The 55,719-nt window shown below is 74.6% G+C and carries 54 protein-coding genes, 4 tRNA genes and 2 riboswitches (2 of these 60 running past the window's edge); of the genes, 29 read left to right on the top strand and 29 right to left on the bottom strand.

Annotated features, from left to right (window positions below):
* From tig to ASF47_RS09225, 11 genes are all read right to left on the bottom strand, one after another.
* Positions 1–1,221, bottom strand: the 5' portion of a protein-coding gene (gene tig / locus ASF47_RS09275; RefSeq protein ID WP_056863742.1) for a trigger factor. It extends 210 nt beyond the left edge of the window; 1,221 of the gene's 1,431 nt are visible here — the first part of the coding sequence; it begins with the start codon at positions 1,219–1,221; the stop codon falls past the left edge of the window.
* 60 nt (positions 1,222–1,281) lie between these two features.
* Positions 1,282–1,354, bottom strand: a tRNA-Pro gene (locus ASF47_RS09270).
* A gap of 37 nt (positions 1,355–1,391) precedes the next feature.
* Positions 1,392–1,462 (bottom strand) — tRNA-Gly (locus tag ASF47_RS09265).
* Positions 1,463–1,564: 102 nt separating this feature from the next.
* Positions 1,565–2,419, bottom strand: coding sequence for an Fpg/Nei family DNA glycosylase (locus ASF47_RS09260; RefSeq protein ID WP_056863741.1), 855 nt, complete (start codon positions 2,417–2,419; stop codon positions 1,565–1,567).
* Positions 2,419–2,937: a ribose-5-phosphate isomerase gene (locus ASF47_RS09255; RefSeq protein ID WP_056863740.1), complete on the bottom strand. Its 519-nt coding sequence runs from the start codon at positions 2,935–2,937 to the stop codon at positions 2,419–2,421. Before ASF47_RS09255 ends, ASF47_RS09260 begins: the two co-directional genes overlap by 1 nt.
* A 42-nt stretch (positions 2,938–2,979) precedes the next feature.
* On the bottom strand, positions 2,980–3,894 hold the full coding sequence (locus ASF47_RS09250; protein ID WP_056863739.1) for an alpha/beta hydrolase: 915 nt from the start codon (positions 3,892–3,894) through the stop codon (positions 2,980–2,982).
* 8 nt (positions 3,895–3,902) lie between these two features.
* Positions 3,903–4,472: a hypothetical protein gene (locus tag ASF47_RS09245; RefSeq protein WP_056863738.1), complete on the bottom strand. Its 570-nt coding sequence runs from the start codon at positions 4,470–4,472 to the stop codon at positions 3,903–3,905.
* Positions 4,473–4,490: 18 nt separating this feature from the next.
* A complete protein-coding gene (gene metG, locus ASF47_RS09240; RefSeq protein ID WP_056863737.1) occupies positions 4,491–6,287 on the bottom strand; it encodes a methionine--tRNA ligase in 1,797 nt (598 codons plus the stop codon).
* A gap of 37 nt (positions 6,288–6,324) precedes the next feature.
* Positions 6,325–7,674 carry an N-acetylmuramoyl-L-alanine amidase gene (locus tag ASF47_RS09235; RefSeq protein WP_082500178.1) on the bottom strand — a complete coding sequence of 450 codons (1,350 nt, stop codon included), beginning with the start codon at positions 7,672–7,674 and terminating at the stop codon, positions 6,325–6,327.
* Positions 7,675–7,741: 67 nt separating this feature from the next.
* The gene (locus tag ASF47_RS09230; RefSeq protein WP_056863735.1) at positions 7,742–8,344 is read right to left on the bottom strand and encodes a mycothiol-dependent nitroreductase Rv2466c family protein; all 603 of its coding nucleotides are present in this window, start codon (positions 8,342–8,344) and stop codon (positions 7,742–7,744) included.
* 67 nt (positions 8,345–8,411) lie between these two features.
* Positions 8,412–10,025 (bottom strand): CHAP domain-containing protein, encoded by a 1,614-nt coding sequence (locus tag ASF47_RS09225; protein ID WP_056863734.1) that lies wholly within the window; start codon positions 10,023–10,025, stop codon positions 8,412–8,414.
* A gap of 170 nt (positions 10,026–10,195) precedes the next feature.
* Between ASF47_RS09225 and pepN the strand changes: the two genes are divergently transcribed.
* Positions 10,196–12,739 (top strand): aminopeptidase N, encoded by a 2,544-nt coding sequence (gene pepN, locus ASF47_RS09220; protein WP_056863733.1) that lies wholly within the window; start codon positions 10,196–10,198, stop codon positions 12,737–12,739.
* Between the two features lie 90 nt (positions 12,740–12,829).
* Here pepN and ASF47_RS09215 read toward each other — a convergent pair whose 3' ends face one another.
* On the bottom strand, positions 12,830–13,216 hold the full coding sequence (locus ASF47_RS09215; RefSeq protein ID WP_056864551.1) for a DUF5130 family protein: 387 nt from the start codon (positions 13,214–13,216) through the stop codon (positions 12,830–12,832).
* Positions 13,203–13,568: a hypothetical protein gene (locus tag ASF47_RS09210; RefSeq protein ID WP_056863732.1), complete on the bottom strand. Its 366-nt coding sequence runs from the start codon at positions 13,566–13,568 to the stop codon at positions 13,203–13,205. Before ASF47_RS09210 ends, ASF47_RS09215 begins: the two co-directional genes overlap by 14 nt.
* A 167-nt stretch (positions 13,569–13,735) precedes the next feature.
* Between ASF47_RS09210 and ASF47_RS09205 the strand changes: the two genes are divergently transcribed.
* The 4 genes from ASF47_RS09205 (at position 13,736) to ASF47_RS09185 (ending at position 17,820) form a co-directional block, all read left to right on the top strand.
* Positions 13,736–14,761 carry a mechanosensitive ion channel family protein gene (locus tag ASF47_RS09205; protein ID WP_082500177.1) on the top strand — a complete coding sequence of 342 codons (1,026 nt, stop codon included), beginning with the start codon at positions 13,736–13,738 and terminating at the stop codon, positions 14,759–14,761.
* A gap of 34 nt (positions 14,762–14,795) precedes the next feature.
* Positions 14,796–15,167, top strand: coding sequence for a globin (locus ASF47_RS09200; RefSeq protein WP_156697838.1), 372 nt, complete (start codon positions 14,796–14,798; stop codon positions 15,165–15,167).
* 760 nt (positions 15,168–15,927) lie between these two features.
* Entirely contained in the window at positions 15,928–16,482 is a 555-nt protein-coding gene (locus ASF47_RS09190) for an RNA polymerase sigma factor (RefSeq protein ID WP_056863729.1), read from the top strand.
* Between the two features lie 159 nt (positions 16,483–16,641).
* Positions 16,642–17,820, top strand: a complete 1,179-nt coding sequence (locus tag ASF47_RS09185) for an oxidoreductase (RefSeq protein WP_056863728.1) — start codon at positions 16,642–16,644, stop codon at positions 17,818–17,820.
* A gap of 14 nt (positions 17,821–17,834) precedes the next feature.
* Here the strand turns inward: ASF47_RS09185 and ASF47_RS09180 are convergent, their stop codons facing one another.
* Together ASF47_RS09180 and ASF47_RS09175 are read right to left on the bottom strand one after the other, a co-directional pair.
* Positions 17,835–18,737: an acyl-CoA thioesterase gene (locus ASF47_RS09180; RefSeq protein WP_056863727.1), complete on the bottom strand. Its 903-nt coding sequence runs from the start codon at positions 18,735–18,737 to the stop codon at positions 17,835–17,837.
* Between the two features lie 25 nt (positions 18,738–18,762).
* Positions 18,763–18,942, bottom strand: coding sequence for a hypothetical protein (locus tag ASF47_RS09175; RefSeq protein WP_056863726.1), 180 nt, complete (start codon positions 18,940–18,942; stop codon positions 18,763–18,765).
* Between the two features lie 164 nt (positions 18,943–19,106).
* Between ASF47_RS09175 and ASF47_RS09170 the strand changes: the two genes are divergently transcribed.
* From ASF47_RS09170 to ASF47_RS09160, 3 genes are all read left to right on the top strand, one after another.
* Positions 19,107–19,697, top strand: coding sequence for a TetR/AcrR family transcriptional regulator (locus ASF47_RS09170; RefSeq protein WP_056863725.1), 591 nt, complete (start codon positions 19,107–19,109; stop codon positions 19,695–19,697).
* 73 nt (positions 19,698–19,770) lie between these two features.
* On the top strand, positions 19,771–20,985 hold the full coding sequence (locus tag ASF47_RS09165) for an acetyl-CoA C-acetyltransferase (protein WP_056863724.1): 1,215 nt from the start codon (positions 19,771–19,773) through the stop codon (positions 20,983–20,985).
* A 92-nt stretch (positions 20,986–21,077) separates the two neighbouring features.
* The gene (locus ASF47_RS09160) at positions 21,078–21,596 is read left to right on the top strand and encodes a MarR family winged helix-turn-helix transcriptional regulator (protein WP_200919018.1); all 519 of its coding nucleotides are present in this window, start codon (positions 21,078–21,080) and stop codon (positions 21,594–21,596) included.
* A gap of 36 nt (positions 21,597–21,632) precedes the next feature.
* On the opposite strand, the gene ettA is transcribed toward ASF47_RS09160, so the two are convergent.
* From ettA to ASF47_RS09135, 5 genes are all read right to left on the bottom strand, one after another.
* A complete protein-coding gene (ettA, locus tag ASF47_RS09155) occupies positions 21,633–23,315 on the bottom strand; it encodes an energy-dependent translational throttle protein EttA (protein ID WP_056863723.1) in 1,683 nt (560 codons plus the stop codon).
* Positions 23,316–23,373: 58 nt separating this feature from the next.
* Positions 23,374–23,796, bottom strand: a complete 423-nt coding sequence (locus tag ASF47_RS09150) for a single-stranded DNA-binding protein (protein ID WP_156697837.1) — start codon at positions 23,794–23,796, stop codon at positions 23,374–23,376.
* A gap of 142 nt (positions 23,797–23,938) precedes the next feature.
* A complete protein-coding gene (locus ASF47_RS09145) occupies positions 23,939–25,579 on the bottom strand; it encodes a GTPase (RefSeq protein WP_056863722.1) in 1,641 nt (546 codons plus the stop codon).
* Between the two features lie 79 nt (positions 25,580–25,658).
* Positions 25,659–27,425, bottom strand: coding sequence for a dynamin family protein (locus ASF47_RS09140; RefSeq protein WP_235558699.1), 1,767 nt, complete (start codon positions 27,423–27,425; stop codon positions 25,659–25,661).
* Entirely contained in the window at positions 27,422–28,543 is a 1,122-nt protein-coding gene (locus ASF47_RS09135) for a PrsW family intramembrane metalloprotease (protein WP_056863721.1), read from the bottom strand. The genes ASF47_RS09140 and ASF47_RS09135 overlap by 4 nt, the downstream gene beginning before the upstream one ends.
* Before the next feature lie 56 nt (positions 28,544–28,599).
* Here ASF47_RS09135 and ASF47_RS09130 point away from each other — a divergent pair, with 56 nt between their 5' ends.
* The 6 genes from ASF47_RS09130 (at position 28,600) to ASF47_RS20645 (ending at position 34,431) form a co-directional block, all read left to right on the top strand.
* Entirely contained in the window at positions 28,600–30,036 is a 1,437-nt protein-coding gene (locus tag ASF47_RS09130) for an aminopeptidase P family protein (RefSeq protein WP_056863720.1), read from the top strand.
* A 107-nt stretch (positions 30,037–30,143) separates the two neighbouring features.
* Positions 30,144–31,511, top strand: a complete 1,368-nt coding sequence (locus ASF47_RS09125) for a hemolysin family protein (protein ID WP_082500316.1) — start codon at positions 30,144–30,146, stop codon at positions 31,509–31,511.
* The gene (locus ASF47_RS09120) at positions 31,508–32,545 is read left to right on the top strand and encodes a hemolysin family protein (RefSeq protein WP_056863719.1); all 1,038 of its coding nucleotides are present in this window, start codon (positions 31,508–31,510) and stop codon (positions 32,543–32,545) included. Before ASF47_RS09125 ends, ASF47_RS09120 begins: the two co-directional genes overlap by 4 nt.
* Positions 32,546–32,558: 13 nt before the next feature.
* Positions 32,559–33,620 (top strand): zinc-binding dehydrogenase, encoded by a 1,062-nt coding sequence (locus ASF47_RS09115; RefSeq protein ID WP_235558698.1) that lies wholly within the window; start codon positions 32,559–32,561, stop codon positions 33,618–33,620.
* Positions 33,621–33,687: 67 nt separating this feature from the next.
* Positions 33,688–33,761 (top strand) — tRNA-Arg (locus ASF47_RS09110).
* 40 nt (positions 33,762–33,801) lie between these two features.
* A complete protein-coding gene (locus ASF47_RS20645) occupies positions 33,802–34,431 on the top strand; it encodes a hypothetical protein (protein ID WP_082500176.1) in 630 nt (209 codons plus the stop codon).
* Here ASF47_RS20645 and ASF47_RS09105 read toward each other — a convergent pair.
* From ASF47_RS09105 to ASF47_RS09095, 3 genes are all read right to left on the bottom strand, one after another.
* Positions 34,362–36,071, bottom strand: a complete 1,710-nt coding sequence (locus ASF47_RS09105; protein ID WP_056863718.1) for a SpoIIE family protein phosphatase — start codon at positions 36,069–36,071, stop codon at positions 34,362–34,364. The genes ASF47_RS20645 and ASF47_RS09105 overlap by 70 nt on opposite strands.
* A gap of 92 nt (positions 36,072–36,163) precedes the next feature.
* Positions 36,164–36,832, bottom strand: a complete 669-nt coding sequence (locus ASF47_RS09100) for a helix-turn-helix transcriptional regulator (RefSeq protein ID WP_056863717.1) — start codon at positions 36,830–36,832, stop codon at positions 36,164–36,166.
* Positions 36,833–36,903: 71 nt separating this feature from the next.
* Positions 36,904–37,551 (bottom strand): response regulator transcription factor, encoded by a 648-nt coding sequence (locus ASF47_RS09095; RefSeq protein ID WP_056863716.1) that lies wholly within the window; start codon positions 37,549–37,551, stop codon positions 36,904–36,906.
* Positions 37,552–37,621: 70 nt separating this feature from the next.
* Here ASF47_RS09095 and ASF47_RS09090 point away from each other — a divergent pair, with 70 nt between their 5' ends.
* On the top strand, positions 37,622–38,464 hold the full coding sequence (locus tag ASF47_RS09090; protein WP_235558756.1) for a PIG-L deacetylase family protein: 843 nt from the start codon (positions 37,622–37,624) through the stop codon (positions 38,462–38,464).
* Here ASF47_RS09090 and ASF47_RS09085 read toward each other — a convergent pair.
* Together ASF47_RS09085 and ASF47_RS09080 are read right to left on the bottom strand one after the other, a co-directional pair.
* On the bottom strand, positions 38,437–39,510 hold the full coding sequence (locus ASF47_RS09085) for an adenosine deaminase (protein ID WP_056863714.1): 1,074 nt from the start codon (positions 39,508–39,510) through the stop codon (positions 38,437–38,439). The two genes, ASF47_RS09090 and ASF47_RS09085, sit on opposite strands and share 28 nt — an antisense overlap.
* Positions 39,507–40,232 (bottom strand): DsbA family protein, encoded by a 726-nt coding sequence (locus tag ASF47_RS09080; protein ID WP_056863713.1) that lies wholly within the window; start codon positions 40,230–40,232, stop codon positions 39,507–39,509. The genes ASF47_RS09085 and ASF47_RS09080 overlap by 4 nt, the downstream gene beginning before the upstream one ends.
* 108 nt (positions 40,233–40,340) lie before the next feature.
* Here ASF47_RS09080 and orn point away from each other — a divergent pair, with 108 nt between their 5' ends.
* The 4 genes from orn (at position 40,341) to ASF47_RS09060 (ending at position 42,690) form a co-directional block, all read left to right on the top strand.
* Positions 40,341–40,967 carry an oligoribonuclease gene (gene orn / locus ASF47_RS09075; protein WP_056863712.1) on the top strand — a complete coding sequence of 209 codons (627 nt, stop codon included), beginning with the start codon at positions 40,341–40,343 and terminating at the stop codon, positions 40,965–40,967.
* Between the two features lie 49 nt (positions 40,968–41,016).
* Positions 41,017–41,089, top strand: a tRNA-His gene (locus tag ASF47_RS09070).
* A 124-nt stretch (positions 41,090–41,213) separates the two neighbouring features.
* Positions 41,214–41,885 carry a Type 1 glutamine amidotransferase-like domain-containing protein gene (locus ASF47_RS09065; RefSeq protein ID WP_056863711.1) on the top strand — a complete coding sequence of 224 codons (672 nt, stop codon included), beginning with the start codon at positions 41,214–41,216 and terminating at the stop codon, positions 41,883–41,885.
* Positions 41,886–41,916: 31 nt separating this feature from the next.
* Positions 41,917–42,690 carry a hypothetical protein gene (locus ASF47_RS09060; RefSeq protein WP_056863710.1) on the top strand — a complete coding sequence of 258 codons (774 nt, stop codon included), beginning with the start codon at positions 41,917–41,919 and terminating at the stop codon, positions 42,688–42,690.
* A 4-nt stretch (positions 42,691–42,694) separates the two neighbouring features.
* Here the strand turns inward: ASF47_RS09060 and ASF47_RS09055 are convergent, their stop codons facing one another.
* Complete coding sequence (locus ASF47_RS09055; protein WP_056863709.1) at positions 42,695–43,300, bottom strand: hypothetical protein; 606 nt, start codon at positions 43,298–43,300, stop codon at positions 42,695–42,697.
* A gap of 115 nt (positions 43,301–43,415) precedes the next feature.
* Positions 43,416–43,548, top strand: a riboswitch (cobalamin riboswitch).
* A gap of 74 nt (positions 43,549–43,622) precedes the next feature.
* Between ASF47_RS09055 and ASF47_RS09050 the strand changes: the two genes are divergently transcribed.
* Genes ASF47_RS09050 through ASF47_RS09040 form a run of 3 tightly spaced genes read left to right on the top strand, consistent with a single transcriptional unit; the run spans position 43,623 to position 46,830 of the window.
* Positions 43,623–44,531, top strand: coding sequence for a nitrite reductase (locus ASF47_RS09050; protein WP_056864545.1), 909 nt, complete (start codon positions 43,623–43,625; stop codon positions 44,529–44,531).
* The gene (locus ASF47_RS09045; RefSeq protein ID WP_056863708.1) at positions 44,528–45,196 is read left to right on the top strand and encodes a precorrin-8X methylmutase; all 669 of its coding nucleotides are present in this window, start codon (positions 44,528–44,530) and stop codon (positions 45,194–45,196) included. The genes ASF47_RS09050 and ASF47_RS09045 overlap by 4 nt, the downstream gene beginning before the upstream one ends.
* 32 nt (positions 45,197–45,228) lie before the next feature.
* Positions 45,229–46,830, top strand: a complete 1,602-nt coding sequence (locus tag ASF47_RS09040) for a precorrin-2 C(20)-methyltransferase (RefSeq protein WP_056863707.1) — start codon at positions 45,229–45,231, stop codon at positions 46,828–46,830.
* A 6-nt stretch (positions 46,831–46,836) separates the two neighbouring features.
* Here the strand turns inward: ASF47_RS09040 and cobM are convergent, their stop codons facing one another.
* Both cobM and cbiE read right to left on the bottom strand, forming a co-directional pair.
* On the bottom strand, positions 46,837–47,607 hold the full coding sequence (gene cobM, locus ASF47_RS09035; protein ID WP_056864544.1) for a precorrin-4 C(11)-methyltransferase: 771 nt from the start codon (positions 47,605–47,607) through the stop codon (positions 46,837–46,839).
* The gene (gene cbiE / locus ASF47_RS09030; RefSeq protein ID WP_235558696.1) at positions 47,604–48,935 is read right to left on the bottom strand and encodes a precorrin-6y C5,15-methyltransferase (decarboxylating) subunit CbiE; all 1,332 of its coding nucleotides are present in this window, start codon (positions 48,933–48,935) and stop codon (positions 47,604–47,606) included. Before cbiE ends, cobM begins: the two co-directional genes overlap by 4 nt.
* A gap of 27 nt (positions 48,936–48,962) precedes the next feature.
* Positions 48,963–49,108, top strand: a riboswitch (cobalamin riboswitch).
* Positions 49,109–49,131: 23 nt separating this feature from the next.
* Here cbiE and ASF47_RS09025 point away from each other — a divergent pair.
* Genes ASF47_RS09025 through ASF47_RS09005 form a run of 5 tightly spaced genes read left to right on the top strand, consistent with a single transcriptional unit; the run spans position 49,132 to position 54,856 of the window.
* Positions 49,132–51,156 carry a magnesium chelatase subunit D family protein gene (locus ASF47_RS09025; RefSeq protein WP_056863706.1) on the top strand — a complete coding sequence of 675 codons (2,025 nt, stop codon included), beginning with the start codon at positions 49,132–49,134 and terminating at the stop codon, positions 51,154–51,156.
* Positions 51,156–51,773 carry a cob(I)yrinic acid a,c-diamide adenosyltransferase gene (gene cobO, locus ASF47_RS09020; protein ID WP_056863705.1) on the top strand — a complete coding sequence of 206 codons (618 nt, stop codon included), beginning with the start codon at positions 51,156–51,158 and terminating at the stop codon, positions 51,771–51,773. Before ASF47_RS09025 ends, cobO begins: the two co-directional genes overlap by 1 nt.
* A complete protein-coding gene (locus tag ASF47_RS21885) occupies positions 51,770–53,137 on the top strand; it encodes a cobyrinate a,c-diamide synthase (protein ID WP_235558695.1) in 1,368 nt (455 codons plus the stop codon). Before cobO ends, ASF47_RS21885 begins: the two co-directional genes overlap by 4 nt.
* Positions 53,130–54,176, top strand: coding sequence for an Rv2231c family pyridoxal phosphate-dependent protein CobC (cobC, locus tag ASF47_RS21880; protein ID WP_056863704.1), 1,047 nt, complete (start codon positions 53,130–53,132; stop codon positions 54,174–54,176). The genes ASF47_RS21885 and cobC overlap by 8 nt, the downstream gene beginning before the upstream one ends.
* Positions 54,173–54,856 (top strand): hypothetical protein, encoded by a 684-nt coding sequence (locus ASF47_RS09005; protein ID WP_056863703.1) that lies wholly within the window; start codon positions 54,173–54,175, stop codon positions 54,854–54,856. Before cobC ends, ASF47_RS09005 begins: the two co-directional genes overlap by 4 nt.
* Before the next feature lie 15 nt (positions 54,857–54,871).
* Here ASF47_RS09005 and ASF47_RS09000 read toward each other — a convergent pair whose 3' ends face one another.
* The gene (locus ASF47_RS09000; protein WP_056863702.1) at positions 54,872–55,093 is read right to left on the bottom strand and encodes a hypothetical protein; all 222 of its coding nucleotides are present in this window, start codon (positions 55,091–55,093) and stop codon (positions 54,872–54,874) included.
* A 235-nt stretch (positions 55,094–55,328) separates the two neighbouring features.
* Here ASF47_RS09000 and ASF47_RS08995 point away from each other — a divergent pair, with 235 nt between their 5' ends.
* On the top strand, positions 55,329–55,577 hold the full coding sequence (locus ASF47_RS08995; RefSeq protein WP_056863701.1) for a CbtB domain-containing protein: 249 nt from the start codon (positions 55,329–55,331) through the stop codon (positions 55,575–55,577).
* 93 nt (positions 55,578–55,670) lie between these two features.
* Positions 55,671–55,719 carry the 5' portion of a CbtA family protein gene (locus ASF47_RS08990; protein ID WP_235558694.1) on the top strand. The gene runs 752 nt beyond the window's last position, so the window shows 49 of its 801 coding nt (coding positions 1–49); its start codon is at positions 55,671–55,673; its stop codon lies off the right edge, out of view.

The raw sequence follows: 55,719 nt of genomic DNA, 5'->3' as shown, positions 1-55,719 counted from the left end.
CTCCTGGACCAGGTCGGGGATGTGGTTGTGCTGGAACATGTGGTTCGCGAACTCCTGCGGGTCCTGGCCGGACTGCTGGGCGCGGCGCACGAGGTGCTGGGAGAGCTCCTCCTGGTTGACCCCGAGCTCCTCCTTCTTGGCGATCTCGTCGAGCAGGAACTGCGCGGCGACGGCGTCGCGCACGCGGCGCTCGAGCTCGGCCTCGAACTCCTCCTGGGTCTGCTCCTCGTCCTCGAGGTAGGAGGCCATGGTGATGCCGGCCATCGCGAGCTGCTGCTCGATGTTCTGCCGGCGCGCGGTGAGCTCGTCGGCGACCAGGCTGTCGGGCAGCGGCACCTCGACCTTCTCCAGCAGGGCCTCCAGCACGGCGTCGCGGGCGGCGGCGGCCTGCTCGAGGCGCTTGCCGCGGCCGAGGCGCTCGCGCACGTCGGCGGTGAGCTCCTCGGCGGTGTCGAACTCCGAGGCCTCCTGGGCGAAGTCGTCGTCGAGCTCGGGGAGCTCCTGCTCCTGCACCTGGGTCACGGTCACCGCGACCTCGACCTCCTCGCCGACGAGGTCGCCGCCGACGAGCTGGGAGGAGAAGGTCTTGTCCTCGCCGGCCGACATGCCGGTGAGCGCCTCGTCGAGGCCCTCGAGCATCCCGCCGCGACCGACCTGGTAGGACATGCCGGACACCTCGGCGCCCTCGAGCACCTCGCCGTCCTTGGTCGCCTTGAGGTCGATGACCACGAAGTCGCCGTCGGCGGCCGGGCGCTCGACGTCGCTGAGGGTGCCGAAGCGCTCGCGCAGGGCGGTCACCTGCTCCTCGACGTCCTCGTCGCTGACCTCGACGTCGTCGACCTCGGCCTCGAGGCCCTCGTAGGCCGGCAGGTCGATGGCGGGCTTGATGTCGACCTCGGCGGTGAACTCCACCAGCTCGTTGTCCTCGAGGCGGGTCACCTCGATCTCGGGCTGGGCCAGCGGCTCGAGGGAGTTCTCCTGCAGCGCCTCGACGTACTTCTTGGGCAGGGCGTCGTTGATGGCCTGGTCGAGCACCGCGCCACGGCCGACCTGACGGTCGATGACCATCGGCGGGACCTTGCCGCGGCGGAAGCCGGGGACGTTGATCTGCTGGGCGATCTGCTTGTACGCCGCGTCGAGGCTCGGCTTGAGCTCCTCGAAGGGCACCTCGACGGTCAGCTTGGCCCGGGTCGGGCTCAAGGTCTCGACGGCGCTCTTCACAGGGTGTCTCCTCTATCAATCGGGGGTCTGCTCACCGGACGGTGAGGGGTGTGGCTGTCGTCGGGGCGACAGGACTCGAACCTGCGATCTCCTGCTCCCAAAGCAGGCGCGCTAGCCACTACGCTACGCCCCGCCAAGAGGCGCCCCGGCGGACCGTGACGCTCCCTGAGAGCGGATGACGGGAATCGAACCCGCGTAATCAGTTTGGAAGACTGAGGCTCTACCATTGAGCTACATCCGCGTGGCCGTGACGCCGTCTGGCTGGGCAGGGTGGAGCGCCGTCGGACCGGGCCACATCGTGCCACACCGCGCCCGCCACGCCCCAACCGCCGCTGGCCCGCCGCTAGCCCGCCGCGGCCGCGCGCGAGCGGAACCGTCGCTGGCACCCCGGGCACCAGAACAGGTTGCGACCGGCCAGCTCGGTGGTCCTCACCCGCGCCCCGCACACCAGGCAGTCCTGGCCGTGACGGCGGTAGACGTAGACCTCTCCCCCGTGGTCGTCCACGCGGGCGGGACGACCCATCGCCTCGGGGGTGTGCTCGGGTCGCACGGTGTCGATGCGACCGGTGCGCACGCCCTCGGCCATCAGCACGACGAGGTCGTCCCACATCGCCTGCCACTGCCCCACCCGCAGGGTGCTGCCGGGCCGCAGCGGGTCGATGCGGTGGCGGAAGAGGATCTCGGCGCGGTAGACGTTGCCCACGCCGGCGAGCACCGTCTGGTCCATGAGCAGGCCGCCGATGGGGGCCCTGCTGCGCCGGATCCGCTGCCAGGCGCGGTCGGGGTCGGCGTCGGGGCGCAGCGGGTCGGGCCCCGAGCGCTCCACGACCGCGTCGCGCCCGGCCCGCGTGAGCAGCTCGCAGGTCGTGGCCCCGCGCAGGTCGGCGTACGCCGCGCCGCGCGCGTCGTCGGCCACCAGGCGCAGGCGCACCTGGCCCACGGGGTCGGGCACGTCGGCGACCTCGGGGTGCACGGCGAAGGTGCCGTAGAGCCCGAGGTGGACGTGGACGAAGACCTCGCCGGGGAAGGCGACGAAGAGGTGCTTGCCCCACGACTCCGCGCCCGCGAGCACCCGGCCGTCGAGCAGGGCGGCCGAGTCGGCGAAGCGCCCCTGGGGGCTGCCCACCGCGACCACGCGCCCGGCGAAGGCCGCCTCGAGGTCGGCCGCCAGGCGGTGGAGGGTGTGGCCCTCAGGCATCAGTGCGCGGCATCGGCGGGGCCGAGGCCCTGCGCCGACTCCGGCAGCGGGGGCAGCTCGCGGGTCTGCTCGTAGGAGCCGAGCTGGCCGATGCGGCGCACGTGGCGCTCGTCGCCGCTGAACGGCTCGGCGAGGAAGACCTCCACGAAGCGGGTCATCTCCTCCAGGGTGTGCATCCGCCCGCCGACCGAGACGACCTGGGCGTCGTTGTGCTCGCGCGCGAGCCGGGCGGTCTCCTCCGACCACACCAGCGCGCAGCGGATGCCCAGCACCTTGTTGGCGGCCATCTGCTCGCCGTTGCCGGAGCCGCCGACGACGACGCCGAGGCTGTCGAGGCCGCGCTCGCGGTCGGCCGCGACGCCCTCGGCGGCGCGGAGGCAGAAGACGGGGTAGTCGTCGAGGGCGTCGTGGACGAAGGGGCCGTGGTCGACCGGCTCGTAGCCGTGGTCGCGCAGCCACGCGACGAGGTGGTCCTTGAGGTCGAGGCCGGCATGGTCGGAGCCAAGGTGCACACGCATGGGCCGCATCCTCCCAGAGCGGCTCCCGGCCCCGTCGCCGGGCTAGCGGTGCTGGTCGGGGCGGTGCTGGTCGAGGAAGGCGGCCACCTGGCGCATCAGCGGCTCGGCGGCGTCGAAGACGTCGACGTGACGCCAGAAGCCGTGGACCTGACCGAGGTAGCGCGTGGCGACGACCGCCACGCCCTCGGCGGCCAGCCGGCGGGCCAGCTCCTCGCCCTCGTCGCGCAGCGGGTCGTGCTCGGCGGTGACCACCAGCGTCGGCGGCAGGGCGCCGAGGCCCGCGGAGCGCAGCGGTGCGAGGTCGGGGTGCTCCAGGTCGGCCGGGGTCGCGGCGTACTGCTCCCAGTACCAGGCCGCCTCGCGGGGGTCGAAGCCGTCGGCGGCCGTGGCGTAGCTGTCGAAGGACGCGGTCGGGTCGAGGAAGGGGTAGATCAGCGCCAGGGCCGTGAAGCGTCCCGGGTGGCGCAGCGCCGCGACGAGCGCGAGGTTGGCGCCGGCGCTGTCGCCGTGGCCGTACGTCGGGCCCGCGACCCCCAGCGGGTCGCCGGGTCGTGCAGCCTGCTCCTCGAGCCACGCCAGCGCGGTGCTGACGTCGTCGGGCGCCGCGGGGAAGGGATGCTCCGGCGGACGGCGGTAGTCGACGCTCAGCACCGCGGTGCGCGACCGGTCGGCCAGGCGGCGGGCCACCGCGTCGTGGACGTCGACGTCGTGCATCACGAAGCCGCCCCCGTGCACGTGCACCACGACGCCCGGGCGGGCCCCGGCGGGTCGGTAGAGCCGGCAGGGCACGCCGCCGGCGTCGACGTCGAGCACCTCGGCGACGTCCTCGCGCGGCTGGGCGGCGGCGAGACGGCGGGCCTCGAGCCGGGCGGCGGCGACGTCGAAGCCGGCCTCGAAGACGCGCGGCTGACCGGCGGCGGCCTCGACGGCGCGCCGCGCCTGCGGGAAGAGCACCACCGCGGGACCTACCGCTGCATCAGGGCGTCGAGGCCCACGGCGACGGCCGCGGCGACGCGGAAGTCGACGCGCTGGTCGGGCACGTGCACGGTGTACTTGTCGCGCACCGAGCCCTGGCGCTCCACGCCCAGCAGCGGCTGGCCGTCGGCGGTGGTGAAGTCGAAGTGGATCGGCAGGAAGGGGATGTCGGTGAAGCGGCGGATGAGCGCGATGGCCTGGCTGCGCTCCTGGCCCGTGCCGGCGTAGCCCGGGCCCTCGATCTGGAAGGTCGAGCGCATCAGGCTGGCGCCGAAGTCCTTCTTGAAGAAGCCGAGCGGCTGGCGGGCCTCGTCGACGATGTCGTAGCCCGAGCCGAGGTCGATGCGCTTGCGGGCCTTGAAGCTGAAGACCGCCCGCGACTTCGAGGCGTCCTCGTAGAAGGTGACCTCCTCCTTGAAGGCCATCCGCTTCTGCTCCGCCAGCCCCATCAGCTGCCCGAAGGAGCCGTCGGGGCCGGCGGCGTAGAGCTCGTAGCGGTTCGTCGTCATGGCGAACTTCTGCTTCACGAAGAAGGTGGGGAGGTACATGCCCGCGGTCATGCCCGGAAACCTAGCGGCTCACGCCTGCGCGAGGCGCCCGAGCTCCTCGTCGACCACCGACGGGTCGAGCTTGGTGAAGATCGGCGAGGGCTTGGCCACCGGGGTGCCGACCGCGATCGGGTGGCGCCGCCAGGTCGGCACACCGGTGTAGTCGCCGGTGAGCACGGGGTAGCCCGCGCCTCCGTCGAGGTCCTCGGCCTCCTCCAGGCGCGGCATCGGGGCCACGGTGCCGGCGCCGCCGAGGGCCTTGTCGACCTCGTTGGCCGAGAACGGCAGGAAGGGGGCGAGGACGAGGTTGAGGTCGGCCACGCACTGCGCCACGACGTGGAGCACGGTGGCGAGGCGCTCGCGCTGCTCCTCGCCCTTCAGCTTCCACGGCTCGGTGTCGGAGACGTACTTGTTGACCTCGGCCACGGTGCGCATCGCCTCGCCGATGGCCTGCTTCTGGCGGTGCCGGCCGATGAGGTCACCCACGACGCCGAAGGCGGCCTCCACCGAGTCGAGCAGGCGCTGGTCGGCCGGCTCCAGGGGCCCGGCCGCGGGCAGCTCGCCGAAGTTCTTCGCGATGAGGGTGGCGGTGCGGTTGACCAGGTTGCCCCACCCGGCGACGAGCTCGTCGTTGGTGCGGCGCACGAACTCCGACCAGGTGAAGTCGGAGTCCTGGTTCTCCGGCCCCGCGGCGGCGACGAAGTAGCGGAAGGCGTCGGGCTGGTAGCGGCTGAGCAGGTCGCGCACGTAGATGACCACGCGCTGGGAGGAGGAGAACTTGCGGCCCTCCATGGTGAGGAACTCCGAGCTCACCACCTCGGTGGGCAGGTTGAGCTCGCCGTACTCGCGCGGCTCGCCGCCCTTGCTCCCCTTGCCGGAGTAGGCCAGCAGCTCGGCGGGCCAGATCTGGCTGTGGAAGGTGATGTTGTCCTTGCCCATGAAGTAGTACGACAGCGCCTCCGGGTCGTTCCACCAGCGGCGCCAGGCCTCCGGGTCGCCGGTGCGGCGCGCCCACTCGATGGAGGCCGAGAGGTAGCCGATGACGGCGTCGAACCACACGTAGAGCTTCTTGGTGGGGTTGTCGCGCCAGCCCTCGAGGGGCACCGCGATGCCCCAGTCGATGTCGCGCGTCATGGCGCGCGGACGGATCTCCTTGAGGATGTTCTGGCTGAAGCGGATGACGTTGGGCCGCCACAGGCCCGTGGCCTCGCGGCCGTCGAGCCACTCCCCCAGGGCCTCGGCCAGGGCCGGCAGGTCGAGGAAGAAGTGCTGGGTCTCCACGAACTCCGGGGTCTCGCCGTTGATCTTCGAGCGCGGGTCGATGAGGTCGTGGGGGTCGAGCTGGTTGCCGCAGGTGTCGCACTGGTCGCCACGGGCGCCGCCGGCGCCGCAGATGGGGCAGGTGCCCTCGATGTAGCGGTCGGGCAGCGTGCGGCCGGTCGACGGCGAGATGGCGCCGTAGGTGGTCTGCTCGACGAAGTAGCCGTTGGCGTGCACGCCGAGGAAGAGCTCCTGCACCACCGCGTGGTGGTTGCGGGTGCTGGTGCGGGTGTAGAGGTCGTAGCTGACGCCGAGCGCGCAGAGGTCCTCGGCGATGACGCGGTGGTTGCGGTCGGCGAGCTCCTGGGGGCTCACCCCGGCCTCGTCGGCGGCGATGAGGATGGGGGTGCCGTGCTCGTCGGTGCCGGAGACCATGAGCACCTCGTGGCCGGCCATCCGCATGTAGCGGGAGAAGACGTCGGAGGGCACGCCGAACCCTGCGACGTGGCCGATGTGGCGGGGGCCGTTGGCGTAGGGCCAGGCGACTGCGGACAGCACGGTGCTCATGGGGTGATCCTAGGGAGCACCCGGCCCGGGGCCGGGGTCAGGCCCCGAGGGTGCCGTCCTTGAAGCGCGCGATCCGCCTGCGGGTGCGCTTGCGGATGAGCGGCAGCTGGGCGTACAGGAGCGAGCCGGGGCAGGCGGTGTCGTTGGTGTCGCGGTGGCCGTCGATCACCGGGAGCTTCACCGTGGCGCCCGCGGAGTAGCGGTCGCTGCCGGTGGAGCGCACCGTGGCGGTGCCCGCGGGCTTGCGTCCGTGCATCTCCAGCTTCCAGGCCGCGACCCGCGTGACGGCGAAGATGACCGCCTTGGAGGGCCGCGCGGTCTCGAAGTTGCCGATGACCGAGACGCCGGTGGAGGTGTCGTTGAAGCCCAGGGTGTGCGCCCCGCGCACGTTGCGGCCCGGGCCGCCGGCGCGTCCGACCCAGATCCGGCCGAAGCGGTCGACGAGGAAGTTGTAGCCGATGTCGGACCAGCCCAGCGACTTGGTGTGGTAGCGGTACATGCCGCGCAGCAGGGCCGGGGTCTCGGCCCTGGAGTAGTCGTTGGCGTTGACGGTGTGGTGCACGTGCACCTGCTGGAGCGTGGCGTTGCGCGTCGGCGTGCCGCTGCGCCAGGACTCGTCGGCGCCCCAGGTCTTGCGCGAGTAGAGCTTGGGCCACAGCGTGGCCGTGCTCGCCGCGGGCACCACGCCCGGGTCGTCGGCGCCGTCGTCGGCCCGCGCGGACACGGTCGACGAGACGGTCGCGGAGACGGTGGAGGCGCCGGAGGACCCGCCGGCGGCGGTCGTGGGCGGCTCGTCGGGCACGACGCTGGCGTCGGTCGGACGACCGGCGGGGTCGAGCAGCACCAGGCGCAGGTCCTCGGGGCGGGGGCCGTCGACGGCCACCTCGACCCCGTCGCAGCGGCCGACCCAGGTCACGTCGGTGGCGCGCAGCGAGCTGTCGCCCTCGACGCCGGCGTCGGGGCCGTCGGCCAGCGCGGGGGTCGAGCGCCAGGGGGCCCAGGCACCACCGCTGCGGGTCCGCACCCGCAGCACCGGGTCGCTGCCGCGCCAGGTGAGGCCCAGCATCGCGAACGACGTGGTCTCCAGCGGGCCGGTGCTCCAGGTCTCGGCGCCGGCGACGCGGCGACCCGAGGGGGCACCGGCGCCGCCGTCGTCCTGCACGACGCGCCCCGAGGCGTCGACCGGGCGCAGCCGTCGGTCGTCGAGGGCGACCTCGAGCTCGCCGACGTCGGAGCCGTCGTCGGCCGAGAGCATGAGCCGTCCGTCCGGGGTCGTCGGCTCCTGGCCGGGGCCCCAGCGGGCGAGGGCGGCGATGGCCGGCACGGCCACCACCCCCGCTCCGGCGGCGATGAGCAGCTTGCGGCGACCTGCATCAGCGTGAGACATCACGAAACATCATGCGTCACACGCGCACCACAGGTCGAGCCGACAGGCCCAACGACCCGCCGGACGATCAGCTGAAGTCGAGCTCCGCCGTCCGCGAGCGCTTCAGCTCGAAGAAGTAGGGGTAGGACGCCATCGCGACGGCGCCGTCCCAGATCTTCCCGGCCTCCTCGCCGCGCGGGATCGACGACAGGACGGGCCCGAAGAAGGCAGCGCCCTCGATCGCGATGGTCGGCGTGCCGACCTCGTCGCCGACCTGGTCCATGCCCAGGTGGTGCGAGGCCTTGACCGCCTCGTCGTAGCCGGCGTCGTCGAAGGCCTCGACCAGCTCGGCCGGCAGCCCGACCTCGACCAGGGCCTCGGAGACGACCTCCTTGCTGACGCCGCGCCCCTCGTTGTGGATCCGGGTGCCCATCGCGGTGTAGAGGGGCAGCAGCTGCTCGCGCCCGTGCGCCTGCTCCACCGCCGTCACGACGCGGACCGGGCCCCAGGCGTCCTTGAGGGCCTCGCGGTACTCCTCGGGGATGTCCTTGTCCTGGTTGAGGTAGCCCAGGCTCATCACGCGCCAGGTCACCTCGATGTCGCGCACCTGCTCCACCTCCAGGATCCAGCGCGAGGTGATCCAGGCGAAGGGGCACAGCGGGTCGAACCAGAAGTCAGCCTTGGTGGTCATGACGGGCCAAGGCTCCGGGCGGCCGAAACATTCCGCCCCGCTGCGGCCGCGCGCGGCCGCAGCGGGCTCAGCGCGTGACCCGCACGGCGTCGACCACGCGGCGCGCCTCGACCACGGGCGTGCCGGAGTAGAGCACACGGACCCGCTTGCGCCCCGCGCCGAGCCCCGTCAGCACCAGCCTGGCCCGCCCGGCGACCAGCCGCGCCGACTCCTCGTGGGTGCCGATCCTCACCGTCACCCGCCCGCCGGGCTCGGGCACGCCCGGGGCGGCCACGCGCACCGCGACGACCGCGCGGCGCGGGCCGCCGACCGGGTCGACGTCGACCCCGGGTCGGGTGGTGATGCGCGCGGGCGCCGGCAGGGTGAGGAGGCGCGGCTCGTAGCCGGGGCGGGTGACCCGGGCACGGACCGCCAGGGTGGCCCCGGCGTCGGCCGCACGCACGCCGTACGACGCGCCCTTGCCGCCGTCGATCGGGCGGCCGTCGCGCACCCAGGTGTAGGTGACGTCGGCGTCGCGCGGGGTGGTGGCGCCGCGCTCCACGCGCAGCCGCTCGCCGACCCGCGTGGTGCCGGTGACCGCGAAGGTCCCGTCGGTCCCGATCCGGCCGCGCTGCACCGTGGTCGGGTCGGCGGCCACCACCAGCGGGCGGTAGCCCTCGCGCACGGCCCGCACCGTGGCGGTGACCGTGCGGCCGACCAGGCCGGGGCGCAGCTCGAGGCGCCCAGTGGTGGCGTCGGCGAGCGGCTTGCCGTCGGCGTACCACTGCACGGTCGTGGCGTCGGGGCGCGGGGAGAAGGAGCCGCGCACCGCGGCCAGGGTCTCCCCGACCCGCGGCGTGCCCGACAGGTCGGGCGCGGAGGGGTTGGCGAGGATCCCGCGGCGCACCTTCATCGTCGACCCCGACCGCACGACACCGGTCTTGTAGCCGCGCTTCTTCGCGGTCACGCGCACGCTGAGCCGGTGGCCCAGCACCGCCGGGGTCGGGGTGAAGGTGCGCGAGGTGGCCCCGGCGATCGCCTTGCCGTCGCGCAGCCACTGCACGGCCACCGACGCCGCGGGCTTCCACGTGCCGGTCCGGGCGGTGAGCCGCTCCCCCACCCGTGCGGCACCCTCGGTGTCGACCGGGGTGGTGGTCTCCACGGCCTTGTCGGCCAGGTGGATGAAGCCCGAGGGCCACCCGGTGCCCTTGGTCATGCGACGCCAGTGGAAGTCGCCGCCCCAGCTGTCCTCGGAGATCACGATCTCGGTGGCGGAGATGACGCGCTCGACGTAGGCCACGTGGCCCGACGACCCGGCGCCCGGCACGTCGGCCTTCCACCACGCCACGGCGCCGACCATCGGGGTCTGGTCGGTGCGGCCCTCGAGGTGCTCGCCCCAGTACTCCGCGTTGCCGCCGCCGACCCAGGGCCGCGTGGTCGACATCCCCGCCTGCACCATCCGGTAGGCGACGTAGTTGGTGCAGTTGTGGCCGGAGTACATCTGCCACCACATCTTCTTGCCCTCGGTGCGGTAGCCGTGGTGGGAGTAGCCGGCGTCCTTGCACGAGGCGTAGCCGGTGCACAGGTACGTCGAGGCCGCCGCGGCCGGTGGCACCGAGACCGCGGGGAGCACGACCAGGGCCGCCGCGAGCGCGACGAACCCCACGAGGACGGGTCGGAGGTGGTGCAGCAGCCGAGTCACGGGGCGCTATGTAACACCACGTCAAGCACCGACACGCCGGTGCGTCACAAATTTTCACATTCGTCCCACGCGTCCCGGCGGCCTCTCAGGCCCCTCCGGCGTCACCGTGGAGCACCCTGCGGCACGGTGCGATGCACGTCACCCCGCGCGCCGGTGGCAGGATGCGGCGCATGCCTGGAACCAACCTGACCCGGGACGAGGCCGCCACCCGCGCCGCCCTCCTGGACGTCTCGTCGTACTCCGTCGACCTGGACCTCACGACGAGCGAGACCACCTTCGCCTCCACCACCACGATCGAGTTCACCTGCTCCGAGCCCGGTGCCGAGACCTTCGCCGACCTCGTCGACGCGACGGTGCACAGCATCACGCTCAACGGCGAGCCGCTCGACCCCGCGACGGCCTACGCCGACAGCCGCATCGCGCTCAGCGGGCTGGCGGCGACCAACACCCTCGTGGTGGTGGCCGACTGCACCTACTCGCGCACCGGCGAGGGCCTGCACCGCTTCGTCGACCCCGTCGACGACCGGGTCTACCTCTACTCGCAGTTCGAGGTGCCCGACGCCCGCCGGGTGTTCACGACCTTCGAGCAGCCCGACCTGAAGTCGGTCTTCACCTTCGTCGTCCGCGCCCCCGAGCAGTGGAAGGTCGTCTCCAACTCCCCCACGCCCGCCCCCACCGCCCTCGGCGACGGCACGGCGCGCTGGGAGTTCGAGCCCACCAAGCGCATGTCCACCTACATCACCGCGCTCGTGGCCGGTGAGTACCACGAGGTCCAGGACGTCTACCAGGGCAAGCACGGCGACATCCCGCTGGGCCACTACTGCCGCCAGTCGCTGGTCGAGCACCTCGACCGCGAGGAGCTGGTGAAGCTGACCAGGCAGGGCTTCGAGTTCTTCGAGGAGGCCTTCGACTTCCCCTACCCCTTCGGCAAGTACGACCAGCTCTACGTGCCGGAGTACAACATGGGCGCGATGGAGAACGCCGGCTGCGTGACGCTGCGCGACGAGTACCTCCCCCGCAGCCGCCAGCCGCGCTCGTTCTACGAGTTCCGCTGCTCGGTGATCCTGCACGAGATGGCCCACATGTGGTTCGGCGACCTCGTGACCATGAAGTGGTGGGACGACCTCTGGCTCAACGAGTCCTTCGCGGAGTGGGCCTGCTACCACGCCGAGGTCGAGGCCACCGAGTACACCGACTCCTGGACCGGCTTCGCCAACGCGCGCAAGCAGACCGGCTACCGCCAGGACCAGATGCCCTCGACCCACCCGATCGCGGCCGACAACGTCGACCTGCAGGCCGTCGAGGTCAACTTCGACATGATCACCTACGCCAAGGGCGCCTCGGTGCTCAAGCAGCTGGTGGCCTGGGTCGGGCTCGACGACTTCATGGCCGGTCTGCGGCAGTACTTCAAGGACCACGCCTACGGCAACTCCGAGTTCAAGGACCTGCTCGCCGCGCTCGAGAAGGCCTCGGGCCGCGAGCTGGCGGGCTGGGCCAAGGAGTGGCTGCAGACCGCGGGCGTCAACACGCTGACCCCCGAGTTCACGCTCGACGGCGAGGGCGCCTACACCCGCCTGGCCGTGCGCCAGAGCGCCCACCCCGACTGGCCCACCCTGCGCCGCCACCGCCTCGGCATCGGCCTCTACGACGACCGCGACGGTCGCCTGGTGCTGCGCCGCACCGTCGAGGTCGACGTCGAGGGCGAGCTCACCGAGATCCCCGAGCTCGTCGGCGAGACCCAGCCCGACCTGCTGCTGCTCAACGACGGCGACCTCACCTACGCCAAGATCCGCCTCGACGAGCGCTCCCTGGCCACCGTGGTCGACGGGCTCTCCAAGCTCGACGACTCCCTGGCCCGCGCGCTGGTGTGGGGCGCGACCTGGGACATGACCCGCGACGCCGAGATGGCCGCGCGCGACTTCGTGACCCTGGTCCTGGCCAACATCGGCGCCGAGACCGACGCCTGGGGCGTCAGCCGGATCCCCACCTACGCCGCCCAGGCCGTGTCGACCTTCTCCGCCCCCGAGCACCGCGACGAGCTGCGCTCGCGCTGGGAGTCGGGCCTGCGCGAGCTGGTGCTGGCCGCCGAGCCCGGCAGCGACGCCCAGCTCACCTTCGCCCGCTCCTACGCCGCCGCGGCCCGCTCCGAGCAGGCCGTCGGTGACGTCGAGGCCCTGCTCGACGGGGGCCTGGAGATCGACGGTCTCGCCGTCGACCAGGACCTGCGCTGGTCGCTGGTCACCTCGCTGGCCGCCTCCGGCAACGCCGGGGACCGCATCGAGGCCGAGCTCGAGCGGGACCGCACGATCTCGGGCCAGGAGCACGCCGCCGCCGCCCGGGCCGCCCGGCCCACCGCGGAGGCCAAGGCCGAGGCCTGGGAGGTCGCGATGGTCTCCACCGAGACCCCCAACGAGACGCAGCGCTCGGTGGCGATGTCGTTCCAGCGCTCGGGCCAGGACGACGTGCTCGCGCCCTACGTCGAGCGCTACCTCGCCGCCGCCGACGAGGTGTGGGACCGCCTGGGCAACAAGCGCGCGTCGACCGCGCTCGAGGCGATGTTCCCCCGCCAGCTGGCCAGCCAGGAGCTGCTCGACCGGGCCGACGCCTGGCTCGAGCGCACCCCGGCTCCCCCGGCCGCCAAGCGCTACGTCGCGGAGGGCCGCGCCGACGTCGCCCGCGCCCTCGCCGCCCAGGAGCGCGACGCCCGGGGCTGACCCCCGGCCAGCGTGCAGAAGGCCCCCACCGCGTCGCGGTGGGGGCCTTCTGCGTGCTCAGGCGGTGCTCGAGCGGTGCTCTAGCTGCGATCAGGCGCCGGCGTGCAGCGTGTTCTGCGGGCGGGCGTAGTCGGCGAGCATCCGGATGCCGGCGCGCAGGCCGCCCACGAGGTCGCCCGTGGCGAAGTCGGCCTGCATGTGCAGCGCGACCAGCTCGACCTGCTTGTCCGACAGCGTGCGGCGCACGTAGCCGCCGGTGACGATCTCCAGCACGCGCAGCGTCGGGTCGACCATGATCAGCACACTGCGGGAGGGGGCGACCAGGGAGTTGTGCAGCCGCGTGGCGAAGGCCCGCGACTCGCCCTCGACGTTGCCGACGAAGACCGAGAACTCGACCCGGCTCAGCTCCTCGGCACGACGCACGGCCTCGTCGAGCGCGGCGCGCTCGGCGTGGGAGAACGGGTCACCAGCGGGCACGTGCGCCACCGGCCTGCGACTCGTCGGTGTCGGGGGCGGCCAGCTCGGCGGTGGTCTTGCGGGGACCGCCGATCCACTGGTTCTGCACCGGCGGGGCCCCCGGGGCGATCCGCTCGCCCCGCACCAGCGGCGGCACGTAGATCATCGCCACGAGGGCGATCAGCATGAGGAGCGGGATGCCGCCGAGCACGAGGATCGCGTGCAGCGGGTCGACCGCGTCGGGGTCGGACCAGCCAACCGGCACGTCGGCGGAGGCCGGGCCGGCCAGGGCCACGCCCCCGAGCACACCGACGAGGGCGGTCGTGCCGACCACGGCGGACCGACGGAGCAGGGCGGCGAGGTGATGCGTCACACCACGAGGATATCGGCTCGCCGACGCCCACCCGGACGCGGACCGGGTCGACTGGGTCACATCCGCCGGCGGCGCGGGCCGCAGGCACGGCGTACGGGTGGGTGGGGTGGTGACGAGCCCCCTCCGCCGGGTCGAGGACTCCCGGTGACGTGTGTTTACTGGGCGCCATGTCCGCTCTTGCCACGTCCCCCTGCGAAGAAGGCCAACAGGTCTGCGACTTCGTGCTCGACCAGACCGACAACGACACCCTGGCCCGGATCTCCGACCTCGTCATCGGCAAGCCCTCGGCCCTGGTCGGCCTCTTCGTCCTCGGCCTGGTGATCCGCTGGCTGGCCCACCGCGCGGTCGACCGGATCGTGCTGCGCGCCGCCGACGGCGTGCTGCCCGACCGGGTCGGGCGCCTCTCGCGCATCCACGGCCGGGGCGGCAAGGCGGGTGGCGCGCCCACCCGCACCGACGTCGCCGCGAGCACGCGCCGGGTGCAGCGGGCCAAGACCATGGGCAGCCTGCTCAAGTCGATCATCACCGGGCTGGTGCTCGCCGTCGTCGGCACCATGATGCTGAGCGAGATCGGCGTCAACATCGCCCCCATCATCGCCAGCGCCGGGATCCTCGGCGTCGCCATCGGCTTCGGCGCCCAGTCGCTGGTCAAGGACTTCCTGTCCGGCATCTTCATGATCTTCGAGGACCAGTACGGCGTGGGCGACGAGGTCGACCTCGGCGAGGCCGTGGGCGTGGTCGAGGCGGTCAGCCTGCGGGTCACGCGACTGCGCGACATCAACGGCACCGTCTGGTACGTCCGCAACGGCGAGATCCTGCGCGTGGGCAACATGAGCCAGAACTGGGCGCGCACGGTGCTCGACATCCAGGTCGGCTACCAGGAGGACCTGGTCAAGGTCCGCCGCGTGCTCGAGGACGTGGCCCACGACGTGTGGGAGGACGAGGACTTCACGGGGCGCGTGATCGAGGAGCCGTCGGTCTGGGGCGTCCAGGACCTCGGGATCGACGGGATCTCGGTGCGGGTCGCGCTCAAGACGGCCCCCGGCGAGCAGTGGGCCATCGCCCGCGAGATGCGCCAGCGCATCAAGGCGCGCTTCGACCACGAGGGCATCGAGATCCCCTTCCCCCAGCGCGTGGTGTGGCACCGCGAGGAGCAGAGGGCGGCCGCGGCGGGCCAGCAGGCCCCCGAGTGAGCCGCCCGCCGGCCCGAGGCGCGAGGATGGTCCCGTGACGTTCTACGACGAGATCGGCGGCCTCGAGACGATGCGGCGCATCGTGGCGACGTTCTACGAGGGCGTCGCCGAGGACGAGGTGCTGCGCCCGCTCTACCCCGAGGAGGACCTCGGGCCGGCGGAGGAGCGCTTCCTGCTCTTCCTCGTGCAGTACTGGGGCGGCCCGACCACCTACTCCGACACCCGAGGTCACCCGCGCCTGCGCATGCGCCACGCGCCCTTCGCCGTGACCCCCGAGGCCCGCGACCACTGGCTGACCCACTTCCGCGCCGGGCTCGACGCGGTCGACCTCACCCCGGAGCAGGACGCGCAGTTCTGGGAGTACGTCACCCACGCCGCCCAGTTCATGGTCAACACCTTGGAGTGAAGTCCCCCGCGGGAGCGCACGACGATCTAGGTTCGGGGACCGCACCGTGTAACGCCGCCCCGCCGCCGTGACAGGTAGGGGGTGCCGGCGCAGCACCCAGCCCGAGCCGAGGAGGCGAGATGGACCGACGCGACCTGCGGGTCCCGGCGCCCGACCTCGAGCCCGAGGACTGGTTCGTGGAGCAGCTGGCCCTCCTCGCCCGGGAGAGCGGGGCGACGGGCACGAGCGACCTGCCGCGCAGCGGCTGGCGGGTCGCGGTCGTGACCGCCCTGGCGGCCGCGGTGCTCACCGCGACCGCCTGGCTGGCCGGCGCGCTCCCGGGCGGCTCACCCCTCGGCGAGCCGGAGCCCGGCCCGTCCCCGTCGCCGAGCGCCCCGGGCACGCCCGGCACCACACCGTCCCCGTCGCCGACCACCGGCGGGGCGACGCGCCCAGGTGGTCCCCCTGGACCTGGGAGCGGGAGCAGCCCGGCGCCGCCGTCGCAGTCTCAGGACGACGGCGCCGGGTCGCCGCGGCCGTCGGGGTCGACGTCGCCGGGCGGGTCCCCCGGCACGTCACCGCCCGGCTCGTCGGTGCCGACGCCCAGCAACCTCCCCACACCCTCCGACATCGCTCCCGGAGCCGGGAGCCGCCCGCCGGGCGGGAAGACGACCGGGAAGCCGTCGGTCAGCGCCTCCGCCAGCGCCTCTGCCAGCGCCTCGGTCGGCGCCTCCGTCCGAGGCCCCCTGCGGACCTCCGTCGGCGACGCGGGGCCGCTCGGGTGACGACCCCCACCGACGACCTCGTCCGGCGTGCCCGCACGGGCGACGCCGAGGCCTGGCGTGCGCTCTACCGCGCCCACGCCGGGCGTCTCGTGGTGTGGCTCGGCACCCGCCCCACCGGCGACGCCGCCGTCAGCGCCGACGACGTCGCGGCGGAGGCCTGGCTGGTGGCCGCGCGCCGGATCGCGGAGTTCGACGGTGACGACGAGGAGTTCGCGGGATGGCTCTTCGGGATCGCGCGCCGGGTCGGGCTGAACCTGCACCGGCGCAGCGCCCGCCGCGGCACCACCCCCACCGAGGACCCGCCCGAGACGAGCCACCACGAGGGTCCCGAGGAGTCGCGCGTGGCGATCGACTGGGCGCGGCAGGTGCTCCAGCGGCTGCCGCCGCGCGAGCGCGACGTCGTGGCCTGCACCGAGGTCGTCGGGCTCGACGTCGCCACCACGGCCCAGGCCCTCGGCATCAGCGCCGTCGCGGTGCGGGTGGCCCGCCACCGCGGGCTGCGCCGGCTGCGCGACCAGCCCGACCTCGCGGGCGTCCGCCCGCGCCCCTGACCCACCCGTCGCCCCGGGCGCGACCCCGGCCGGGGCTGTGTCGGTGAGGCCGTGAGGCCGTGAGGGAAACGTGACGGGGGCCGGCCACGGGCGAAACACCCGGGCGGCGGCACGGGTGGTCGACTGCAGGTCCACCGACCGCCGGACCGAGGGGCACCCATGGCCGACCTGTTCTCGCCGTACGCACTGAAGGGCGTGACGCTGCGCAACCGCATCGTGATGTCACCGATGACGATGTACAACTCTGTCGACGGCCGCATGGACGATTACCACACGATGTACCTCGGCGCCCGGGCCGCCGGGGGCTTCGGGCTGGTCTTCCCCGAGCAGGTCGCCATCACCCCCGACGGCCGCACCACGACGTCGTGCGCGGGCCTGTGGAGCGACGAGCAGGTCGAGGGGCACGCACGGGTCACCGCGATGATCCGCCGGATGGGGGCGGTGCCCGGGATCCAGCTGGGCCACACCGGACGCAAGGGCAGCGAGCTGCCGCCCCACAAGGGCGTCAACGAGCAGGGCTCGTGGAAGGCGCTGCCGCCCGACCACCCCGACGGCTGGACCTGCGTGGCCCCCGACGCGATCCCCTACGGCGGCGACCACTCCTACCCCGTCCACCCGCTCACCGTCGCCGAGATCGCCGACCTGCACCGCAGCTACGCCGACGCCGCGCGGCGCGCCCTCGACGCCGGCTACCAGTGGCTGGAGATGCACTTCGCCCACGGCTACCTGGCCGCGAGCTTCTTCTCCCCGCTGGCCAACCAGCGCACCGACGAGTACGGCGGCAGCGTGCGCAACCGGGCGCGCTTCCTGCTCGAGGCCCTCGACGCCGTCCGCGAGGTCTGGCCCGAGGAGTACCCGCTCACCATGCGTCTGGGGGTCGACGACCTGCACCCCGACGGCATCCGGATCGAGGACTCCATCGAGGCGATCGGCTGGATGAAGGAGCACGGGCTCGACCTGGCCGACGTGAGCATCGGCTTCAACACCGACGACATGGTCGAGCCCCCGCTCGGCGACAGGGGCTTCATGCTCGAGCGGGCCGCCCGCATCAAGCGCGAGGTGGACATCCCCGTCGCCACGAGCTGGAACCTCGGCGTGCCGCAGAACGCCGCGGCCGCGATCGCCAGTGGGGCCATCGACCTGGCCTTCCTGGGCCGGCCCGCCCTGTCGAACCCGCACTGGCCGGTCTGGGCCGCGCGGGAGCTGGGCCACGAGGACCCCTTCGGCCTGGTGCCGGCGGACTGGGCGTGGTGGCTGCGCAACTTCCGCGGCCACGACGCGAGCATCGGCCTCCCCGCCCCCTCGGCACCGGCGCCCGACCTCCGGGCGGCCGGCTGAGGGCCCGGGCGGACTCAGCCGTTCTGTCGCGCGGTCCAGGAGCCGTCGAGGGCGGCGAGCAAGGGCGCTCGCACCTCCTCGCTCGGCTGCACGGAGCGACCCGTGGCGGTGTCGAAGAAGACCAGCACGACGCGGGCCCGGGCCAGCACGGTGTCGCCGTCGCGGATCTCGCTCTCCACCACCGACGAGCTGCGTCCCACGTGGGAGAACCAGCTCCACACGTCGTAGGGCTCGGGGCGGAAGAGGATCGGCACGCGGTAGTCGACGTCGATCTGCGCGACGACCAGGCTGGCGCGCGAGTCCTCCCCCGGCGCGGCGCCCCACAACCGGGCCAGCATGGCGATGCGCGACTCCTGGAGGTACTCGAAGTACTTCACGTTGTTGACGTGGCCGTAGACGTCGACGTCGCTGAAGCGCACCTGGAGCGGGAAGTGCCCCAGGTCCTCCTCGCGCGCCGGGGTGCGGGCCGGCCGCTCGACGGCGTCGCCCTCCTCCCGGAAGCCGGCCAGCACCTCGCGCTCGGCGGCGGTGAGACGGCGGGGTCGCTCCTCGGAGAAGACGAACGGCGTCAGCACGGTCGTGGCGCGCACGTAGACGCGGCGCCCCTCGGGCGTCTCGTCGAAGACCTCGTAGGCCATCGTGAAGGTGGCCGCGCGGACCTCGGTGACCCAGCACTCGATGCGCACGGGGGTGAAGCGGAAGGTGAGCGGCTCGACGTAGGTGACCCGGTGGCGCACCACCACGAGTCCCTCCACGAGGCCCGCGGTCGCGTCGGCGCCGTCCTCCCGCGCGGGGCGGTGGGTCCGGAGCATGTCGACCCGGGCCTCCTGGAGGTAGTCGACGTAGACCACGTTGTTGACGTGGCCCAGCAGGTCCAGGTCGGCCCAGCGCAGCTGGCACTCGTAGAGGTGACGCACGGGGCGACTCTGCCAGACGCGGCGCTCAGTGGCTGAGCACGAGCCCGCCGTAGTACTCGCGCAGGCCCAGGTGGCGGGCGACGCGCACGTGGCGGTGGCGCAGGACGGTGTGGCCGAGGACGCCCACGGCGAGCAGGCCGCCGAGGACGCCGACGGCGACCACGGCCCACAGGACGGCGACGGCGGCGGGGCTGAGCAGTTCCATGAGGACTCCTTCTACAGGTGTAGAACTTTTACTGATGTAGAAAGTACGCCGCAGCCCCGTGGCCCGCAACGGCGCCGGGTAGTGTCGCCGCTCACCCGCCACACCCACCCGTCGTACCCACCCGCAGCAACCACCCGCCGCAACCACCCGCCGCAGGAGCCGCCATGCCCGACCCGACCCCGCGGCGTCGGCAGCTGGCGGAGGCCGCGACCGCCGTGGTCGCCCGCGAGGGCCTGCGCGGCCTGACCCACCGGGCGGTGGACCGGGAGGCCGGGATCGCCGAGGGCAGCTGCTCGGCCTACCTGCGCACCAGCAGGGCCCTGCGGGACGCCCTCACCGAGCACGTCGCCGGCAGCATGGCCGCCGACGTCGAGGACCTCGCGGCGCAGGTGGCCGCGCTACCCCCGCGCACCGAGGGCGCACCACCCGGACCGGCGCTCGACCTGGCGATGGCCCTGATGCAGCGCTGGGTCGACCGGCGCGACCTCGTGGTCGTCAGCCTCGAGCTGTCCACCGCCGCCACCCGCGACCCCGCGATCGCCGAGCAGCTCGCGCCCTGGCGCGCCCGCCTCGTCGACGTGGTCGACGCCATCCTGGCCGCGGCGGGCCGCCCCCACAGCACCGAGCGGGCCGACGCGCTGGTCGCGGCCTACGACGGGATCCTCGCCGCCGCCCTCCTGCGCCCCGACGACGAGCGTCGCGCCTGGCTGGCCCGTACCCTCACGCTGGTCACCGACGCGCTCACCTGCGCCTGAGCGCTGGACGAGGGGACTAGGGTGGATCCGGCAGCATTACCCGCCAGTAACCCACACCAGACCGGAGTCCCGCATGCCCGAGGCCGTCATCGTTTCCGTCGCCCGCAGCCCCATCGGGCGCGCCAACAAGGGCTCGCTCAAGGACTTCCGTCCTGACGACCTCAGCGCCCTGATCGTCAAGACCGCGCTGGACAAGATCGAGGGGCTCGACCCCAACACCGTCGACGACCTCTACCTCGGCTGCGGCCTGCCCGGCGGCGAGTCGGGCAACAACATGGGCCGCGTCGTCAACGTGCTCAACGGCATGGACGCCGTGCCCGGCGCCACCGTCACCCGCTACTGCGCCTCCTCGGTGCAGACCACCCGGATGGCCTTCCACGCCATCAAGGCCGGCGAGGGCGACATCTTCGTCTCCGCCGGCGTGGAGACCGTCTCCCGCTTCGCCAAGGGCACCTCCGACCACATCCCCCACACCGTCAACCCGCGCTTCGACGGCGCGCAGTCGCGCACCGCGAAGACCGCCGAGGGCGGCGTGGACTGGCACGACCCGCGCGAGGACGGCCTGCTCCCCGACGCCTACATCGCGATGGGCCAGACCGCCGAGAACGTCGCCCGCCTGCGCGGCCTGTCGCGCCAGGAGCTCGACGAGTTCGGCGTGCGCTCGCAGAACCTCGCCGAGAAGGCGATCGACAACGGCTTCTGGGCCCGCGAGATCACTCCCGTCACGACCCCCGACGGCACCGTGGTCAGCACCGACGACGGCCCCCGCGCCGGCGTCACCTACGACGCGATCAAGGACCTCAAGCCGGTCTTCCGCCCCGACGGCGTGGTCACCGCCGGCAACTGCTGCGCGCTCAACGACGGCGCCGCCGCGGTCGTCATCATGTCCGACACCAAGGCCGCCGAGCTCGGCCTCACCCCGCTCGCACGCATCGTCTCCACCGGCGTGAGCGGCCTGTCGCCCGAGATCATGGGCCTCGGCCCCGTCGAGGCCACCCGCAACGCCCTGAAGTACGCCGGCATGAGCATCGGCGACATCGACCTCGTCGAGATCAACGAGGCCTTCGCCGCCCAGGTCGTGCCGTCCTACCAGGACCTGGGCATCGACATCGACCGCCTCAACGTCAACGGCGGCGCCATCGCCGTCGGCCACCCCTTCGGCATGACCGGGGCCCGGCTGCAGAACACGATGATCAACAGCCTCGACTGGCACGACAAGACCACCGGCCTCATCACGATGTGCGTCGGCGGCGGCCAGGGCATGGCCCTGATCCTCGAGCGCGTCTGACCCGCCCCGGTCCGCGGCACCCGGCCGGCTCGTGCGTCACGAGTCGGTCTCGGGTGCCGCGGCCGCGGTGCGGCTCTCCTAGACTCCGTCGAATGACGACCGAGCACCGCACCGCGCCCGACAGCGATCCCGTGACGGCCGAGCCGCGCTGGCTCGACCAGTCGCAGCAGCGCTCGTGGCGCGCCCTCCTCGTCGGCCACACGCTGCTCATGGCGCGGCTCGACGACGACCTGCGACGCGGCTTCGACCTGTCGCTGACCGAGTACGAGATCCTGGTGCGGCTCTCCGAGCGCGACGGACGCCTGCGCATGGCCCAGCTCGCCGACGCCATGGCCCACAGCCGCAGCCGGGTCACCCACACCGTCGCCCGGATGGAGCGCGCCGGGCTCGTCGAGCGGGTGTCCTCGCCCGAGGACGGCCGCGGCATCCTCGCCTCGCTCACCGAGCGGGGCCTCGACGTCCTGCGCCAGGCGGCCCCGATGCACGTCGCGGGCGTGCGCGAGCACCTGGTCGACCTCGCCGACGCCGACGACCTCGCCGCCGTCGGGCGGGTCATGAACGTCGTCGCCGACCACCTGGTCGCCGGGCACCCGGAGATGGACATCCGCTGAGCCCGGCGACCCGGTGGGTCGCTCGTCGGTGGCGCGTCAGTCGCGCGTGAGGCGGCGGTGGGTGACCCGGTGGGGCCGGGCCGCCTCGGCTCCGAGACGCTCGATCTTGTTCTCCTCGTAGGCCGCGAAGTTGCCCTCGAACCAGAACCACTTCGCGCTGTCCTCGTCGTCGCCCTCCCAGGCGAGGATGTGGGTGGCGATGCGGTCCAGGAACCACCGGTCGTGCGAGGTGACCACGGCGCAGCCGGGGAAGTCGAGCAGGGCGTCCTCGAGCGAGGACAGCGTCTCCACGTCGAGGTCGTTGGTGGGCTCGTCGAGCAGCAGCAGGTTGCCGCCCATCTTCAGCGTCAGCGCGAGGTTGAGCCGGTTGCGCTCCCCGCCGGAGAGCACGCCGGCCTTCTTCTGCTGGTCGGGGCCCTTGAAGCCGAACGACGCGACGTAGGCGCGCGAGTTCATCTCGAAGTTGGCGACCTTGACGAAGTCGAGGCCGTCGGAGACGACCTCCCAGACGTTCTTGTTCGGGTCGATGCCGCCGCGGCTCTGGTCGACGTAGGACAGCTTGACCGTGGTGCCGACCTTGAGGGCGCCCTCGTCGGGCTCCTCGCCGCCGGTGATCATGCGGAACAGCGTCGTCTTGCCCACGCCGTTGGGGCCGATGACGCCGACGATGCCCGCGCGCGGCAGCGAGAAGGAGAGGTCGTGCATGAGGGTGCGCCCCTCGAAGCCCTTGGTGAGGTGGTCGGCCTCCAGGACGATGTCACCCAGCCGCGGACCGGCGGGGATGTTGATCTCGGAGGTGTCGATCTTGCGCATCCGGTCGGCCTCGGCCGCCATCTCCTCGTAGCGCGCGAGACGGGAGCGGCTCTTGGTCTGGCGGGCCTTGGCGTTGGAGCGGACCCACTCCAGCTCCTTCTCCAGCATCTTGGCGCGCTTGGCGTCCTTCTGCCCCTCGATCTTGAGACGTTCCTTCTTGGTCTCGAGGTACTTGGAGTAGTTGCCCTCGTAGCCGTGGGCCTGGCCGCGGTCGAGCTCGAGGATCCACTCGGCGACGTTGTCGAGGAAGTACCGGTCGTGGGTGATGGCCAGGACGGCGCCGGGGTAGTCCTTGAGGTGTCCCTCCAGCCACTGCACCGACTCGGCGTCGAGGTGGTTGGTGGGCTCGTCGAGCAGCAGCAGCGAGGGCTGCTGGAGCAGCAGCTTGCACAGCGCCACCCGGCGGCGCTCGCCGCCGGAGAGGTTGTCGACGATGGCGTCCGGCGGCGGGCACCGCAGGGCGTCCATGGCCTGCTCGAGCCGGCTGTCGAGGTCCCACACGTTGGCCGCGTCGAGCTCGGTCTGCAGGTCGCCCGCCTCGGTGGCGACCTTGTCCTGGTCGGCGTCGGGGTCGCCCATCATCATGTAGAGCTCGTCGAGCCGGGCCATCTTGGCCTTGGTCTCGGCCACCGCCTCCTCGACGTTCTCCAGCACCGTCTTGCCCTCGCTCAGCGGCGGCTCCTGCTGGAGCATGCCGACCGTGGCCTGCGGGTCGAGGATCGCGTCGCCGTTGTTGGGCTGGTCGAGACCGGCCATGATCTTGAGCAGCGACGACTTTCCCGTGCCGTTGGGCCCCACGACGCCGATCTTGGCGCCGTGGAGGAAGGAGAGGGTGACGTTCTCGAGGACGACCTTGTCGCCGTGGGCCTTGCGCACGTTGCGCAGGGTGAAGACATATTCCGCCATGGTCCCCGAGCCTACGGGGTTGCCCGGGCGTCCGGGCACCCCGGGCCCCGCCGGCGGCTCAGGCCGCCACGCCGTCGCCGGCCGCGGCCTCCTCGGCCCCGGCGGCGCTCGAGGCCGGACGGGGCGTGCGGGCGAAGCTGCTCGTGCCACGGGTCAGGTCGTGGCCGACGAGCACGGCGTCGACCTCCATCGAGGTGACCTCGGCGCCCGCGGAGTTGACCCACGACGACGTGGTGAGACGCCCGTGCACCACGACCGGGTCGCCGCGGCGCACCGAGGTCGCGACGTTGTCGGCCAGGCCCCGCCAGGCGTTGACCGAGTACCACACCGTCGGCCCGTCGCCCCACTCCCCCGACCGGCGGTTGAAGCGGCGCGGGGTCACGGCGAGCCGGAAGCCGGCCACCGGCGCCTCACCGGCGTGGCGCAGGGTCACCTCGCCCCCGACCCAGCCCTGCAGGGTCAGCATGGTCTCGTTCAGCACGGGAGTCTCCTCGTCCCTCGGTGGCCGCCGCCTCGGGGCGGCCCGTGGGGACAAGCGAACGCCGCGGCGCCGACCGCCGCAGCGCCTCGGGCCGAGCCTGGGGACGGACGGACCCTCACGCGCCCGTGTGGACGACTCGTGGTCAGCGCTGGGCCGCGTCGAGCCCGTGGCGCAGCCGGGTGTAGGCCGCGAGCTCGGCCTCGACCGGGCGCACCACCAGCTCGGTGGAGACCCCCGAGACCGCCTCGCGCAGCCGCCGGTCGGCGGCCTCCGCGCGACTGCGGGCCGTGCCGGCGACCAGGCCGCGGCAGCCCAGGGCGAGCAGCACGCCCAGGGCCACGCCACCGATGAGGAGCACGAGGGGCAGCGCGATGCCGGCGACGGCCACGGTGTCGGGCAGCGAGCCCGACAGCCCGGCGGCCACGCTCCACACGAGTCCGACGCCCGCGGCGAGGAGCAGGAGCCACTGGAGCGCCCGCACCGCCCCGGCCCATGCGGGCATCCGGGCGGCGTCGAGGTCGACGGAGCCGACCGCGGCGTCGAGACGGTCGCCGATCTCCGGCAGCCGGGCCACCGAGGCGCGCCGGATCGACTCCGTCCAGGGCTGCGGGAGCCCGGTCGACACGTCGTCGACCAGGGCGCGCACCTCGTTGTCGACCCGGGCCCGCTGCACGGCGTTCGCCTCCGGCACGGCCCGGCGGCTGCCGCGCAGCGCCGCGGCGTCGGCACCCAGCTCGAGCCCGAGCCGGGCGAGGGGGTCCTTGCGGAAGCGGTGGGTCCAGGAGACGACCGGCCAGCCCGCCGCGGCCGCAGCGCGCAGGCGGGTCGAGCGCTCGACGGCGTCGACGACGGTGGTGACGCCGGCGGCCTCGGCGAGGGCCGACTCCATCGACTCCACGCGCGCCGCGGGCAGGGCGCGCGTGCGACCGCTCCCGCCGGCGGCCTCCAGCCGGGCCGCCGCGGCGCGCACGTCGGCCTCGAGCCGGGTGCGGGTGGCGGCCTTCTCGGAGACCCGCCGACCGATCTCGGCCTTCAGCTCGTCGACCCCCAGGCCCTCGCGGGCACTGATGCCGATCACGGGCACGCCGGGCAGGCCGTCGGCGTCGAGGAGGCGCCGCACGTCGTCGAGCATCGACTGGCGGCGCTCGACCGGCACGCTGTCGATGTGGTTGAGCACGACGACCATGACGCCCTCGTGGGTCGCGAGGGGGGCGAGGTAGCGGTCGTGGATGGCGGCGTCGGCGTACTTCTGCGGGTCGAGGACCCACACCAGCATGTCGGCCAGCTTGACCAGGCGGTCGACCTCGAGGTGGTGCGCGACCTCGGTGGAGTCGTGGTCGGGCAGGTCGAGCAGCACCACGCCGTCGAGGGCGTTGGACTCGCGCCGCGTGTCGAGCATGGAGTCGCGCGTCGTCTGGTGGCGCGGCGGGATGCCGAGCCACGACAGCAGCTCCTCGGCCCCGTCGCTGCCCCACACGCAGGCGGTGGCCCAGGAGGTGGTGGGCCGGCGGACCCCGACGGCGGAGAGCTCCAGCCCGGTCAGGGCGTTGAAGGTGGAGGACTTGCCCGACCCGGTGGCTCCGGCGATGCCGACCACGGTGTGGGTGGCCGAGAGGCGCAGCCGGCCCGCGGCGCGCTCGACGACCTCCTCGGTCTCCCGCACCAGGGCGTCGTCGAGCCTGCCGCGCGCGGCCTCGGCCGCCTCGGCGAGACCCTCGATCCGAGCCCCGATGTCGGTGCCCCGGGTGGCCAGCTTCTTGGCCCCCTCCAGCAAGGACGTCATCTTCTCCCACTCACCCGCACGGTCTCGTCGAACTCCGCCACCACCCTAGGGGGTCGCACCCGCCCGCGTGCGGAGTAGGTCAGGACCGGGGCTGCGCCGAGGAGTAGCGCACGTCGTCGACCCGGCGGGCGGCGACCCGCAGGCCCTCGCCGGCGCCCGGCACGAGCTCGAGCCCGTCGAGCACCGCGACCCAGCGCGCCCGCTCGCCCTCGAGCAGCGTGCGCACGCGCTCCTCGAGACGGCGGCGCGCGCGCTCGGCGAGGCCACGCACGGCCTGCTCCCCGAAGACGGCCTCGAGGAGCTTCTGCCCGAGCACCGCCGAGCCCGAGGCGATGCCGGCCTCGGCCCCCGTCACGCCGCCGGTGCTGGAGAAGACCACGACCATGAGGGCCACCGACAGCCCGTTGACACCGAAGGCCAGGAAGCGTGCCGTCGAGCGCTTGTCGGCGCCCTCGGCCCGCACCATCGCGAGCACCTCGTCCTGCCACTCGCGCACCGACACCTCCGCGCGACGCCGCAGGTCGCGCGAGGCACGGCCCAGGTCGATGTCGGGCCGGTCGAGCAGGCCCTGACCGGCGTTGAGCTGCTTCCAGGCGGTCTCGGCCCGCTCGGCGGCGGCCTCGGCGTGCTCGAGCACGAGCATCTCCAGGCCGGACTCCACCGCCACCGTGACCCGCTCGGCCTGCTGGGGCTTGCCCTTGACGGCGTTGACGACGCGGTCGCGGATCCACCCGACGCGGTTCTCCAGCGAGCGCAGCAGCTCCCCGGTGCCGACGAACTCCTGCCAGCGCGCGAGGATCTCGCCGCGCAGGAGGGTGCCGTCGGCGGTGGCGGTGGTGGCCGCGAGCACCGCGGCGTCGTAGGCGCGGTCGACGTCCTCGCGCAGGGTGCGGGCGGCGGCGAGCTGCTCGGCGGCGGCGTCGGCCACCGGGTGCACGCGGTGCGTGAGCGCCCGGATCGCCCCGTCGAGGGTCTGCTTGACCACCGCGGCCCGGGCCTCGGAGTCGTGGGCCAGCGAGTCGAGCCAGCCGCGGATGTCGGCCACGTGCGCCGGCGGGAGCAGGCCGGCCTCGTCGACCGGGCCCTCGTGCACGATGAACATCGGCGAGTCCTTCAGACCCCGCGAGGCCAGCATCCGGGCCAGGTGGGCCGCGACCGTCTGCACCGCCTCGGGCGGGGTGCGGTCGAGCACGATCGCCACCGCGGTGGCGCGGTCGGCCGCGCCGCGCAGCGAGTCCCACGGCACCTGGTCGGCGTAGCGGGCCGCGGAGGTCACGAAGAGCCACATGTCGGCCGCGGCGAGCAGCTGGGCGGCCAGGGTCCGGTTGCGCTCCTCGACCGAGTCGACGTCGGGCGCGTCGAGGATCGCCAGGCCCGAGGGGATGAGCTCGGAGGGCACCAGCTGCAGCGCGTCGGGGTCGTCGGTGCTGTGGGCGACCCGGGCGAGGTCGGGCAGGAGGCGGTCCTGGCCGAACCACTCGGCGTCGTCGGGGTGGTGCACCAGCACCGGCGAGCGCGTGGTCGGGCGCAGCAGCCCCGGCTGGGTGACGCGGGTGCCGACCAGCGAGTTGACCAGCGTCGACTTGCCGGCGCCGGTCGAGCCGCCGACGACGGTCAGCATCGGCGCGTCGATCGTCATCACCCGCGGGATGACGTAGTCCTCCAGCTGGTCGACCATCTCGCGTCGGGCCGCCCGCTGCGCCTCCACGCCGGGCACCTCCAGGGGCAGCTCGGCGGCCTGGAGGGCACCCCGCAGGCGCACGAGCGCGGTGAGCATCTGGGCGTCGTCGGATCCGCCGCGGCGGGGGCCGCCGGGCGTCGCGCCGGCGTCGGTCGGGGCTGTCATCGGGTCGGAACCACCTGTCCTGGAAAGGCGATGAACGGCCTGACGGCGCCGATGCGGGCGACGTAGTGCTGTCCTCGTGCTGCGAAGTCTGGCGGTGGGGTGCCGCGCAGGAAGCGGTGATGGAGGAAACCGAGCTCGATCGCCGCCTGCTGGTAGTCGCGCATGGCCCGCTCGGCCTGCGCTCCCCCGCGCCGGCGGGCGAAGGCACGGGCCTCGCGCCGGGCCCGCAGGTCGACGACCCACCCGATGTCGGTGGCCGGCACCAGCCCGCGGCTCGCGGCGTCGCCGAGGGCGGCGGCGAGCATGCGCGACTCCCGGCTGCGCGCCCACACGGCGAGGACGAGCAGGCCGACGAGCGCCGGGAGCATGAGCACGACGTAGACCACGACGAATCCGCCGAAGCCGTAGAGCGTCGAGCCGTTCCACAGCCCGTGCGCCACGACCGCCAGCGAGAAGCCGACCACCGGGGCGACCACACGCACGGCGCCGTGGCGCGAGCCGACCGCGAGCCCGACCCCAATGCCGGTGAAGGCGGTGAAGAGCGGGTGGGCGAAGGGGCCGAAGAGGCAGCGCAGCACGAAGGTCGTCGTCAGCGCCTCGGTGCCGCCGGGGCCGGTGCCGTCGGTGCCGTTGTAGGCCGCCGCGAGGTAGAGGATGTTCTCGACGAAGGCGAAGCCGACGCCGACCATGCCGGCGTAGACGATCCCGTCGAGGACGCCGTCGAGCTCCGCGCGGCGCCACCACAGCAGCAGCACGAGGAAGGCGCCCTTGGTCGCCTCCTCGGTCAGCGGAGCCACCACCGCCAGGCTGGCGGCGTCGGTGAACCCGACGACCAGCCCGCCGACGCCCTGCACCAGCAGCGCCGCCGCGGTGGCGACGAAGCCGCCCCACAGCAGGCCCAGGAGCAGCAGGGCCCGCGGCTCGGGCTCGTAGCGGTCGAGCCAGAGGTAGCAGGCCACCAGGGGCACCACGGGCAGGGCCGCCAGCGCGGTGGCCAGCACGAGCGACGAGGGCGCGCCCGACAGGGCGATCACCAGCAGCACGGGGAGCGCGCCGAGCACCACCAGCACGGTGACGAGCACCGTGAAGGCGACACTGTCGCGACGGGCTCCGGGCATGGCCCGCAGCCTATCGGGCAGCCGCTCCGCCCTCCCTCGGCGCGTAGGGTGAGCCCATGAGCGAGGAGACCACCAGCCCCGAGCAGACCGCGAGCGCGACGCCCGCCACGGAGTCGCACGACCCGGCCGTGCCCGAGGCCTACGCCGCCTTCATGCGCACCGGCTGGGGCGACCGCGAGCTCGACCTGCCGCTGCACCCCGTGGCCGCCCTGGCCGCCCAGCGCCGCACGCGGCTGGCCGAGGCCTTCCCGGGCGAGCGGCTGGTGCTCCCGGCCGGCGGCTTCAAGGTGCGCTCCAACGACACCGACTACCGCTTCCGGCCCGACACCGCCCACACCTACTTCTCGGGCAACCAGACCAGCGACGCGGTCCTGGTGGTCCACGACGACGAGCACGTGCTCTACGCCCGCCCCCGCTCCTCGCGCGACACCGACGAGTTCTTCCGCGACCGGCAGTACGGCGAGCTGTGGGCCGGTCGTCGTCCCTCGCTGCACGAGATGTCGTCGTCGCTGGGCCTCGAGGTGCGCCACATCGACCGTCTCCAGGGCGACCTGACCCAGGGCACCACCAAGACCCGGGTGCACCGCGGGGTCTCCCCCGCCGTCGACCGGATGCTGGCCGCCGAGGCCGCCCTCGAGGACGACCTGGCCCGGGTGGCCTCCGAGCTGCGGCTGGTCAAGGACGACTGGGAGGTCGCCCAGCTGCAGGAGGCGTGCGACATCACCACGCTCGGGTTCGAGGACTCGGTGCGCGAGTGGCCCCGGGTGAGGGAGTACGGCGAGCGCTGGATCGAGGGCACCTTCTTCCGCCGTGCCCGCGCCATGGGCAACGACATCGGCTACGACTCCATCGTCGGCGGCGGCCGCCACGCCACGACGCTGCACTGGATCGAGAACTCCGGGCCGATCACCCCCGGCGAGCTGGTGCTCCTCGACATGGGTGTGGAGGGGGGCAACCTCTACACCGCCGACGTCACCCGCACCCTGCCCGTCGACGGCCGCTTCACCACCGTGCAGCGCGAGCTCTACGACCTCGTCTTCACCGCCCAGCAGGCCGGCATCGACGCGCTGCGCCCGGGAGCGCGCTTCCTGGTGGCCCACGAGGCCGCGATGGACGTGCTGGCCCACGGCCTGGAGGACATGGGCCTGCTGCCGGTGAGCGCCGAGGAGGCGCTCGACCCGCAGAGCAAGGTCTACTCACGCTGGACCCTCCACGGCACCAGCCACATGCTCGGCATGGACGTCCACGACTGCGGCCGCTCCTCGATCGACGTCTACCCCCGCGGCGACCTGGCCGAGGGCATGGTGCTGACCGTGGAGCCCGGCCTGTACTTCCAGGAGGACGACCTCCTCGTGCCCGAGGAGCTGCGCGGCATCGGCATCCGCATCGAGGACGACATCCTCATCACCGCTGACGGCTCGCGCAACCTCTCCGCCGCGCTGCCGCGCTCCTCGGGCGACGTCGAGGACTGGATGGGCGGCCTCATCGGCTGAGCCGCCGCGGCCCGTTAGGCTGGGCCCACCATGGATGACACACCACGAAGTCCGAACCCTCCTGACGACCATGTCCCGAGCCCTGGGGATGTCAGGAGGTGGAGCGCGTGAACGAGTGGTTCATGCTGGGCATCGGCCTGGTCCTGACCGTGGGGACCGGGCTTTTCGTCGCCTCGGAGTTCGCCTTGGTCAACCTCGACCGGCACGACCTCGAGAAGCGCCAGGCCGGCGGTGAGCAGCGCCTGGGCACCACCATCAAGGCCCTGCGGATCACCTCGACCCACCTGTCGAGCGCGCAGCTGGGCATCACGCTGACGACGCTGCTGACCGGCTACACCTTCGAGCCGGCTGTCAGCTCGCTGCTCGAGGAGCCCCTCGGCGGCCTCGGGGTGCCCGACGCCGCCGTCGTCGGCGTCGGGGCGGTCATCGGCATCCTGCTCGCCACCCTCTTCTCGATGGTGATCGGCGAGCTCGTGCCCAAGAACTTCGCCCTCGCGGTGCCCCTGGCCACCGCCAAGGCCGTCGTGCCCTTCCAGACGGCGTTCACCACCGTGTTCAAGCCGGTGGTCATGCTGCTCAACAACACCGCCAACGGCCTGATCCGCTCCATGGGCGTGGAGCCGCAGGAGGAGCTCAGCGGTGCGCGCAGCGCCGACGAGCTGACCTACCTGATCCGTCACTCCGCCTCGGCCGGTCTGCTCGAGGAGGACGACGCGACGCTGCTCGACCGCAGCCTGCGCTTCACCGAGCGCGACGCCTCCGACGTCATGACCCCGCGCATCCGGATGTCGTCGGTCGAGGCCGGGGCGAGCGCCGCGGAGGTGATCGCGGTGGCCGCGGCCACCGGTCACTCACGGCTGCCGGTCATCGAGGAGGGCCCCGACGACATCGTCGGCTTCCTGCACGTCAAGGCGGCCTTCGCCGTCGACCTCGAGGCCCGCGGCTCCACCACGGCCGCCGACCTGATGATCGAGCCGCTGCGCGTGCCCGAGACCCTGGGCGCCACGGCACTGCTCGACCAGCTGCGCGGCGGCGGGCTCCAGATCGCCGTCGTCACCGACGAGTACGGCGGCACCGCCGGCATCGTCACCATGGAGGACCTCGTCGAGGAGCTCATCGGCGAGCTCGAGGACGAGCACGACCGCTACCACTCCGCCCTGACGCGGCGCGGCCGCTCGATCACCTTCGACGCCACCTGGCGTCCCGACGAGCTGCTCAGCCGCGCCGGCGTGGCCGTGCCCGAGGGCGAGGACTGGGACACCGTCGCGGGCTTCCTGTCCGCCGAGCTGGGCCGCATCCCCGAGGCCGGCGACGAGGTCGTCGTCGACGGCGGCCTGCTGCGCGTCGAGCGCGCGGAGGAGAACAGGGTGACCCGGGTGCGCTACGTGCCCGACGACCCGGTCCCCGCCGACGCCGCAGCCGGCACCGCAGCCGCCCGCGAGGGCGCCGACCCGATCGCCCAGGAGCACGCATGAGCGAGTACCTCCCCGGCCTGGTCTGGCTGGTCGTCCTGCTGGCGGGCAACGCGTTCTTCGTGGGCGCGGAGTTCGCCGTGATCTCCGCGCGCCGCTCGCAGATCGAGCCGCGCGCCGCGGCCGGCAGCCGTGCCGCCAAGACCACCCTGTGGGCGATGGAGCACGCCACCCTCATGCTGGCCACCAGCCAGCTGGGCATCACCGTGTGCTCGCTGCTCATCCTCAACGTCTCCGAGCCGGCGATCCACCACCTGCTGGAGTACCCCCTCGGCCTCACGCCGCTCACCGCCGACGTCATCAGCGTCGTGGCCTTCGTCATCGCGCTGCTGCTGGTGACCTACCTCCACGTCGTGCTCGGCGAGATGGTGCCCAAGAACCTGGCCTTCTCCGTGCCCGACCGCGCCGCGCTGATCCTCGCCCCGGCGCTGGTCTTCGTCTCCCGCGTGGTGCGGCCGCTGATCTGGACGCTCAACGCCATCGCCAACGGCGTGCTGCGCCTCTTCCGGGTGGAGCCCAAGGACGAGGCCACCAGCACCTTCACCCTCGAGGAGGTCGCCGGCATCGTCGAGCAGTCGCGCCGCGAGGGCACCCTCGACGACGCCCCCGGCCCGCTCACCGGCGCCTTCGAGTTCACCGACAAGCTGGCCGCCGACATCGAGGTGCCGTTGGCCGACCTCGTGCTCCTGCCGCCGTCGGCGACCCCGCTCGACGTGCAGCGCGCCGTCGTCCAGCACGGCTTCAGCCGCTACGTCGTCACCGACGAGTCGGGCGAGCCCGTGGGCTACGTGCACATGAAGGACGTCATGGAGCTGCCGCTGGACGACTTCGAGGTGCCGGTGCCGGCCAAGCGCCTGCGCCGTCTCGTGGCCATCCCCCGCGAGGTGGAGCTCGAGGACGCCCTGTCGCGCATGCGCCAGCACGGCTCGCACGTCGCCAAGTCGGTGGACGCCGACGGCCGCACCCACGGCCTGCTCTTCCTCGAGGACGCCATCGAGGTGCTCGTGGGCGAGATCAACGACATGACCGCGGCCTGAGGCGGGCCGCCCCGTGACCTCGCCGGACGGTCCCTCGATGCGGGCCGCCGTGATCACCCACCACGGCGGCCTCGACGCGATCGAGCTGCGCGAGGTCGACCTGCCGCGACCCGGCCCCGACGACGTGCTGGTCCGGGTCGCGGCGGCCGGGTGCAACAACACCGACCTCTGGACCCGCGAGGGCTCCTACGCCGCCTCGGCCGAGGACCCCGACGCCCGCGGCGGCTGGCTGGGCCCGCTCGACTTCCCGCGCGTGCAGGGCGCCGACGTGACCGGCACGGTCGTCGCGGTCGGCAGCGGCACCGCCCCCGACCTCGTGGGCGCACGGGTGCTGCTCGACCCCGCCCTGTACGCCGACCCGGGCCCCGACGCCGCCGTGGTCGACGTGCTGGGCAGCGAGCGCGACGGGGGCTTCGCCGAGCACGTCGTGGTGCCCGCCGCGTGCGCGCACCGGGTGGACGACTCGCCCCTGTCCGACGTGGAGCTCGCCGCGCTGCCGATCGCCTACGGCACGGCCCTGGGCATGCTCGAGCGGGGCGGGGTCGGCGAGGGTCACACCGTGCTGGTCACCGGCGCCTCCGGCGGGGTCGGGCTCGCGGCGGTGCAGCTGGCCCGCGCCCGCGGCGCGCGCGTCGTCGCGGTGTGCAGCGGCAGCAAGGCCCGGGCCGTCCGCGCCGCCGGAGCCGACGTGGTCGTCGACCGGGGGCGCGGGGAGGTGCTCGCCGACGCCGCGGCCGCCGCCCCCGAGGGCTACGACGCCGCGGTCGACGTGGTCGCCGGGCCCTTCCTCGCCGAGGGCCTCGACCTGCTGCGCCGCGGCGGCCGGTGGGTCGTGGCGGGCTCCCTCGACGGCTGGGCCGTCGGGCTCGACGTACGCCGGCTCTACCTGGCCGACCTGTCCCTGGTGGGCTCGACGATGCACACGCGGCGGGTCTTCGCGGCCCTGGTCGACATCGCCCGGCGCGGCCTGGTGCGACCCGTGGTCGCCGAGACCTTCGCCCTCGAGGACCTGGCCCTCGCGCAGGCCCGGCTGGCCGAGCGCGGCCACGTCGGCAAGATCGTCGTCGTGCCCTGACCCGGTCGCGACCGGGCGGCCGCGCCGGTGCGGCATACTGACGCCCGACCGGCCCGGGCCGGTCCACGCCTCCGTAGCTCAGCTGGATAGAGCAGCGGCCTTCTAATCCGCCGGTCGCAGGTTCGAGTCCTGCCGGGGGCGCCCCGTCCACGGAACCGACCCACCCCTCTCGGAGGCCACGGTGCTGCGCACTCCCCCCGCCGTGCTCGTCCCCGTGCTCGTAACCGTGCTCCTCACCGCGGTGATCGCCGGCCTCGTGGCGCCCCCGGTCGGCGCGCTGGCGCCGCAGCCCACCGCCGTGTCGCGGCAGGACCCGGCCGGCGACCTCGTCCAGACCGCCGCCGACGACACCGTGCTGCGCCCCAGCGTCGACGTGCGCCGCGTGGGTTTCCGGGCCGCCGAGCAGCCGCGGGCCCTCGTCGGGCGCGTGCGCTTCGAGGACCTGCGCACGCTGGTGCACCCCGGCGGGCGCCGCTACAGGCAGTACCTCAGCGTGCTGGTCTCCGGGGTCGCCCCCTCCGACATCGCCTACGTCATCACCCGCACCCCCTCCGCCGCGGGCCCCAGCGCCACGCTCGTGGCCGGCAACGCCGCCGCCGACTGCAAGGGCGACACCGTCACCGTCGACCTGGCCGCCGACACGATCGGCTTCCGGCTCCCCGTGCGGTGCCTCGCGCGCGCGGCCGACGGGGCCGACGTCGACCAGGTGCGGCTGCGGGTGTGGAGCCGCGGGGTGAGGGCCTACGCCGACGCAGAGGACCCGGTCGGCCTCGACGTCACCCGGCGCACCGCGGCGCTCTCGCTGCCCTGACCGGCCAGCACCCGCACCACCAGCACGACCACGTCGTCCTCGGTGTGGCGCTCCGACCCGGCCACCAACCGGTCGCAGAGGGTCTCCACGTCGAGGTCCTGCTGGCCGTGCAGGAGGTCGGCGAGGCGTCCCAGACCGACGTCGAGCGGCTGGCGTCGGTGCTCGACGAGGCCGTCGGTGCACATGACCAGCGTGTCGCCCGGCGCGAGCAGCACCTCGTGGTCGGCACGCGCGGCGGCCGGGTCGAGGCCGAGCAGCAGGTCGCTGCGGTGGTCCAGCAGCCGCACCCGGCCGTCGGCGCCGAGCAGCAGCGGCGGCGGGTGTCCGGCGTTGGACCAGCGCAGCGAGCGGCCCTGCACGCCGTCGTGGTCGACGGGAGGCCCGAGCCGCGCGACGACGGCGGTCGCGGTGGTGTCGAGGCCGAGCCCCTCGAGCGCCTCGTCGAGCAGTGACAGCACCCGCGACGCCGCGGCCTGGGTGGCGTATGCGATCCCGCGCAGCAGGTTGCGCGCCTGCCCCATGAGGGCTGCGGCGTCGCGGTCGTGGCCGGCGACGTCGCCGATCGCGACCACCAGGTCGCCGTCGGGCAGCACGAACGCGTCGTACCAGTCCCCGCCGATGCTGGCCTGCTCGCCCGCGGGCTCGTAGCGCACGGCCACCGCCACGCCCGCGGGCTGGGCGGGCGGGGTCAGCAGGCTGTGCTGGAGCACCTCGGAGAGACGGCGCTCGTCGGCCACCGCCCGACGCTCGGCCTCGAGGACGGCGACGGCGTCGAGGGCGCGCTCGACCGCGCGCGCCACGAGGGCCAGGAAGGCGAGGTGGTCGGGGTCGGCGGCCAGCGCCGGGGGGAGGCGTACGACGAGGTGGCCGCCCCGCTCGCTGCGCGCGCCGGTGACCCGCACCGGCAGCCAGGCCAGCACTCCCCCGTCGACCGGCTCCAGCAGCGGACGGTCGCCGTCCCACGGCGCGGAGGGGGCGGCCGGGAGCGCGGGCGCGCCGGCGCCGGCCTCGTCCACGGCCTCCGCGGCGGGGGTCGAGCGCGGCAGCCTCAGCGCGAGCGCGGGCAGGTCGGCGGGGTCGCCGGCGAGCACCTCGGCGGCGCGCTGCGCGACCTGGGTCGCCGAGGCGGAGCCGCTCAGGGCGATGCCGAGCTCGGAGAGCAGGGCCAGGCGCCGGGCGTCGACGACCTGGCGGGTCGTCTCCACCGAGATGTCGACGACCCCCTCGATGACACCGGCCGCGGAGCGGACCGGCGAGTAGGAGAAGGTGAAGTAGCAGTCCTCGAGGTGGCCGTGGCGCACGAGCGGGATGAGGGCGTCGGCGCTCCACGTGGCCTCGCCCCGCGTCGCCTGCTCGAGCAGCGGCGCGATGCCGTCCCACGCCTCCGGGAACACCGTGCGGGTCCGCTCGCCCAGGGCGGCGGGGTGCTTGTCGCCGATGAGGGCGACGTAGGCATCGTTGTAGAGCAGCACCAGCTCCGGGCCCCAGATCAGCGTGATCGGGAAGCGGCTGCTCCACGCCGTCTCGAGGGCCTGGAGCAGGGTCGGGCTCCACGTGGACGGGTGCCCGACGGGCGAGCGCGACCAGTCGACCGCGCGGTAGGCGTCGGCCAGCGCACCGGCGTGGGCGAAGGGGTCCATCGGCTCAGGCTAGGCAGACGCGCGGGCGGCCCGGCCATCGTCCGGTCGAGGTGGTCTGGACCGGTCTCACCGCTGAGCGCCGGGGCGGCAGGTCAGGAGGCGCGCGTGCCCGTGGGCTGGCGGACCATCTCGGCGTCGCCGAGGCCGTGCTGCAGGCCCCAGGCGACGGCCTGGGTGCGGCGCTCGACGTCGATCTTGCGGTAGGCCCCGCGCACGTAGGTCTTCACCGAGTTGATCGACAGGTAGAGCCTCTTGCCGATCTCGACGTTGGTGTAGCCCTGGGTGATGAGGGCCAGGATCTGCGCCTCGCGCGGGGTGAGGCCGTTGTCGGCGGCGCCGCCGCGGGCGACGACGGCGGCGTGGGCCGCCCGGTCGACGGTGGGACGCGGGCCCGGCGGGGGGCCGACGTGGCGGTGGACCGCCTCGATGCCGGCCACGAGCTGGGCGCCGGTGAGCGACTTCGAGAGCCGGCCGACGACGGGCCCGGCGGGCGCGCCCTGGGCGCTGTGCTCGCGCCAGGTGTAGACGACCGGGCGCGCGCCCGAGGAGGCCGCGAGCGAGCGGAGCATCGAGTGGCTGCTCTGCGAGAGCCGCACCGGCTCGTAGAGGATGACGTCGACCGACCGCGGCTCCACCAGCGCGTCGCCGAGCTCCACCAGCACCACCCGCGAGCGGTAGGGCTCGAGGAGCGCACGCACGCCCGGGAGGACGACGTGGAAGTCGTCGACGAGCGTCGCGACGACGGGTGCGGAGGGACTCACGCCGTCGAATCTATACAGACGCCGTGGCATAAAGCACGACGCCCCTGCGGTCCTCACCCGATCGGGTGAGGTTAGCGGAGCACGCGTGCGTGCTCGGGCGAGAAGCCGTGCTGCATGCCCCACGCCACCGCCTGGGCCCGGCGGGAGACCCCGATCTTGCGGTAGCCGGTGCGGATGTAGGTCTTCACCGAGTTGATGCTGAGGTAGGACCGGTCGGCGATCTCCTGGTTGGACAGGCCCTGGGTGATCAGCGCGATCACCTCGGCCTCGCGCGCCGACAGGCCGTGGTCGCGGCCCGGCCACGCGCCGCGGTCGTGCTCGTCGAGGTCCTCGACCTCACCGGGTCGCACGGTCTCCCCGGCGCAGACCCGGGTGATGGCCTCGACGATGTCGCGCGCGTCGGACTGCTTGGACAGGTAGCCCGACGCCCCGCGGGCGATCGTGCGCTCGACGAGGTCGGCCTGCACGTTCCAGCTGAAGACCACGACCTTGGGCGAGCCGTCGGCGACGAGGTCCTCCAGCTCGATCCCGTCGCCCTGCACCTGGCCGAAGGTGTCGTAGAGCACCACGTCGACGTCGCCGACCACGCCGACGCCGATGTCGAGCTCCACCACGTCGACGCGCGAGCGGTACGGCGCGAGCAGCGCGGCGACGCCGGCGACCACGATCTCGTAGTCGTTGACGACCGCGACGCGCACGGGGCCGGCCGGGTTGCTCATGGCACGACAGTATTCACCCAGCGGGAGGAAGTGCCCACGGGCCGCCGGAATCTAGGTTCTGCCGGTGACGATGACGTCGGATCGGGACGGGGAGCGCGCGCACCCGTCGAGCGCCGGCCACCGTGCCGGCGACGCCCCGGCCACGTCCTCGGTCGCCGACTGGGAGGCCCACCCCCGCTATGGCGCCGTGCCGCTGCTGCGGCTGAGCCACGGCGAGCGGCCCTGCACCCGGCTGGTCGTCGTCAGCGCCCACCCCGACGACGAGAGCCTCGGTGCCGCGGGCCTCATGGCCACGGCCCACCGCCAGGGCGTCCCCGTCTACGTCGTGCTGCTCACCGCCGGCGAGGCCAGCCACCGCCCCTCCCAGCTGATGACGCGCCACGCGCTGGCGACCACCCGGCTGGCCGAGATGGAGAACGCCCTGGCCCGCCTCGCGCCCGAGGCCCCCCTGGTGTTCCTCGGCGCCGCCGACGGCGAGGTCGCCGCCCAGGAGCAGGCCGTCGCCGCGAGCCTCGCCGGCCTGGTGGGCGACGGGTCGAGCACCCTGCTGGCCGCGCCGTGGCGCCACGACGGGCACCCCGACCACGAGGCCGCCGGGCGTGCCGCGGCGGTGGCGGCGCAGCGCAGCGGCGCGCGGCTGCTGGAGTACCCCGTGTCGCTGTGGCCCACCCGCGGCCCCCAGGACGCGCCCTGGGAGCAGATGGTGCGCCTCGACCTCGACCCCGACCTCATCGCGACGAAGGCCCGGGCGCTGCAGAGCCACGTCAGCCAGCTCTCGACCCTGCCCGAGCGGGTCCTGGCCCACTTCCGCGGGCCGGTCGAGCACTACGTCGAGACACCGGTCGAGGTGCCGGTCGAGGTGCCGGTCGAGGTGCCGGTCGAGGGTCAGGCCGAGGACGCCGGTCCGGCGTAGGCGTCGATCTCGGCGAGCACGCGCGCCCGGGTGGCGTCGTCGGCGAACGACGCGCGCACGCCGGCGCGGGCGAGGTCCTTGACCCCGGCCTCGTCGAGGTCGAGCAGGTCGGCGGCGATCTCGTACTCGCGGTTGAGCGTCGTGCCGAACATCGGCGGGTCGTCGGAGTTGATCGTCACCACCACCCCGGCGTCGCGGAAGGCGCGCAGCGGGTGGTCGGCCAGGGTGGCGACGGCGCGGGTGGCGACGTTCGACGACGGGCAGACCTCCAGCGGCACCCCCGTCTCGGCCAGGTGGGCCAGCAGGGCGGGGTCCTGGGCCGCTGAGGTGCCGTGGCCGATGCGCTCGGCCCCCAGCAGGCGCAGCGCGTCCCAGACCGTCTGCGGCCCGGTGGTCTCGCCGGCGTGGGGCACGCTGTGGAGGCCCGCGGCGCGCGCGGCGGCGAAGTGGGGCTCGAACTGCGGGCGCGGCACGCCGATCTCCGGACCGCCGAGCCCGAAGCCGACCAGCCCGTCGGTGGGGTGGCGCAGCGCGAGGTCCAGGGTCAGGTCGGCCGCGGGCAGACCGGCCTCGCCGGGGATGTCGTAGATCCAGCGGAGCACGATCCCGAAGTCGCGCTCGGCGGCGACGCGGGCGTCCTCGATGGCCTCGTTGAAGGCCCCGATCGCGACGTGGGGCTCGCCCCGCAGCGCCTGCACCGAGGTGTAGGGGGTGCAGGTCAGCTCGGCGTAGCGCAGGGACTGCGTGGTGGCCATCTCGCGCGCGATCTCGTAGGTGAGGAAGCGGATGTCCTCGGGGGTGCGCACGAGGTCGACCACCGCGAGGTAGACCTCGATGAAGTGGGCGAAGTCGCGGAAGGCGAAGAAGTCGCGCAGCGCGTCGGGGTCGCTCGGCACGGTGCCGGGGTGGCGCTCGGCCAGCTCGCTGACGATGGCGGGGCTGGCCGAGCCGACGTGGTGCACGTGCAGCTCGGCCTTGGGCAGTCCGGCGACGAAGGCGCGCAGGTCGGGACGGGGGCCGAGCCCCGTCGGGGAGGAGTCGCTCACCCCACGGTCTCGTTGATCTGGTCGAGGATCTGCTCGGGGTCGCCGGAGATCTGCTCACCGTCGAGGAGCACCGTCGGGGTGCCCTGCACGCCGGCGTCCTGGGCGGCGGTGGTGGCGGCCTCGACCCAGTCGACCATCGACTCGCCGAGGATGCCGTCGCTGACCGCCGACTCCTCGGCGCCGGCCTCGACGGCCAGGTCGAGCAGCGCCTGGTTGTCGGGGAAGGGGCCCTCCTCGGAGGGCTGGTTGGCGTAGAGCAGGTCGTGGAACTCCTTGGCGGTCTCCGGGCCGCTCTCCTCGAGCACGACGGCGAAGGCGCTGGTGGCGCGCTCGGAGTAGTCGCCGATCCGGCTCAGCAGGTTGAAGGGGCGGTACTCCACCAGCACCGACCCGTCGTCGGCGAGCTGCTGGAGCTCCTCGCCGGTGCCGGCCTCGAGCTGGCCGCAGAAGGGGCAGAGGAAGTCCTCGTAGATGACGACCTGGTGCGGGGCGTCCTCCTCGCCGATGGTGACGCCGTACTCGCTCTGGCCGGCCGGGGAGGCGGTGACCTCTCCCCCGCCCCGCAGGCTCTGGACCCCGAAGGCGATCCCGACCACGACGACGAGCGCGAACACCACCAGCGTGATGCTGCGGATCGTGCGGCGGCGCTCCGCGCGCTTCTGGTCCTCGAGGGCGGCGGCGGCGCGCTGCGAGCGCTCCTGCTGACTGGGCTTCTTGGCCATGGGGTTTCCTCGGCGGTGCGGGTCGACTGCTGGCGTCCAGAACTCTAGGGGCCCGACCTGAGCCGTCGCTGAGTCGGGCCGAGCGCCTCGGCGCGTAGGGTGCGCGCCATGAATGATCGACTGGTCTGGATCGACTGCGAGATGACCGGGCTCGACCTCGGCGCCGACGCCCTGATCGAGGTGGCGGCCCTCGTGACCGACTTCGACCTCAACGTGCTCGGCGAGGGCGTCGACCTCGTCGTGCGCCCGCCGGCCGCCGCGCTGGAGCAGATGGGCGACTTCGTGCGCGACATGCACGAGAAATCGGGGCTGCTCACCGAGCTCGACGCCGGGCTGACCATGGCCGACGCCGAGGCCGCCGTCCTGGCCTACGTGCGCGAGCACTGCGGCGACGGCAGCCGACCGCCGCTGGCCGGCAACACCGTGGGCACCGACCGCGCCTTCCTGGCCCGCGACATGCCCGAGCTCGAGGCCTTCCTGCACTACCGGATCATCGACGTCTCCTCGATCAAGGAGCTGGCCCGGCGCTGGTACCCCCGGGCCTACTACGCCGCCCCCGAGAAGCGCGGCAACCACCGCGCCCTGGCCGACATCCAGGAGAGCATCGAGGAGCTGCGCTACTACCGCGAGGCGGTCTTCGTGCCCCAGCCCGGGCCCGACAGCGCCGCCGCCCGCGCCATCGCCGCCACCCACGGCGGGTCGATCACGGGCCTCGATTCCACCTCCGGGAGCTGAGTCCCCTACACTTCATCGCGCGGTTCCGGCTCCGTCCGGCGCGCGCATGGTGGGTATAGCTCAGCTGGTAGAGCGCTGCCTTGTGGTGGCAGATGTCGCGGGTTCAAGTCCCGTTACTCACCCCGACACCGAGCCCCCGACCTGGTCCCCAGGTCGGGGGCTCGTCACGTCCGGCACCGATGAGTCCGGGTCGCACCGTCGGTCTGCTCCTGTGCCCGGCTCCCCCACCCGCCCTGGAGGCACCTCGTGAAGCTCCTGCTCACCTCCGGCGGCGTCACCAACGCCGCGATCGGGGCCGCCCTCGTCGACCTGCTGCCCCGGCCGGTCGAGGAGTGCCGCGCCCTCCTGGTGCCGACCGCCCAGTGGGGCCACCCGATGTGCGGGCCCGGCTCGGTGCGCGGAGCCGTGGTGGGCGCGGCGCCGCACGACCAGTCGGGCGTGTCCCTGCCCTGGGCCTCGGTCGGGCTGCTCGAGCTCACCGCGCTGCCCAGCATCGGCGCCGAGCGCTGGGAGCCGTGGGTGCGCGACACCGACGTGCTGCTGGTCGACGGCGGCGACGCGACGTACCTGGCGCACTGGCTGCGGGCCTCGGGCCTGCTCGACGTGCTCGCCACGATGCCCGCGCTGGTCTGGGTGGGCACGAGCGCCGGGAGCATGGTGGCGACGCCGCGGATCGGGGCCGACTTCGTGGAGTGGGCCGGCGCCGAGGACGACCGCACCCTCGGCTGGGTCGACGTGTCGATCTTCCCCCACCTCGACCACCCGCAGATGCCGGAGAACACCCTGGCCGCGGCCCGCAGCTGGGCCGCGGGCCTCGACCACCCCTCCTACGCCCTCGACGACGACTCGGCCCTCGTGGTCGACGACGGCCAGGTCAGGGTCGTCTCCGAGGGGCGCTGGGAGCGGCTCGGGGCCTGACCGGGCTGGTGCGCCCGGGGATGCTGGGGGCATGAGGCTCTCCGCCGCGCCCACCGCGACCGCCGTCGTCGGGCTGGTCGGCCTGCTGACGGGTGCGCTCACCGGGTGCGCGGCGTCGGCCGACGACCTCGCCGCACGCGGCGAGCGCTCCCCGAGCGTGGTCGACGTCGTGGTCGAGCCCGACGCCGCCGACGACGGCGCCGGGCCCCTCTCCGCAGCCAGCCACCACGTGCGGGCGGTGATGCGCGCCGACGCCACGGCCGAGGAGGTCATGGCCCTCTTCGACGCCTACGACGACCAGGTCGACACCGGCGACGTCGTGTCGGTGTCGGTGACCCTGGAGGGGGCCACGGGCGCCTCGCTGGCCTCGGGCGAGGGGGTGGAGGTGTCGCTGCGCGAGGTGGAGGACCTGGTGCGCGCCCAGGCCGACCCGGTGGTGACGTCCTACCTGCTGCAGGACTACCCCGACCTCCCGCTCGTGCAGGTCGGGCTGGCGCCGGTGTCCTTCGCCGAGGTCGTCTCCGTCGCCGACCGCTACCTGCTCCTCGACGACCTCGAGTCGGTCACCGTCTCCTCCGGCGACCTCGTGCTCCGGCGCGAGGCCGTCGACGGGTCGGCCGAGCGGGTCGCCGCCCGCGAGGCCGCGGTGCTGGCCGCCGCCGAGCGCTTCGACCTGCTCGGCGCCGACGTCTCGGGCCGGGGGCCCACCCTCGACGTCGACGTCGCCGACGGCCAGGAGGCCGCCGCCCGCCGCTTCCTCGCGCGCACCGCGACCGACGACGTCGGGCGGGTGGTCGTGCGCTGAGGACTCAGCGCGCGCCCCCGCGCCCGCGGCGTACGCCGAGCAGCGCCGCGCCGCCCGCGAGGGCCAGACCGGCAAGACCCAGGCCGAGCGGGAGGGCGACCCACGCACCGAGGCCGGCGAGCGGCGGCGGCAGCGCGGGGGCCGACTCGACCGCGACGGGCGAGGCGGCGCGCTCGCAGGTGACCTCGACCGACGGCGACGCCGGCCGGATGCTCGAGGTGGCGACCCAGTCGCCCGCGCTGCCGCCCTCACGGCGGTAGGCGCCGTCGACGGGGCCGGGCTCGAGTGTGGCGCCGACCCCGGTGTCGCGGACCGTGCAGGCCGGGACGACCTCGGCGTCGTAGGTCCACACCAGCGCCGGGCCGTCGTCGGCGAGCTCCACGACGTGGGGGCGGCCGTCGGCGGGCACGAGGGCGGCCTGCGACCAGCGGTAGCCGTCGGCGTGGCTCAGCGCGAGCACCGCCGACGCCACCACGGCCACGAGGAGCAGCAGGGCCGCGGTGGCCGCGAGGGCGGGGCCTCGCGGGTCGCGCCGGCCCGGGTCGCGCGGGTCGCGCGCGGCGGGCCGGGCGACGTCGGTGGCGGCGGGCTCGGACTCGCACTCGGTCACGGACGCATCCTGCCACCCGTCCGACGCGGACGTGGGGCGCGCGCGGGAGCGGTCGTTGGTAACGTGCGGGACGCCAGTCGACCCCCGGGTGCGCCGCGAGGCGGGCCCGGAGGTCAGGGAACCCGGTGAGAGTCCGGGACTGACGCGCAGCGGTATGGGTGACGGGCGGGACCTCTGTCTCACGACAGGCCACTGGACGAGAGTCCGGGAAGGTGTCCCGCGCCGGGTGATCCCGAGTCCGAAGACCTGCTGGCCCTTGCGGCAGCCGCCGTGAGGTCGTGACGGGCTTCGCGCACGAGCCCCGGCCTCCGGAGTGACCTCCATGCCCGACCTGACCCTCCCCACCGCGCGCCGGCGGCGCGACCGCTGCCCGGGGGTGACCCGCCCGTGGCTGGCCGACGACGGCGCCCTGGTGCGCCTGCGCCTGGTGGGCGGTGCGCTGCCGGCGCCCGCCCTGCTGCGGCTCAGCGAGGTCGCCCAGCGCTGGGGCGACGGCGACGTGCACCTCACCGCCCGCGCCAACCTGCAGCTGCGGGCGCTGCCCCACGACGGCGAGCGCCTCACGCCCCCCGTCGCCGAGGCCCTCGCCGCGACCGGGCTGGTGCCGGCCCCGAGCCACGACCTGGTGCGCAACGTCATGGTCTCGCCGCAGTCGGGCCTGGCCGGCGGGCGCGCCGACCTGCGGCCCGTCGCCGCCCTGCTCGACTCCCTGCTGCGCGCCGACGACGGGCTCACCGCGCTCCCGGGCCGCTTCCTGCTGACCCTCGACGACGGTCGCGGCGACCTGCACGAGGCGCCCACCGACCTCGGCCTGGTCGCCCTCGACGCCACCCGGGCCCAGCTGCGCGTCGGCGCCCGGGGCTGGGGCGCGGTGGTCGACCTGCCCCGGGCACCGCAGGCCGTGCTCGACCTCGCCCGCGACTTCCTGCGCCTGCGCGGCGGGGGACCCGACGCCCCCTGGCACGTCGACGAGCTGGCCGGTCTCGGCGTGCCGCTCGCCCACCCCCTCGCGCGCCCGACCGACCCCGACCCGGCCGCGCTGGTCACCGCCGACCCCCTGCCGGCCGGCCGCGTGCCGGGCGGCACCCACGTGCTCGCCCCCGAGGGCCGCCTCGACCCCGCCCTGGCCCGCGCGCTGTGCCGCACGGGCACCGAGCTCGTGGTCACCCCGTGGCGCGGCGTGCTCGTGCCCGACCTCGCCCCCGCCCCGACCCAGGAGACCGCGCGATGACCACGCTGCTGCGCCGGCCCGGCCGCCACTACCCCTACGTCGCCCTCGGCCCGGAGATCTACCTCGACTCCTTCGCCACCATCCGACGCGAGGCCGACCTGTCGGGCGTGCCCGAGGAGGCCGAGAAGGTCGCGGTGCGGATGATCCACGCCAGCGGCCAGGTCGACCTGGCCGCCGACCTCGTGCTCCACCCCGACCTCGGCCGCGCCGGGCGCGAGGCGCTGGCCGCCGGCGCCCCGATCCTCACCGACGCCCGCATGGTGGCCATGGGCATCACGGCGGGCCGGCTGCCGGCCGCCAACGAGGTCCGCTGCTTCCTCACCGACGAGCGGGTGCCCGCCCTGGCCCACGACTGGGGCACCACCCGCAGCGCGGCCGCGGTGTCGCTGTGGGAGCCCCACCTCGAGGGCGCGGTCGTCGCGATCGGCAACGCCCCCACCGCGCTCTTCCACCTGATGGAGATGCTCATCGACGGCGCCCCGCGACCGGCTGCGGTCGTGGGCTGCCCGGTGGGCTTCATCGGCGCCGCGGAGTCGAAGCAGGCGCTGGCCTCGCTGGCCGCCGACCACGGGATCGACGTGCCCTTCGCGACCGTGCGGGGTCGCCGCGGCGGCTCGGCGATGGCCTCGGCCGCCGTCAACGCCCTGGCCCAGGAGGCGGAGTGACCAGCCCAGTGACCAGCCCAGTGACCAGCCCAGTGACCAGCCCAGCGACCAGCCCAGCGACCAGCCCAGCGACCAGCCCAGCGACCGGCCGCTTCCACGGTGTCGGCGTCGGGCCCGGCGACCCCGAGCTGCTCACGGTGAAGGCCGCGCGCCTCATCGGCGACGCCGACGTCGTGGCCTACCACGCCGGGCCCGGCAAGGAGTCGAACGCACGGCGTACGGCGGCGGGCCTGCTGCGGCCCGGCGTCGTCGAGGAGGCGCTGGTCTACCCCGTGACCACCGGCGCCACCGAGCACCCGGGCGGCTACACCGGCGCGCTCGCGGTGTTCTACGAGGAGTCGGCGCAGCGCCTGGCCGCCCACCTCGAGGCCGGTCGCGACGTCGTGCTGCTCTCCGAGGGCGACCCGCTGTTCTACGGGTCCTACATGTACATGCACGACCGGCTGGCCGAGCGCTTCGAGACCGAGGTCGTGCCGGGGGTGCCCGCCTTCGCCGCGGCCGCCGCGGCGGTGGCCTCGCCGCTGGTGCGCCAGACCGACGTGCTCACGGTGCTGCCCGGCACGCTGCCCGAGCCCGAGCTCGCGCGTCGCCTGGCCGACACCGACGGCGCGATCATCATGAAGCTGGGCCGCACCTTCCCCGCCGTGCGCCGCGCGCTGGCGGCGGCCGGGCGCCTGGAGCACGCGGTCTACGTCGAGCGCGCCTCGATGCCCGCGCAGCGCTGGCTGCCGGTGGCCGACGTCGATCCCGCGACGGTGCCGTACTTCTCGCTGGTCGTCGTGGCCGGCGACAGCCGCCACGGACGCCGCACCCGCGACACCGAGCTGCCGGACGTGCCGGCCGCAGCGCGGGTCCCGGCGGCCACCGAGGCCGCGGAGCTGCTGGTGGTGGGGCTGGGGCCCGGGCCCGACCGGTGGCTGACCGCCGAGGTGAGCGCGGCGCTGGCCGAGGTCGACCACGTGGTGGGCTACGCGCCGTACGTCGACCGCGTGCCGCAGCGCGCCGGGCTGACCCGCCACGCGTCGGGCAACAGCGTCGAGATCGACCGGGCCCGCCTGGCCCTCGAGCTGGCCGCGCGCGGCGAGCGGGTCGCGGTGGTCTCCGGCGGCGACGCCGGGGTCTTCGGCATGGCCACCGCGGTGCACGAGGCCGCGGAGGCCGCGGGCGCCGAGGGGCGCGAGGACCTGGCCGGTGTGCCGGTGCGGGTGCTGCCCGGGGTCAGCGCCGTGCAGGCCGTGGCCGCGCGGGCGGGAGCGCCGATCGGCGGCGACTTCGCGGTGATGAGCCTGTCGGACCGGCTCAAGCCCTGGGCCGTGGTGGAGCGGCGGCTGCGCGCCGTGGCCGAGGCCGACCTGGTGCTCGCGGTCTACAACCCCGCGTCACGCTCGCGCACCGAGCAGGTGGTGCGGGCCCAGAAGACGCTGCTGGAGGTGCTGCCCGCCGACACCGTGGTCGTCGTGGGGCGCGACGTGGGCCGCGCCGAGGAGTCGCTGCACGTCACGACCCTGGCCGACCTCGACGCCGCCTCGATCGACATGAAGTGCCTGCTGATCGTGGGCTGCGCCCAGACCCGGGTCACCCCGTCGGGTCGGGTGTGGACCTCCCGCTCGGTGCCGGACCGGGCCGAGGGCTGAGTCGGCTCAGGAGCGGGGTCGGGTGACGGAGTAGAGCCACGACTCCCCCGAGGCGTCGGTGTCGCGGGCCAGGGCGCGGCCGACGAGGATGACCGCGGCCTGGCGCAGCCCGGCCGCCTCCACCTGCTCGGCGATGTCGGCGACGGTGCCGCGCAGGACGAGCTCGCCGGGCTGGCTGGCCCGGAAGACGACGGCCACGGGGCAGTCGGCGCCGTAGTGGCCGGCGAGCTCGGCCATGGTCTCGCGCGTGCGGGTGACGGCCAGGTGCAGCGCCAGGGTGGCGCCGGTGGCGGCGTAGGCGGCCAGCGACTCCCCCTCCGGCATCGCGGTGGAGCGGGCCTGCACGCGGGTGAGCACGACCGACTGCGCCACGAGCGGCACGGTGAGCTCGCGGCCGACCAGGGCCGCCGCGGCGGCGTAGGAGGGCACGCCGGGGGTGACGTCCCAGGTGACGCCGGCGGCGTCGAGCCGGCGGGTCTGCTCGGCGAGGGCGGAGTAGAGCGACGGGTCGCCGCTGGTGAGCCGCACGACCTGCGCCCCCGCCTCGTGGGCGGCGCGCATCACCTCGACCATCGCGTCGAGGTCGAGGCCTTGGGTGTCGACCAGGCGGGCCTGCGGGCGGCAGTGGCCGAGCACCTCGGCGTCGAGGTAGGTGCCGGGGTAGAGCACCACGTCGGCCTCGGCCAGCATGCGCGCCGCGCGCAGGGTCAGCAGGTCGGCGGCGCCGGGGCCGGCCCCGACGAAGCGGACGGTCGTCGGCGGGGTCTCGGGGCTCACGGGGTGCTCCAGTCGGGGTCGCCCGGCCAGCGGGTCGGGTGGTCGGGCGGGGCGGTCCAGGCCCACTGGGTGACGGCGCGGGCGGGGGTCCAGCCGGTGAAGGTGCCGATCGGGGCGGCGGTCTCGACGCCGTGGCGGGTCAGCTCGCCGCCGTGCGCGGCGTAGGCGGCGGCGAGCAGCTGCTCGGTCTCGAGCGTGACGCCGTGCACCACGAGCCGGCCGCCGGGTCGCAGCGCGGCGCGGCAGTGCTCGAGCAGGCCCGGCGCGGTGGCGCCGCCGCCGACGAAGACGGCGTGCGGGCTGGGCTGCCGCTCCAGCACCGCGGGCGCCCGGCCCTCGCGCACCTGCAGGTGGGGCACGCCGAGACGGCGGGCGTTGCGCCGCACCCGCTCGGCACGCCCGGGGTCGGCCTCGAAGGCCCAGGCCTGGAGCGAGGGGTGGGCGCGCAGCCACTCGATGCCGATCGAGCCGGCGCCGGCGCCGACGTCCCAGAGCACCTCGTGGGGCCGGGGGGCCAGACGGGACAGGGCGCTCGCGCGCAGGTCGCGCTTGGTCAGCTGGCCGTCGTGCTCGAAGGCGTCGTCGGGCAGTCCGGTGGTCCACGAGCCCGTCGGCGTCACGTCGCCGCCGGTGGGGCGCACCTCGAGGGCGAGCACGTGCAGGGCGGGCACGTCGGCGGCGGCGACGTCGGCCCAGCCGCCGGCGGTGGCCTCCAGGCGCGACTCGTGGGCCGCGCCGAGGTCGCCGAGCACGGTGAGGGCGCTCGCGGCGTACCCCTCCTCGAGGAGCAGGGCCGCCACGGTCGCGGGGGTGCCGGCGTCGGAGGTCAGCAGGAGCAGGCGTACACCGGGCGCGAGGTGGCGGCGCAGCCGGTCGGTGTCGCGCCCGACCAGGGTGAGCGCCTCGCACTCCTCGGCGGACCACTGCATCCGGGCCCGGGCCAGCGCCAGCGAGGACACCGCCGGGTGCACGACGAGCCGCTCGCGCGGCACCAGGGCGCGCAGGGTGGAGGCGATGCCGGAGACGGTGGGGTCGCCGGAGGCGAGCACCACGACCTCGTCGTCGGCGTGGGCGGCCAGGGTGCGGAGCAGGGAGTCGCCGAAGGGCCGGCCCCACGGCCGGCGGCGCTGGCCCTCGACGACGGGCAGGAGGGCCAGCTGCCGGGCGCTGCCGAGCACCACGGACGCCTCGCCCACCAGCGCGCGGGAGGCCTCGGCGAGCGAGGACCAGCCGTCGGCGCCGATGCCGACGATGTCGACGCGCCGCGGTGCCGCTCCCCGCTCGGAGGCGTGCGGGGGGCCGTCGAGGGGGGACAGGTCGGGGGGCACGCTGCGTGACGCTATCGTGACCGCCACAGCTCCGAGGTGCCCCGAGGTCGCGAGACCGACGGGAGAATCTGGGAAGCCGGTGAGAGTCCGGCACAGGCCCGCTGCGGTGACCCGGGCGATGCGCGAGCGTCGACCCGGGAAGTCCGAAGACCGGCCTCGGGGTTCCTTTCCGATGGCGGACGAGCGGGAGCCTCTCATGCCACAGCACTACCCCTTCTCTGCCGTCGTCGGCTCCGCCGACATGTCGCTCGCGCTCGTGCTGAGCGCGATCTCGCCCGAGATCGGCGGCGTCCTCGTGCGCGGCGAGAAGGGCACGGCCAAGTCCACGATCGTGCGCGGTCTCGTCGGCGTGCTGCCGCCGATCGAGGTGGTCGCGGGCGACGCCTTCTCCACCGACCCCGCCGAGCGGCCCGACGCCCCGACCGAGCAGCGGCCGGTAAGGCTCGTCGAGCTGCCGGTCGGCGCCACCGAGGACCGCGTGCTCGGCTCGCTGCACCTGGAGAAGGCCCTCGCGCACGGCGCCGCGGAGTACGAGCCGGGCCTGCTCGCCCGCGCCCACCGCGGCATCCTCTACGTCGACGAGGTCAACCTGCTCCACGACCACCTCGTCGACGTGCTGCTCGACGCCGCCGCCACGGGCCGCGCCACCGTGGAGCGCGACGGGGTCTCGGTGACCCACGCCGCCCGTTTCGTGCTCGTGGGCACCATGAACCCCGAGGAGGGCGAGCTGCGCCCGCAGCTGCTCGACCGCTTCGGGCTCACCGTGGAGGTGGCCGCCCCCCGCGACCCGGCGCTGCGCGTCGAGGTCGTGCGACGCCGGATGGCCCACGACGCCGACCCCGAGGCCTTCGCGCGGCGGTGGGCCGCCGCCGAGTCCGACCTCACCCGCCGCGTCGCGGCCGCCCAGGCCCTGCTGCCCGACGTCGTGCTCGACGACGACGTGCTGCTCAAGGTCGCCGAGCTCTGCGCGGCCTTCGAGGTCGACGGCCTGCGCGCCGACCTCGTCACCGCCCGCACCGCGGTGGCCCACGCCGCCTGGCACGGCCGGACCCGCGTCACCGTCGAGGACGTGCGCGCCGCCGCCCGGCTCGCCCTCCCCCACCGCCGTCGCCGCAACCCCTTCGACGCCCCCGGCCTCGACGAGGACCTCCTCGACGACGTGCTCGGCCCCGAGCCCGACGAGGGGCCTGAGGACGACCCCGACGGGCCGGGTGAGGGACCCGAGGACGGGCCGGACCGAGGACCGGGCGAGCAGCCCGGGCAGCCCGAGCAGCCTGGGCAGCCCGAGTCGGCGCCCGGGGACGACGACGCCCCCGGCCGCCCCGACCCGACCGCGGAGGCGACCGAGGAGCCGACCCCGCAGCCGACCCCGCAGCCGACCCCGTCCCCCGCGGGGGCGGGCACGACGGTGGCGGCGGGCGCGACGTACCGGGCGCGGCTGTTCACGGTGCGCGGCGCCGGCCGCGGGGAGAGCGGACGCCGCAGCCGCGCCGAGACCGACACCGGGCGCCGTGTCGGCGCGCGGCCGGGCCGCACCGGCGCGATCCACCTCGCCGAGACGGTGCGCGCGGCCGTGCCCCACCAGGCGCTGCGCGGGCGCGCGCCGGGCGCCGGCGGACGGCTGCTGCTCGACGCCGACGACCTGCGCGTGGCGGTGCGGGAGGGCCAGGAGTCCAACCTCGTGCTCTTCTGCGTCGACGCCTCCGGCTCCATGGCCGCGCGGCGCCGCATGGAGCAGGTCAAGGCCGCGATCCTCAGCCTGCTGCTCGACGCCTACCGGCGCCGCGACAAGGTCGGGCTGGTCACCTTCCGCGGGGCCGGCGCCGAGCTGACCCTGCCGCCCACCCGCTCGGTCGACGTGGCCGCCGCCCGGCTCGAGGTGCTGCCCGGCGGCGGACGCACCCCGCTCGCCGAGGGCCTCGAGGAGGCCGCCCGGACCCTGGCCACCGAGCGGCTGCGCGACCCGCGCCGCCGCTCCCTGCTCGTCGTGGTGACCGACGGCCGCGCCACCGCCGGGGCCGACGCCGTCGCCCGCTCCCGCCACGCCGCCGCCGCGCTCGCCGCCGCCGGCCAGGCCGCCCTGGTCGTCGACTGCGAGAGCGGGCCGATGCGCCTGGGCCTCGGGGGCGTCCTGGCCGCCCACCTGGGCGCCGAGCACGTGCCGCTGGCCGAGGTCAGCGCCGGCGCCCTCGCCGCCACCGTGCGCGAGCGGGTCGCCTGATGGCGCCGAAGGGGCAGCCGCTGGCCGTGCCCGACGACGGCCTGACCACGGCCCAGCGGCGCACCCAGCCGCTGCTGATGGTGCACACCGGCGACGGCAAGGGGAAGTCGACCGCGGCCTTCGGGCTCGCGATCCGGGCCTGGAACCAGGGCTGGGACGTCGGGGTCTTCCAGTTCGTGAAGTCGGCCAAGTGGCGCATCGGGGAGCAGACCGTGCTCGAGCGCCTCGGCGAGCTGCACGACCAGACCGGCGAGGGCGGTCCGGTGGAGTGGCACAAGATGGGCGCCGGCTGGTCGTGGTCGCGCAAGGAGGGCTCGGAGGCCGACCACGCCGCCGAGGCCGCCGAGGGCTGGGCCGAGGTCAAGCGGCGCCTGGCCGAGGAGCGCCACGACCTCTACGTGCTCGACGAGTTCACCTACCCCATGGAGTGGGGCTGGGTCGACGTCGACGACGTCGTCACCACCCTGCGCGAGCGGCCCGGTCGGCAGTACGTCGTGCTCACCGGCCGCCGCGCCCACCCGGCGCTGGTCGAGGCCGCCGACCTGGTCACCGAGATGACCAAGGTCAAGCACCAGATGGACCGCGGCCAGAAGGGCCAGAGGGGGATCGAGTGGTGACCCGGCTCCCGCGCGTCGTGGTCGCCGCCCCCTCCACCGGCCAGGGCAAGACCACGGTCTCCACCGGGCTGATGGCCGCACTGCGCCGCGCCGGTCACGTCGTCAGCGGCCACAAGGTCGGCCCCGACTACATCGACCCCGGCTACCACGCCCTCGCCTGCGGCCGACCGGGCCGCAACCTCGACCCGCACCTGGTCGGCGAGGACCTCGTCGTGCCGCTGCTGCTGCACGGCGCCCGCACGCCGGAGCCGGCCGACGTCGCCGTCGTCGAGGGCGTCATGGGCCTCTACGACGGCCGGGTCGGCACCCGCGGCTTCTCCTCCACCGCCCACGTCGCCGCCCTCACCCGCACCCCGGTCGTGCTCGTCGTCGATATCTCGCGCTCCTCGCGCTCCATCGGCGCCGTCGTGCACGGTATGGCCACCTGGGACCCCACCGTCACCGTGGCCGGTGTCGTGCTCAACCAGGCCGGCTCCCCGCGCCACGCCGCCGAGGTGCGCTCCAGCATCGACCTGCCCGTGCTCGGCACCATCCCCCGCGACGCCGGCGTCTCCGCGCCCTCGCGCCACCTCGGCCTCGTGCCCGCCGACGAGCGCGCCCTCTCGGCGGAGTCGCTGGACCACCTCGCGGACCACGTCGCCGCCCACGTCGACCTCGAGGCCGTCCTCGCCCTCGCCGCCACCGCGCCCGACCTCGCCGAGGACCCGTGGGCGCCGGAGGCCGTCGTACGCCGCCCCGAGGGCGCCGGCCGCCCGGTCGTCGCCGTCGCGGGCGGGCGGGCCTTCACGTTCCGCTACGCCGAGACCGAGGAGCTGCTGCGCGCGGCCGGCTGCGAGGTGGTGGGCTTCGACCCGATGCACGACACCGCGCTGCCCGCCGGCACGGCGGGGGTCTACCTCGGCGGCGGCTTCCCCGAGGTCCACGTCGGGGAGCTGGGCGGCAACGAGGCGCTGCGCGCCGCCCTGCGCGCGGCCGTGCTCGACGGCGTGCCGACGGTGGCGGAGTGCGCGGGGCTGCTCTACCTCTGCGACACCCTCGACGGGGCGCCGATGGTGGGGGCGCTGCCGGCCACCGCGCAGATGACGCCGCGGCTCACCATGCGCTACCCCGTGGCGACCGCGGTCGGCGACAGCCTGCTCACCCGGCGCGGGGAGCAGGTCACCGGCCACGAGTTCCACCGCACCCACGTCGAGCCGGTGAGGGGCGAGACCGCCACCTGGGAGGTCGACGGCGAGGCGGTCGGCTTCGGCACCGCCAGCCTGCACGCCTCCTACCTGCACACCCACTGGGCCGGTCACCCCCACCTCGCCCAGCGCTTCGCCGACGCGGTGCACGCCCGGGCCCGTGACCTGTCCCGTGACTGAGGCCGGCCCGCCCGTCGACCCGCTGCGCCACCACGGCGACGCCGAGGTGCGCGGCAGCGGGCTGCTCGACCTGGCCGTCAACGTCCACGACGGCCCCCGCCCGGCGTGGCTCGACTCCGCGCTTCACGCCGCCGTGGACGCCTCGGGCCACTATCCCAGCCCCACCGCGGCGGAGGCCGCGCTGGCCCGGCGCCACGACCGGCCGGCCGAGGAGGTGCTGGCCACCGCCGGCGCGGCCGAGGCCTTCTCCCTCGTCGCGCGGTGGCGCGCGTGGCGCCGCCCGGTGGTGGTGCACCCGCAGTTCACCGAGCCCCACGCGGCGCTGGAGCAGGCCGGTCACGACGTCACGCCGGTGCTGCTGCCGGAGCCCTTCGTGCTCGACCCGGCCGCGGTGCCCGACGACGCCGACCTCGTGGTGCTGGGCAACCCGACCAACCCCACCGGGGTCCTCCACCCGGCCGAGGCCGTGCGGGCGCTGCTGCGCCCGGGGCGGGTGGTGCTGGTCGACGAGGCCTTCATGGACGCCGTGCCCGGCGAGACCGCGTCGGTGGCCGGGCTGCGCGCCCCGGGCCTGGTGGTCGTGCGCAGCCTCACCAAGCACTGGGGCATCCCCGGCGTGCGCGCGGGCTACCTGCTGGCCTCGCGCCGCTCGGTCGCCGCCCTGCGCCGCGGGCAGGTGCCCTGGTCGGTCTCCACCACCGCCGCCGCCGCGATGACCGCCTGCTCCACCCCCGCCGCGGTCGCCGAGGGCGCCCGGCGCGCCCGCGAGGTCGTCGCCCACCGCGAGCACCTCGAGCGCGGCCTGGCCGACCTCCACGTCGACCACGTGACCTCCGCGGCCTCCTTCGTGCTCGTGCGCGCCGGCCGCGGCGCCCACGAGCGGCTGCGCGAGCGCGGGATCGCCGTACGCCGGGCCGACACCTTCCCCGGCCTCGACGACGCCTGGGTCCGGGTCGCGGTGCGCTCGCCCGCGGTCAGCGACCGGCTGCTCGCCACGCTCGCCACGCTCACCACGCCACCCACGGCGGTGCCGCGGTGATCGACTTCCACCGCCGCCGCGACTGCCCCCACCCCGCCGCGGCCCCCGAGCCCGTCACCCGGCTGCGACGCCGGGACGGGGAGCCCTACCCCCACGTCAGCCAGTACGCCACGCCCGCCCTCATCCCCCGGCTGGTCGACGGCAGCGCGCGGGCCGAGGACGACCCCGCCTGGGCCACCACGGGCGCCTGCTGCCCGGCCGGCTACGCGTTCTGGGCCCACCGCATGTGCGGCGTCGCGGCCCTGGCCGGGCTCGTGGAGCACCGCCGCGGCGAGCGGCTCGAGCTCGTGCCGACCGCCGAGGACCTGCTCGACGTCGGCGGCTACGTCCTCACCCCCGAGCGCGTCCACGGCCTGGTCTACGCACCCCTCGTCGAGCTGCTGCGCACCCGGTGGGGCATCGGGGCGCGGGTGGCCGTCGACCTCCCGGCCGCCGACCTGGCCCGCGAGGTCGCCGCCGGCGCGCTCGCGATCGCCTCCGTGCACCCGGCGGTCCGCCTCGCCCCCGAGCCGCCGCCGGCGCGCGGCGGGCACCTCGTGACGCTGTGGGCGGCCGACGACGACGAGGTGCGGCTCACCAACCCCTCGGGCCTGCCCGGCCACAGCCAGCACGCCCGGCTGCCGGTCGAGGTGCTCGCGCGCTACTACGCCGGGCGCGCCGTCGTGGTCGAGCCGGCCTGACCCGCCTCCGGGTCCTCAGCGCTGGCGCGACTGGAGCACGTGCAGGCGCCACCCGACGCCGACACCGAGCAGCCCCATCACGCCGGTGCCGATCGGCACGGCGTCGATCGGGCCGACCACGGCCAGGAGCACGGCGAGCACCAGCAGCACGACGCCCATGCCCGCGACCAGCCAGGCCGTGGGGTCGCGGCGTGCGGTGCTGCGAGGAGTGCTGCGGGAGCGGTCGCGGGGGTCCACGCCACCACGCTAGCGACCGCCCCGGAGCCCGGGACGGGACGGCCCCCGCGCGGGGCCCCGATGGCCTAGGGTGAGCCCGCGGGCACGAGGAAGCCGGTGGGAATCCGGCACAGTCGCGCTACTGTGACAGCTCCTCCGCGGTCGACCACGGTCGGTCCGGGCGAGCTGGAGTCAGACCCGAGTGTCCGTCATCCATCCGCTTCGTCAGGGACGCACGCATCCCTCAGGAGGACACATGTCGCAGTCGTCTGCACCCACCGCTCCCCTTTCCCCGGGCCTCTCCCCGGGCCTCTCCCCGGCCGTCGAGGTCCCCGCGATCCCGCTCGGCCGGCTCGCCCCCTGGGCCCTCTTCTCCGGGCTGCTGTGCAGCCTCGTGCTGTTCTTCGTCAGCACCGACCAGGGCGCGGTCTCGCTGCTCTCCGGCACCGCGCTGCACGAGCTCGTCCACGACGGCCGCCACCTGCTGGGCTACCCCTGCCACTGAGCCCGTCCGGGCCTGCTCGCCACCACCCCTCACCTCCTCGGTGCCGGGGCCCGCTGAGGTGCGCCCCGGCGCCGGCACCCGAACGGAACCCTCATGTCCCCAGCAACCACCCCAGCCGCCACCCGGATGACCCCGCGCGCCT

This window comes from Nocardioides sp. Leaf285 (genome assembly GCF_001422955.1).
In the GTDB taxonomy this organism is placed as follows: Bacteria; Actinomycetota; Actinomycetes; order Propionibacteriales; family Nocardioidaceae; genus Nocardioides; species Nocardioides kribbensis.
Note: the sequence above shows the minus strand (reverse complement) of the source record. Positions and strands in the feature narration are given on the sequence as shown.

What these genes read in the sequence shown, in the direction of transcription:
- ASF47_RS09025 (WP_056863706.1), top strand. Translation starts at nt 49,132, where the DNA reads ATGCCACAGCACTACCCCTTCTCTGCCGTCGTCGGCTCCGCCGACATG.
- ASF47_RS09090 (WP_235558756.1), top strand. Translation starts at nt 37,622, where the DNA reads ATGACGTCGGATCGGGACGGGGAGCGCGCGCACCCGTCGAGCGCCGGC.
- cobO (WP_056863705.1), top strand. Translation starts at nt 51,156, where the DNA reads ATGGCGCCGAAGGGGCAGCCGCTGGCCGTGCCCGACGACGGCCTGACC.
- ASF47_RS09080 (WP_056863713.1), bottom strand. Translation starts at nt 40,232, where the DNA reads ATGGCCAAGAAGCCCAGTCAGCAGGAGCGCTCGCAGCGCGCCGCCGCC.
- ASF47_RS09175 (WP_056863726.1), bottom strand. Translation starts at nt 18,942, where the DNA reads ATGGAACTGCTCAGCCCCGCCGCCGTCGCCGTCCTGTGGGCCGTGGTC.
- ASF47_RS09130 (WP_056863720.1), top strand. Translation starts at nt 28,600, where the DNA reads ATGAGCGAGGAGACCACCAGCCCCGAGCAGACCGCGAGCGCGACGCCC.
- ASF47_RS09160 (WP_200919018.1), top strand. Translation starts at nt 21,078, where the DNA reads ATGACGACCGAGCACCGCACCGCGCCCGACAGCGATCCCGTGACGGCC.
- ASF47_RS09245 (WP_056863738.1), bottom strand. Translation starts at nt 4,472, where the DNA reads ATGACCGCGGGCATGTACCTCCCCACCTTCTTCGTGAAGCAGAAGTTC.
- ASF47_RS09135 (WP_056863721.1), bottom strand. Translation starts at nt 28,543, where the DNA reads ATGCCCGGAGCCCGTCGCGACAGTGTCGCCTTCACGGTGCTCGTCACC.
- orn (WP_056863712.1), top strand. Translation starts at nt 40,341, where the DNA reads ATGAATGATCGACTGGTCTGGATCGACTGCGAGATGACCGGGCTCGAC.
- ASF47_RS08995 (WP_056863701.1), top strand. Translation starts at nt 55,329, where the DNA reads ATGTCGCAGTCGTCTGCACCCACCGCTCCCCTTTCCCCGGGCCTCTCC.
- pepN (WP_056863733.1), top strand. Translation starts at nt 10,196, where the DNA reads ATGCCTGGAACCAACCTGACCCGGGACGAGGCCGCCACCCGCGCCGCC.
- ASF47_RS09255 (WP_056863740.1), bottom strand. Translation starts at nt 2,937, where the DNA reads ATGCGTGTGCACCTTGGCTCCGACCATGCCGGCCTCGACCTCAAGGAC.
- ASF47_RS09060 (WP_056863710.1), top strand. Translation starts at nt 41,917, where the DNA reads ATGAGGCTCTCCGCCGCGCCCACCGCGACCGCCGTCGTCGGGCTGGTC.
- ASF47_RS09045 (WP_056863708.1), top strand. Translation starts at nt 44,528, where the DNA reads ATGACCACGCTGCTGCGCCGGCCCGGCCGCCACTACCCCTACGTCGCC.
- ASF47_RS09260 (WP_056863741.1), bottom strand. Translation starts at nt 2,419, where the DNA reads ATGCCTGAGGGCCACACCCTCCACCGCCTGGCGGCCGACCTCGAGGCG.
- ASF47_RS09165 (WP_056863724.1), top strand. Translation starts at nt 19,771, where the DNA reads ATGCCCGAGGCCGTCATCGTTTCCGTCGCCCGCAGCCCCATCGGGCGC.
- ASF47_RS09235 (WP_082500178.1), bottom strand. Translation starts at nt 7,674, where the DNA reads ATGTCTCACGCTGATGCAGGTCGCCGCAAGCTGCTCATCGCCGCCGGA.
- metG (WP_056863737.1), bottom strand. Translation starts at nt 6,287, where the DNA reads ATGAGCACCGTGCTGTCCGCAGTCGCCTGGCCCTACGCCAACGGCCCC.
- ASF47_RS09140 (WP_235558699.1), bottom strand. Translation starts at nt 27,425, where the DNA reads ATGACAGCCCCGACCGACGCCGGCGCGACGCCCGGCGGCCCCCGCCGC.
- ASF47_RS09205 (WP_082500177.1), top strand. Translation starts at nt 13,736, where the DNA reads ATGTCCGCTCTTGCCACGTCCCCCTGCGAAGAAGGCCAACAGGTCTGC.
- ASF47_RS09095 (WP_056863716.1), bottom strand. Translation starts at nt 37,551, where the DNA reads ATGAGCAACCCGGCCGGCCCCGTGCGCGTCGCGGTCGTCAACGACTAC.
- ASF47_RS09230 (WP_056863735.1), bottom strand. Translation starts at nt 8,344, where the DNA reads ATGACCACCAAGGCTGACTTCTGGTTCGACCCGCTGTGCCCCTTCGCC.
- ASF47_RS09170 (WP_056863725.1), top strand. Translation starts at nt 19,107, where the DNA reads ATGCCCGACCCGACCCCGCGGCGTCGGCAGCTGGCGGAGGCCGCGACC.
- ASF47_RS09145 (WP_056863722.1), bottom strand. Translation starts at nt 25,579, where the DNA reads ATGACGTCCTTGCTGGAGGGGGCCAAGAAGCTGGCCACCCGGGGCACC.
- ettA (WP_056863723.1), bottom strand. Translation starts at nt 23,315, where the DNA reads ATGGCGGAATATGTCTTCACCCTGCGCAACGTGCGCAAGGCCCACGGC.
- ASF47_RS09050 (WP_056864545.1), top strand. Translation starts at nt 43,623, where the DNA reads ATGCCCGACCTGACCCTCCCCACCGCGCGCCGGCGGCGCGACCGCTGC.
- ASF47_RS09185 (WP_056863728.1), top strand. Translation starts at nt 16,642, where the DNA reads ATGGCCGACCTGTTCTCGCCGTACGCACTGAAGGGCGTGACGCTGCGC.
- ASF47_RS09120 (WP_056863719.1), top strand. Translation starts at nt 31,508, where the DNA reads ATGAGCGAGTACCTCCCCGGCCTGGTCTGGCTGGTCGTCCTGCTGGCG.
- ASF47_RS09105 (WP_056863718.1), bottom strand. Translation starts at nt 36,071, where the DNA reads ATGGACCCCTTCGCCCACGCCGGTGCGCTGGCCGACGCCTACCGCGCG.